This window comes from Legionella sp. W05-934-2, from assembly GCF_964199965.1.
Lineage (GTDB): Bacteria > Pseudomonadota > Gammaproteobacteria > Legionellales > Legionellaceae > JAFIFT01.
Map to the genome: position 1 here is coordinate 115,343 of NZ_CAXMZT010000009.1, position 50,331 is coordinate 165,673.

The following is a 50,331-nucleotide window of genomic DNA, read 5'->3' on the forward strand; positions in this document are numbered from 1 at the left end:
AATTGGTCGTCTTGGCTTCGCATGCATCACCAAGACCCACAGTGGATGCAGCATGTGCTACTCGATGATTGTTGGCATGGACTGGATTTTAGTGTTTTGGGTCAACTTGTGACTTGGAATAGCAAAGCATTTGTTAAAGCCTTGGACACAACAAGATTGACAATAAATCAGGTTGCGGAGTCTATCGCTAATTGGATTAATCAGAAAAATAGTCATAATGGAGAGCCAATACCAAACAGCACATACAAAGTAATCGTAGATCACAACCCCAGTCAGGCTGATAATGATGCTTTGGTGGAAGGACTTGTTGTTCATTATGAACGCCTAATAGTCGAGCCAAGAGACAAAGAGTTTTCAGTGTTTTTAAAAAATGACTTGGGCGAGATTTTCGGCGGCATACAAGCGCATTTTGATACCGAGCAAGTATATGTTGAAGTGTTATGGGTTGATGAAAAACTCAGAAAACAAGGTTATGGTACAAAATTAATAAATGCAGCAGAGCAAGAAGCTGTTAAGCATGGCTGTGTTTTTTCTATAACTGATACATGGTCCTTTCAAGCGGAAGAATTTTATTTGAAGAATGGTTATGAACCTATGGGCGAGATAAAAAAATATTGGCGTGAACATTCAAGAATTTTTCTTAGGAAGGCATTATGAGCTTCGATATCGTTATCAGCAGTGAAAAAGAAACGCAGTTTGTAGATGATGAAATTGTTGCCTTCAATAAAAGCCACGCTCCGTTTACACAGGACAACGATTTTGTGAGTTTAAATTTTCACATCAAGAATGAGAACGGCCTTGTAATAGCCGGGATCAACTCATTAATGTATTGCTGGGGCATGCTCTATATTGATGTTTTGTTTGTTGATGAGCGTCATCGTGGTCAACAACTTGGAAACCTTTTGCTGAGAAAGGTTGAGGCTGAAGCCAAATCAATGGGGGCTAGTCTTTCGCATTTAGATACATTTGATTGGCAGGCTAAGGATTTTTATTTGAAACAAGGATACGAGGTGTTTGGTATTCTTGAAGGTTGCCCAGAGGGGCATAAACGATATTACCTGAAAAAGGTTTTGTAGATGATACCAGACAATCGAGACTCAATAAAAAAAGGCGATACGATTGGCCTCATTGCCCCGTCAAGCCCACTTTCTCCAGGACTGCTTGAAGCCTCAATTGCTTACTTTGAAAAAGAAGGATTTAAAATAAAAATTGGTAAAAATATTCAAAAGGCTGAGCTTTTTTCTGCGGGAACAGATGAGCAGCGTGCTGACGATATCATGAATTTTTTCAAAGACTCGGATGTGTCAGCTATAATCACGACTAATGGTGGCACCTGCTCTATTAGAACCTTGCCTTTGCTAGACTATGATGTTATTCGCAAGAACCCTAAACCAATAATCGGCTATAGTGACGCTACGGCTTTGCAGCTAGGGATATATTTTAAAACTGGGGGCATATCTTTTACAGGTTTCAATTGCAGTGATATCAAAGAGGGAGCAATAGATCGTAGGATATTAAGTACTTTAACACACTGTTTAAATGAAGAAAGCTATTCCATTCATGGAGGAGCAACCATTAATCATGGTAGCGTTACAGCACCTCTGATCGGTGGAAATTTAATGTGTTTGCTAAATCTCATGGGTACACCTTATCAACCAGATTTTTCTAATAAGATATTATTGATTGAGGATGTAGGAATTGAGCCTTACATTGTGGAAGGAATGTTTTCGCAATTGTATGTTGCAGGGATATTAAACAATTTATCAGGTGTTGTTATTGGAACTTTCACTGAATGTACAGCCCGGCATTTTTCAGCCCAAGCTGGCACAACAGAAGATATTATTGATTTTTGGTGTAAGCGAATTAATGTGCCATGTATAAGGAATTTTTCATATGGCCATATAGAAAGCAGGTATGTTGTACCGATTGGGCAGATGGCAACATTAGATGCGACAAATTGCAAATTGGATATCCATTTTGACAAATAAACAACACTCACATGATCAAATAATCCTTTGGGCCAAAAATATTCTTGGCTCAAATATGCTTGATACAGAAATTGTCGTACAAACACCTTGGTCAAGTGTTTTAAGAATTAGCACACCCGAAGGTCCATTTTATCTTAAGCAAACGCCACCCACTCTATTTATCGAAGTTGATATCCTTCAAAAATACCGCAACTTATGCAAAATAACTGATATCCCAGAAGTCATTGCAGAGAACAAAAATTTACACTGCTTTTTAATGAAGGAGTGCGGAGATGCAACACTGCGCACTTTGTTTGATGGGCATCTCAAGATTGATCTGTTAGTTCAGGGCCTGCAAGTTTACAATGCTATGCAAAGGGCAACAGTGCCACATGTTGCTGTGTTTATTCAAGCCGGTGTGCCAGACTGGCGCCTTAAACAATTTCCAACTTTGTATCAAGATCTCGTTGGCAATGAATCTTTTTTAACGGTTAATGGATTAGAGACGTCACAGATTAAGATATTACAAGATGCAATGATGAGTCTAGAGGCACTATGCCAAGAGCTTTCAAGTTATGGGATACCAGAATGTCTTAATCATTCTGATTTCCACGAGAATAATATGTTATTCAGTAGCACCACAAAAAAAATTAGTATTATCGATCTGGGTGAAACGGCTATCAATCATCCATTCTTCTCCCTTGCTGCTTTCCTTAAAATTCCAGGCAATCGCTATAAAGTACCAATGGACTCCACAGACTATCACATACTTCATGATACCTGTTTTCAGGGATGGCTGTCCTCTAATGAGGATTTACAAAAAGCAGTAGAACTTACCGAAAAGTTGCTCCCCATCTATTTGCTTTTTGCACATATGCGGTTAGTTAATGCAACGTGCCCTATTGCACTTGGTACTATTCCGCGGATGAATAATCGTGTTAAAGAAGCTTTTCTGTGGTTTATAAAAAATCTCAGAACTATCCGTTAACATTTCAGTGGTAAATCAAATTAATTGAGGCTAAATGTATTAATATCTCCCTGTATACCTCACAACACACACAATAACGCCGATAATTATAGCGTCAGTTACTTTATCAATTTTTATATTTCCCCAATTATCATTTTCGGCCCGCAATTCAAATGGATTAAATTCTTTTGATAAGGTCAGTTGTTTATATCTTCGTACAATAACCTCATTTTCTTCGTTAAGCTGTGCTGCAACTAAACTTCCTGGATGCAGTTCAGAATTGGGATCAATAATCAAAATATCATTAACTCTTAATTCAGGGTGCATACTCTCATCTTTCATTTTTAGAGCAAATGCATTTTCTCCAAGACGAGTACTAAGCTCAGAAGAAATCGGTATAAAGCTTATTTCATCTGAATTATGTTCGTTCCTAACCCTTTGAATGAATCCTTTAGGATCGCAGGCTTGTTGATGATCGAGCATTGGAACCAATGACCCTAATCCTGGAATTTTTTTTGGACGTTTCTCATCGGTTAGGCACATCAAATAAGCAGGTGAAATATCTAGTGCTCTAGCAAGTTGTTTTATTTCTTCAGGCCCTGGAGTTCTATCACCTCGCTCCCAATTGCTAATTCTTGATTGTTTAAGATCATCAGTTAACTCCTCAAGGGCCTTTCTAGTTAATCCTTTTGCTATCCGTTCTTCTTGAATTCTTTGACCAATTTTTTCTTTTATATTCATATTAACCAACCCTATTAATCCCATATTGTGAAAATATATATTGACAACGCACCGAATGGTGGTAAATTAAAATAATTATTTACACGAATCGTACGATTCAAGTAGTAGTTAATAGTAAATATACCATATAAAAAAAATAATAACGAATTTGTACACGGATTGAGAGTGAATAGTGGATTTTTTAATTAATGACAAAGAACTTGCTGCTTTATGTGGGATGCCACACCTTCAGCAACTGGCTTACCTAAGAGGGATAAGGCCATATATGGATGTCAAAACAGGATTAGTCGGCATAAAGCGCGGAATCAGCTATCAATCGATAGCAGAGCAACTTTATATTGAGCCGCATCAAGGCATTAAAAGCGAGAGCTACTCACGCATGCAAATACGCCGTGCCTTATCTGCTTTGGGGCGAGCAGGGCTTATTACACCACAATCCGAAGGTTTAAAATTAATTTTAAGATGCGAATTAGCTACAATGGGTTATTCCGTCCAAAATAAACTAGACCTAAACCAGACACAGCAACTAGACCCAGCTAAAAATCAGCAACGCCTTATAAATACTGGCTTATCAAAGACAGACCCACTAAAAGCCGGCATAGATAAATCTCCAAAAGCCGACACACCTCTAAAAGAAGATAATTATTATATTTTTTTATTAACACAATTCGAAAAATTTTGGGATTTGTACCCGCTAAAAAAATCAAAGCAAAAAGCATGGGAAGCATTTCAAGCGCTTAATCTCACACCTGAGTTGCCAATACAAATTTATTCGGCTTTACAACAACAAATCCAGTTTTATCAACAACAGCATAGCCAAGGCCAATGGGTTGCTGCTTGGAAATATCCTGCCAATTGGTTAGCACAACATTGTTGGGAAGATGAAATTCAAAGTGATACGTGTCAGGAGACAAATAATGCAGTCCATGAAACAAATTATAAGAAACAACCCATTAGAGACAGCTTCTGGGAGTCATGTAAATCAGGCATTGAAGAAGAAACCGATGACAACATCATCGACCTTAGCGCCTACCGAGGAAGGTCGCAAGCGCATTGATCGATTATTTTTGAGGTTTGCAGCTATGTACGGACAGGTTTGGCGTAGTCAATTTAAAAGCGATGAGTTTTTAGTTTTTGTTAAAGGTGAATGGCAACAAGGACTACTTACCTATGCGGATAACATTCTTGATATGGCAATTGATTTATGTCGAAAAAATAAGGAACTACCGCCAACCTTACCCCAATTTATTGATTTTTGTAAAAATTGTTCCAAGAGAAGTTCATTTTTTGTACCTGATGCAGCTCCCAAAAACAATAACCCTGAAGTGGCTAAAACCCAATTACTGAAAATGAAACACATTTTAAATATGAAAGTTAACTAAAAAGGAGAAGAAGATGTTGAGTTTAACTAGAAGAGTCGGTGAAAGCATTGTTATTGGAGAAGATATATTTATCACAGTTCTATGTTGTAAAGGGAATCAGGTACGCATTGGGTTTAATGCACCCAATTCAGTAGCCATCCACCGTTATGAAATTTATCAAAAAATTCAATCTGAAAAGCACGATGGTTTGGCTGATCCAACAAAGAAATTTTGCCCATCAATGCAGCAATCAATCCTCAATCACCATTAAAAAGGAGGGATAACATGTCTTTATTAAATCAGTTCAGAAGTAACGTGTTAAGCAGTATTAATGCTCACATTGGAAAGATTTTCATGCTTATTTGCTTGCTAATAATGGCTCAAGGAACCTTTGCAGCGGATGCTTTATCCGCTGCAGAAGAAGTAGTTAAGGATACCTACAATGGTTCGATAAAAACCTATCTTTATGTCGGAGAAGCTGTAGCGGCTGTTGTTACCTTGATGTTTACTCGAAATATTAAAACGCTTGGCGGCGTTGGGGCGATGGCTATTTTTCTAAATGTCGTTGCAATGCTAGCAGGGGTTTAAGATGGAAGATCCGAGAAAATACAAAACACCCCAATATCTTAATGAGCCTTATCGATTGATTATTTTTACACTCGATGAGGTCATGGCAGCAGCACTAACTCTCTACGTATTTGGGGCTGTTTGTGGTTTTTTTGTTACCTCATTGATTCTAACCTGTGCGTTTCTATTTCTTATGAAACGCATGAAGGGTAATGAAGGTCCCTATTTTTATATCCACCTTTTTTATTGGTTCTTTTCCCTATCACCTAAGTTGCGGGCAACACCACCGTCATGGATTAGATCTTTTTTGGGGTAACAGATGAAAATAGAACAAAAAAAATCCGAGTTAATGAAGGAAAAAAAGACCAGGGTTTTGCTCGTAGGTATTAGTAGTGTGCTGCTAGCTATGACATTTATGCAATCAATTACCATTGTGGCCTTATTGCATTATGCTCATAGCAAACATGAAACCCATTTCATCCCACCTAAAATATCTCAAGAATTTACACTTTCTGGAACAGGTGTTTCGGAAGGCTATTTAAGAGACATGACCAATTTCTTAACGCAACTTCGTTTTAATATCACTTCAAGTTCGGCCACTTACCAATTTAATGCACTCTTAGGCTATGTGGCTCCCTCACTGTATGGGGACATCAGGGCGCAATTGGTTAAGGAAGTCGAACAAATCAACCACGAACATTTATCCAGCGTGTTTTATCCATCGACTTTTGAAATTGATATCAAACATTTGAGCGTAAAAGTAATAGGACAGATGAAACGTTTTGTTGGAGCGGATTTGATGTCTGATGTACGGGAGACTTTTTTGATTAGGTATTCCTATGAGTATGGCCTGTTGAAACTAACGAATCTTGAGAAGGTGTAATCATGAAACAAATGGCAATGATATTCAGCTTAGGCTTATTAATAGCAACAGCAGAAGGTGCCCAAATAAAAACAGTCAGAAATTATGAAGATATTTTCATTAATGCCTCAATTAAAGAACCCAATAATCTGATGTTAGAGGATGATCGCATTCAGCAAATAAAAGCACCTGGCAACACTCTGGTTGATGCATGCAATGGGAAGGCGAATTGCAAATTAATTGATGATACGACGGGTATTCTTACTTTTTTGCCATCGCCTCTTTACCACACGCGAGCTTTTACTATCAATTTGCTGACTGAAAAAGGCTTTTTTTACAACGTGCGTGTAGAGCCAAAACCCATTGCTTCACAAACAATCGTTTTTAAATCCTATAAAAACCCTGTAATTCGTGCCCGTGACCCACGTACTTCAAGCTACGAAAAGGTAATGGTTGGTTTTTTAAGAGCACTGGTTAATGGGTATTTGCCAGAAGGTTTTACCCAAACAATACCTAAAAAGCCTTCGGTCTATAAAGCGCAAAAAACACAGCTAAAACGCTTGTTGACAGTTAAAGGCAATCGTATGAGAGGTGAAATTTTTGAGTTAAAGAACGTAACCAATCAGCCTATTGATGCCAAAGAGTCTTGGTTTAATTGGCCTGGAACCAAAGGGGTGGCGCTTGCTAAAACCCATTTAGCGCCGTTTGAAACTACTCGATTGTACAGGATTAGCTAACATGTCTATTCAACTTAAAAAACAACAACAGATCCTTTTAGGGGTTGTTATCGGCGCTATAGTGTTGGTGATTGCGTGCTTTGCCTTATTGGGAAACAAGAGTGTTAAATCCAAAGAGGTGGATAAACCCGCCTATAAAAAACACAGCTTAGCCAGCCCGATATCTATGACCATTAATGAATCCCATTGGATTGAGAAAACACAAAATGCCTGGCGAGCTGAGCTTGCAAAATCAGAACTCTTTGATAAAAACCTCAAGGCATTAGGTGATGAAAAAGACAAGCAAAGCAAGCTCATTACCTCGCAAAAAGATGAACTATCTGAAATGAAATCCACACTTTCTGAGTTAAAGCATCAAATAGTTAAACTACAAATGGAGCGTACTACCCCAGTAGGCGGGGCATTAAAAAACAATGAGCCACAAAATGGGTTGTTACCCCGAGCAGATGAAGCGGCCTCGAGCAACTCCATGGAGATGGATTCGGGATTTATTCAATACACAGCTAAGTTAAATAAAAAATCCAAGCCACGAATCAAAACACCCAATAATTACGTTTTCTCCAATACCTTTGCTAAAGCAGTTGTTTTACAAGGAGCTGATGCATCTGCAGGAGTTTTAAGCCAAGCAAATCCCGACATTATGATATTTCAAATAGTGGATGATGGAGTGATGCCGAATAAATACAGGGCACCACTTAAAGGCTGTATGGTAAGTGCTTCTGTAATTGGCGATATTTCCAGTGAGCGAGGAAAGTTTCGTACCGAACGATTAAGTTGCATTCATTCCAATGGCACCAATATCGACATCCAGGTTACGGGCATCATTTCGGATTCTAAAAACGGAATTCGTGGCCGTGCAGTATGGCGTGATGAGCCGATGGTGAAAAAAGCTTTTTGGGGGAACTTCTGGGAAAGCATGGGCAATATTGGCCAGCAATATTCCACTGATTACAGCACCTCGCCACTTGGAAGTGTATCAACCATTCAAGCAGGAAAAATTCCTCTCGCGGCTGTTTCTAGTGGCGGATCGGGCGCTGCAAAAATGTATGCGCAATACAACATCAAGCGTGCTGAAATGTACCACCCGATTATTCAATTGCCTCCAATGGTTACAGTAGATGTAACTTTTCTTAAGGGTTTTTGGCTTGATGGGGGAACGGACACTAATGCCCCTGAACAACCAGAAGAAAGCCAAAATTCCAAAGTAGCTTTTGAAGCCCCTGCCGAGTCTGAGACTGCTGAAGAAAAAGCTGCCAACCAATTTTTCTATAAAAACCACTCTTTCTAAGGATATATAGATCATGAAAATTCTAATTACTTTATTACTGTTGCCCTGTGTTGTTTTGACCGGTTGCGCCAAATTGAATGAGGACTTTGATTGCCCAGCTCCCAATGGAGGAACGTGCAAACGTATGGATCAGGTTTATGACATGGTGAATGGTAAGGGCAAATCCCTGGCTGTAACCCCCAGCCGAAATCCTTTGGTGATGGATGGGCGACCTGGTCAGCCTGTGCGTTATGGAGAAGGGGTGATGCCTCTTTGGATAGCACCTTATGAAGACACTGATGGCAATTATCATCAAGCCAATCGAGTGTACAGCGTTGTTAAGGAAGGACAGTGGATGCAGCAGTCACAATTGGCTTTAAAATAAGGGGAGCCATTATGTTGTCAACTATAAAAAAAGCGCGTCTTGCAGTTAAAAAAACAAGCACTACTTTAAGTCATGCAACAGGCTCGCTATTGGAAACATTGCGAGAAGAGCTTGGCATGACTGATGCGCATCATAAAAAGCAAATCGAAGCGCTGTTGGATACTTATTGCTTAGCACCTTATTTGCCAGATGAGGTCTACGATTCGGAAGCCGACATTTATCCCTACAAACAAGCCTCTCATATGATGTTTGAATGCTCAACACTGATTGGTGCCAGTGAAGAAACCGTGACTATTCTCACCAGTATATTAACGGATATTTTGCCACCGGAAAGTTGTTTTCATGCTTTGTTTTGGGCATCACCTAAAATTGGCCACATGATTGATGAAATGGAACATCAACGTAATCAAGGCAGTGATGTTTTAAAAGCACTGGCACATCGACGAGCTGAGTTTTACCGCAAAGGGGTGTACAGCTCATTAACTAAAGAAAGCAATTTTGTTTTGCGTGATTTTCGTTTGTTTTTGTGTATTTCAATTCCACGCAAATCCATAGAAGACGATCGCTTGTTGCTTGGTAGTTTGCGCGAAGACATCAGCAACAATCTAAAGTCAGTCAATATTGTTTGTAAGGAACTGTCTGTTGAACAAGTGATTAGCTTAAAGCGGGAGTGGCTCTTTCCAACCGACAGCTTGTATGAAGAAAAAACCAATTACGATACCAATACTGAAATTCGTTTTCAACTGACTGACATTGAAGCGAGTATGCGGGTTAAATCCAATCAAATAGAGATTGAGCGAGAAGAAGATACGAGGGTGATTAAATGCTTGTCCGTCAGGCAATATCCTAAATCCCCTGTGCAATGGCAAATGGGTGATTTATTTGGAAAAATGTTTAATACCTCTTTGCAAATAAGTTGTCCCTTTCTTTTTAGTTTTGCAATACGAATTAAAGATAAAGATAAGGTGATGGCGGCATTAGATGCCAAGTATGCTGATGAAGGTCAAAATGCCAAACAACCTTTTATTGCCAAATGGGTCAAAAATTTTAACAAAAAATACGCAGAAATTGAGGAGTTAAGAGAGCGGCTCAGTGGCGATGATTCTTTGGTTGATTCCTATTATAACGTCTTATTGTTTACAACGCCTGCCAATGTCCGTCGCGATGTACGACGTGCCAAGGATGTATTTCGTGGTAACCAATTTGATTTACGCACGCCAACAGGTTTGCAGTTACAAACACTTCTAGCCTCCATGCCCTTTGCACCTGCTGAAGGTATGTTTGATGATTACAAATCATTTGGACGGGTAAGACCTTTAACCAGTTTTAATACGGTTAACTTATTACCTATCCAGGGGGAATGGAAAGGGGCAGGACGATTTGCTCAGGTCTATCCACAAAGACGGGGGCAATTTACCGCTATTTATTTTTTTGACAACGTAGTCAGAAACTATAATGTCGCTATTGTAGCTCCTCCTGGAAAAGGAAAATCCTTTTTAATGAATGACTACATTCAAAGTCTGTTATCCCAGGGGGGCTTTGTTTATATCATTGATGTGGGCGGTTCCTACGCAAAATCTTGTGAGATGTTAAACGGACAGCTTATTGATTTTAATCATGACACCGAAATTAGCCTAAACCTCTTTTCCACAATTGATGCGCAAGCCAAAAATGATACTGCATTTAAAGACGTTCACAATCAGCTAATACAACTTGTAGGTATGATGGCAAGACCATCAGGTAACGTCAGTGATGAAGAACGAAGTCATATTGAGAAAGCCATTGAGGCGATGTGGCGACAACATCATAATGCTACAACTATTACTCTTATTGCTCATCACTTAGAAAGTAGTAACGATCCTATTTCTCAAAATATTGGGCGTCTGTTGTATAGCTATACTAAAAACGGTCGTTATGGCAGTTATTTTGAGCCGCCTTGTTCGCTGGATTTTAAAAGAAATTTAGTTATTTTAGAGTTGGGTGGTCTTGATGGAAATAAGGACTTGCAACGCATTGTATTGAAAATCTTAATGTATCAAATCACCAATGCAATGTATTACACGCCAAAGCACATTCCCAAAAGTTGCTTGATTGATGAATCCTACGAATTACTTTCAGACAATGGCACGGGGGGCAGTGCTAACTTTGTTAACGAGGGCTATCGGCGTGCGCCTAAATACGGTGGTAATTTTATTACAGTGACTCATGGCTTAGATGATTATGAAAACAATCCAACTGCCAAAATGTGTTACGACAACGCCTATTATAAAATCTTTTTAGGTGCCTCCAAAAGTACGATTGACACTTTAAAAACGAGTAATCAGTTGGATGCTTATGGCGAGCGTTTAATCCGAAGCCTTAAAATAACTAATGAATACTCTGAGTTTTTAATGATGTGTGAAGAGAATTCAACAGTGCATCGTTTGATTGTCGATCCATTTTCACGCGTCCTAAACACCACAAGAGGCCCAGAAGTAGAAGCCTTGAAACGATTAATGGCAACAGGTTTGCCATTGGCTGATGCCATTTCCAAAGTTGCCCTGGAGGTGTATGGCTATGTTTAAGGCAACTCAAGTATCTCTTTTGACCGCACTCATCACCAGCATCTTAGTTAATGGGATTTTTTATAGTGCTTTGAGACGGCCAGATATTGCAACCGTTGATATCGTGTCAATCACCTCCCAATTTATCAAAGAGGAAGCGCAAAAAAATCATTCCAACCTTGAGAAAGAAGCAGCGATTAAAGCATTTTCGCATCATTTGGAAGCAGCGTTACAAGATTTGTCCCAATCCAAATCGTTGGTGTTATTGCCGAAGGAAGCAGTAATTAAAGGCAGCACTGATTATACAGCCACCCTCATGACGATGATCAAATTGGAGCATAAATCGTGAAAAAGCTTCTGTTGATTATTTGCATGTTCTATCTCCCTTTTGCAGAGGCTAAAGACTATGGTGTTTTTGGCAAAACCTTTGAAATAGCTGAAATGGATTTTTTAGAGTACATCCAGCAAAAAATGAAGGGGATGCAGGCTAATGGGGAATGGAAGACCATACAATTTGAGTTTAAAAAACGGGTAAAAGAACATATTGCACGTCCAACGCCTACTCGTTTGCTGAGAGCTGAAGTCAATAGAACCTGGTTTTTTAATCCATCACTTACCGTACCTTACGATGTGAAGGACAGTCACGACCAAGTGATTGTTAAACAAGGCACAATAATTAATCCCTTAGATAGAGTGGGCTTGAGTAGCACTCTCCTGTTTTTTGACGGGGATGATGAAGCCCAGGTTGCATGGGTTACCCAGGAATTAACGCAGCACCAAAAAGTAAAATTAATCCTCACCTCAGGCTCTGTAAAGGATGTTGCGAAACAATTAAAGCAAGCTATTTATTTTGATTTGAATGGATTTTTGGTTGCCAAATTTCAAATAAAGCACTTGCCGGTCAGGGTTTTTCAAGCAGGGAAGCGGTTGCAAATTAATGAGGTGACTGTATGAAAGCCTTTTTTGTTTTTCTTGCATTTTTAGCTTCTGGGTTGACCCAGGCAGGCTCTTGTCATGGTCGTTTTGTTAATCCCATTACGGATGTCTGTTGGTCGTGTTTGTTTCCATTCAGTTTAGGGCAAGCCAATCTCGTTTCCTCCAATCATTTGCCAGACACTAAAAACCCTAAACTGCCTGTTTGTGAATGTCCAGGAAATCCTATACCACGATTTGGATTAACAATGGGTTATTGGGAGCCTGTGAATTTAGTGGATGTAACCCGAACTCCTTTTTGTCTGGTTAATTTAGGGGGGATTTCTTTAAATTTTGGCAAGTATTATCGCAAAGGTGCGGTGGAAACAGACAGTAATTTATCCAATCAATCTTTTTACCACGTGCACTGGTACAAGTTCCCATTGATGTATTGGTTGAATGTATTAACCGATGGTATTTGTGTTGAGAAAGGGGATTTTGACATTGCTTATCCGAGTGAATTGGATGTGATGTGGAATGATGATGAGCTAGGTTTCATCATTAATCCTGAGGCGGTATTGTTTGGTAGTTTACCCGCACAAGCGGCTTGCGCTGCTGATTCAAGTACCGCTTTATTGGGCAGTGCGATTGACAAACTCTTTTGGTGCGCAGGCGCTCAGGGAAGCATGTACCCTTTAACGGGGCATGTGCAAGAACATGTTGGAGGGGTTCAGGCATCAGTCTTACTGTCTGAGCGTATGAATTTTAAACTGCATCGCCAGGGATTATTGGAAGACACAGTAGGACTTGACGATTCGACAAGCAGCGCAAAATCCATTTGTCATACTCATTATTCCCCTATTTTGCCCAAATCACGCTACCGCTATCAAATGGTCAATCCTTTACCGACTACTAATGCCTGTTATCCCCTTGGGCGAGCTACGACCCTATGGGAGGCAGGGCACGAATATCCGTTTAAGGGCGAGGATTTTGGGTATCTGATCTGGCGCAAACGCAATTGTTGCGCCTTTTAACGATTAGGAGATGTGATGAAAACAATACGAATGAACACTTCTTTCTTGGTTGCATTATTTTTGTTGTCATTTCCTGCACTTGCAGAAGATGAAGCCTATATTGCGTCTATTGAGGTGAATACAAAAAATCGCGCCAATGCTTTTACAAATGAAATAAAACAAATCAGTAAGTCTCTTGAGACTTCAGAAAAATCGGGTCAAATTGCAGAATTTACCGGCGAGATGCATCAAGTCATAAAAACACAGGAGCCCATTGTAACCCACTTAAAAAAAGTCAGTCAGGTACTCGTGTTCTTATCGTTTTCAATGCCAGAAAAAAGTCTACAAGCCTGGCTTTTACAATGTAAAAAAAGTGGAGCAACGCCCGTGATTCGTGGACTGATTCATAATTCGTTTAAAGAAACGATGACGGCTATTCAAACGCTCAGTAAAAAAACAGGAATTGGGATGCAGCTTGATCCTATTCTTTTTAAAACCTTTGATATCACTATGGTTCCTGCAGTGGTTTATGTGAAAGACACCCCTGCTTGTCCTGCCAATATGGATTGCAAACCGGTGAATTACGACAGTCTTTATGGTGATGTATCGCTGGATTACGCCTTAGAAAAAATGAGGGACGATGAGCAGTCAGAAGACCCCGTGTTGGATCAAATGATTCTTCGGTTAAGAGGGAGGTTAATCTGATGAAAGGCTTCGTTTTAGTTTTTTTAATCCTTTGTTCACCGATTTTTGCACTTGATTTGAATCAGGCATATCGAGAAGGCGTTCAAACCGGTACAAGCCATACCAATCAATCCATTGATTTATTAAAAGCACTGGATCTGAGCCAGTTTCCTGGCTATCAGGCCAATCTACCGCAGGAACATTATTATAGTGGGGTAACGCAAGCAAGCACAGGTCTTGAAGCCGATTCGCAAACTGCCGTGGCTCAGAATGATGCAGGAAAGGCAGTAGGCGAAAGTTTTAATCATCGCCCCTTGTATCAAGTAAATCCTGCCTCGGAATCAATGCAAAAGTTAAATCAAATCGCAGAAAATGGAGATGCGATTATGCACGGCCAAAATACCGATAAAACCACCTGCTCTTTAAAACCCAAAGAATGCCATTACTCATGGCAGGAAAAAACATGCCTATCTAGCAAGGTATTAGGTGTATTGCATTGTGCAAGGCACTTACGCTTGGATGTCTCACCCTACAAAACAGAAAGTTACAGTCTGTACCTGCGAAAAGGAGGTATGAGAAGGACCCCTTTTAAAGTCTTAGTTAATCTGGCACAAACAGATACCTGCCAACAGAGTAAAACGCCTTGCTATACAATTTATAAAGATTTAATACCAGCACATGAAATTGTATTGCCTGCCCATTGCGCCATGGTGAAGGTCAGTTTTTTTGATGAGAAGAAATTATTGGTTGTTGAGCAAACGGCTACTTGCGCCAATCCCACCCTATCATTGTCTGTTGGCAATTGTCGATTTGGTCGCTGCACAGTGCCCTATATTCACTCCGTTTCGATGACCATTGAAATTTATGAAAGCAAAGAGTATTGGGACGACCAATGCCAACAGTTGCAAAACAAAGAAAAAGAGGGATTGTGTCATATGACTGAGCCTCTAACGTGCACCGAGCCTAATCAAACACGGATTATTGGTGATGTTCCATTGACACGCCCTTGCTGGAAAGAAACAGCATCCTACACCTGTGGTGGCAGTCAGGAGCAAAATACCTGCGAAGACGTGATGAATCAAGGGTGTGAGCAGACTGCTTCGACTTGTGTAAAAGAAGAAGCAGGACGTTGCACAACCTATCAGCAAACGTATCAATGCCCGATAAACCAATGTACTGACAACCAACTGTTGTGTGGTGAGGATGCTTTTTGTTTGGATGGTAATTGCGCGAAACATGAACTAACCCCAGCCAATGAAGACGATTTTAAAAAAGCAATGTCCACCTTATCCGCCGCCTCGGATGCCTCAAAAGACTTTGATGGCAATGCCAATTTTATTTTCAAAGGTCAATTGCTTGAATGTTCAACAACAATGCTCCATTTTAAAAATTGTTGCAGTGATAAAGGGTGGGGTCTGGATCTTGAGCTGGCACAGTGTAGTGATGCTGAGAAAAAACTGGGAAAAGCTCGAGAAAACAAACTGGTAGTACCTACGGGTGAATATTGTTTTAAACGCAAAAAACTCCCTATTGGCTCGGTATGTGTCGATCACCACCAGACTTACTGTGTCTTCCAATCTAAATTAGCCCGTATGGTTCAAGTACAAGGAAGACGTGACCAATTACATATTGGTTTTGGCCAAAATAAATATTCTAATTGCTCGGGTATTACGCCTGAGCAAATGCAATTAATTCACTTCGAATCCATTGATTTTTCAGAATTTTATGAAGAGGTAAAAAATAAACAAAAACAACCGGATTACCAACAAACTGCCAATGGAATAAGCCAGCGCCTTAATCAATTTTACAATCAAGGAGACATCAATGGCTAGATGGTTTTTTGTTTTGTTGGTTAGCGTGAGTCCTTTTTTGTACGCCGAGCAGCCTTATCTTAATGAGCATGAGGAAGGTTGGTATTGGCATAAGGATCCCAAAGAGGAGGTCAAGAATAAATCACAAACCGAGTCAGTGGCACCTTCACCTGTAAGTAAACCTGCCGATCCTGATAAAACATGGAAATTGATTGGTAATAGGGTGCAACAGGCTCGCGCACAAGCTATTTTAAATCCAACTCCTGAGAATATTGCTCGGGCAAGACGATTACAACGATTGATTGTGGCACAGGCTAATCTGTTTTCTGAGAAATGGATGCTCGATCTGCTAATAAACCCCGATCAGGATGAAAGTCTTATTAATCCGAGCAGTAGTGCAGCACGTGATGTCTACAACCAGCAAAACAGCATGCAAAAGGAAAAGGCGATTACTCAAATTAGTCAAACATCTGGTTTGTTGTATTTCTATGAAGGTGGTGAACCATTTAGCGAGCGCATGGCCCAAGTGGTGAGTGATTTTGCGAACAGTTATCACATGACTGTTATTCCAATTGCCATGACCAATCGCATCTCCCCGATGTTACCTAACTCACGAGTTGATTCCGGTCAGGCAACTCAGATGGGTGTTAAACACATTCCTGCGGTTTTTGCTCTTAATCCAGTATCTAAAAAAACTATGCCAGTTGCTTATGGCTTAGTCAGCCAGTCGGAATTGAAGGAAAACATTTTAATGGCAAGCAACGCTTTTCAATCGGGGGATTACAATGCGCAATAAATTAGCTAGTTTTCTAATATTAGGAACATTATTTTCATCAAGCCTATACGCCGATATTGATAATGCACCGCTTCATGCCCTTGCCAAACATCAAGGATTTTTCTTTTTTTTCAGTTCGAGTTGTCCTCATTGTCAACGCTTTGCACCCACCCTCAAACGCTTGAGTCAACACTATGGCTTTAGCGTAGTTGCTATTTCTGTTGATGGAGGCTTTTTACCGTCCTTTCCCGATGCGGTGATGAATGAAGGACAAACGAAGGTATTTCAAGTCAGTGTTTATCCTTCTCTTTTTTTGGTTAACCCAAAGAGCCAAGTGGCGAGTCTTGTTACTGAAGGCACTATTGATGAAGGCGAACTAACCAATCGGTTACTAAAAATTAGCCAGATACATGACAAAGAGGTGCCTTTATGAAAAAAATTCTTCTGTCTTGTGGGTTAATCGGTGCACTTGGCATCGGACAAGTGTATAGCAAATCAATAGGTGAGGATTTAACTGGCTATTTTAAAGCTCTTAATATGGGAGCGAATGTCACAGAGCCTCATGCCTATCAAGCACAGCGTGCTGGTTTTTATACGGGGGGTAATTTATACGCCAGAAGCAGCGTGCGTAATCTGCAAATTATGCGCTTGAGCTGGCCTAAGGTGTCTGCAGGCTGTGGTGGCATTGATGCCACGTTAGGTGGTTTTTCTCACATCAAAGGTAAAGAGTTTGTAGATTTTACCAAAAACATATTGAACAACTCACAAGGACTTGCCTTCCAATTAGCCCTAGAGCAAGCAACACCTCTGTTAGGTAATGTGGCAACCAAATTACAAAACGTGGCTACCTGGGTGAACCAAACTAATATCAGTTCGTGTGCAACAGCTGAAAGTGCCGTACTGGGTTTAGCCCCACGCACCCGTATTGCACAGCAACATGCCTGCCAATCCATCGGTCAATCTAAAAATCTCTTTTCAGACTGGGCAGAGGCACGACAAGGCTGTGGTAAAGGCTCCAGTAATTATGATTACGACAGAGTGATTAATGAAAACAGCAGCAATGAGCAGGTAGTTGATAATACCAATGTGGCGTGGAATGCGTTAAAGAAAAACGGCTTATTTGCAGAGGATATTGAATTAGCTCAACTCATGATGACCTTATCAGGCACCTTAATTCTGACTCGCGATGCAGAAGGGGTGCATGTCCAGCGCCTGGCTTCCTTAGTAAGTAATAATAATTTAATCAGCGCTCTTTTACGCGGTGGCGAGGTGAAAATCTATCAATGTGATGAAAAGGTCAAATGCTTACAGCCCACCTTAACCAGTAAAAACATTGATATCAGTCATGGTCTTGAATCAAAAGTTCGTGATCTTATTTTGGATATGGCAAGCAAGATTAAAGACAATGTGGAGCAAAGTGATGCGGCTAAAGGACTCATTGAATCCACCCAATATCCGGTGATGAAAATGGTTAGCGTGCAAATGGCTTTTATGAAAGACAGTGCAGTGATTGATACTACTCGTTACTCAGAAGCGATTGCCATTGATATTTTATTTCAATATTTGAATGAAAACTTGCAACTCGTTAAACAAGCCGCAGGAGCTTTGCAATATCCAGAGGCCATTATGAAAGAGTTTCAAACTGATCTCACTCAGGCTCGTCGCGACTTGGTTCAAATGGAAGGTAGCGCGCATCAGCGAATGAGCATGGCGATGCAGATGATTCAAGAAACTCAAACCATCGAGCAAATGCTTGTAGGCGAATTTTCATCAGAGCTCACTCAGTCTTTGAGTTGGGCCAATCAAATGAGGTGAGTGAAATGGCTGTGACTATGCATATTTATACGATTACCGGTGGTGAGTTACTTAAGGCGTTTTATAGCGCCACAGCAGCCATGTTTCACTATGATGGAATACTTGGGATTTTTAGAACAGCACTTATTATTGGTGGGGTATGGACTACTGGCCAATTTATTGTAAAGCGTGATATACGCAGTATGTTCTTCTTTATTTTAAAGTATGCTTTTGTCATTTCCTTTATTCTAACACCTACCTGCAATTTGCAAATCCACGATAGAACTGATCCTCTGCGTCCAGATTTAACGGTTGATAACGTGCCATTGGTTTTGGGTGTTGTTGGGGGATTAAGCAGTCAGCTAAGCGACAAAGTAACCCGGCTTTTTGAATTCTTCTTTCATTCACCTAACGATATGGATTATAGCCAAACAGGCATGATCATGGGTGCGAAGCTCTTTTTATCTGCAAGCAACATTAAAATCACCGATCCCTTGTTTAATGCGAACATGCAAAAATTCATGCAGCAATGCGTGTTCTATGATGTGATGTACGGTCGATATAGTCTAAAAGACATTAATCAAGCAAGGGATATTTGGGAATTGGTTAAATCCAATGCCTCAGTTGCCCGTGGGTTTATTTATGATGGCTCATTTAAATCATGTATGGAAGCAGCCTCTTTATTGGATGGTGCCTGGAATAGCGTGATTGAAGATGCCAAATCTAAGTATGCAGGTTTTGCTTTTGGCAATCATTCAGATGCCCTAGCTAATTTCGAAAAATATTTACCTCAAGCTTATAATCATTTAACCGCCATGTCAGGTGATGCATCAGCACTTATTCGGCAAAATATGATGGCCAACGCCATTCGCGATGGTGTGTTTTCTATGGGCGCTCGTGTGAATTCAAAAGCGGCCATAGACAGTTTTTCGGCCAGTCGAGCACAGGATAAAATACCCGCGGCACTCAGCAACATTGGACTAATGTCCGCTTATTGGTTGCCCATGTTGCAAAGTCTTTTATTTTGCATTGTCATAGGGTGTTTTATTTTTGTCTTGTTTTTTTTCCCCTTTCCCTCAGGCATTTCTTTTTTTCAATTTTACGCAACACTGTATGTCTGGCTTGCCCTATGGGCACCGATGTTTACTGTTATTAACTACATCATGACTATTTTGGCGCAGTTTTCATTGTCCTTTGTGTCAACAGGGGCGACTACTTTGGCCTACCAAACAGGCATGAATCAAGTCTATGAAAATATGGCTGCCTTGGGAGGCTACTTAGTCTTGGCGACAACCACATTGAGTTATATGTTAATTAGTCGACACGTGGGTAGTTTTGTATCACTCACGCAACAACCAACAGGTATTGTTCAAAATGCCGCCTCCTCTGCCGCAGAAGAAGCACAAATGGGAAATTACAGCTACGGAAATACCAGTTTTGCTAATCATAATGGGTTTAATAGCAGTTCTTTTCATAACGATCAAAACGCCAGAATATCATTGGGTGGTATTGAAACAAGCCTTGATAGTGGTTCAATTGCGCGAATATCGCGTGATGGCAGTGAAACACTGACGATGGCAACCGCGACCTCGCATACCCCGCTTAATATTCAATTAGGAGAAAGCACGCGATCTGCATTTTCTGAATTATCCGACAGTGCTAAAAGTGCTGGGTTCAATAAATCAATTGCTTCATCAGAGCACTATGCGGCATCACTCAGAAGCCTGGCAGAGCTTGGTGAAACGCAATCACATGGGGAACAAAGTGGGCAGGGACACCAAATATCCACTTCAGCAGGCTTTAATGCGGCGGCATCAAAAATATCCAATCTCATTGATACCTTTGCTCACGATCATAATATTTCTCGGGATGACGCGACTAAAGTTTTAAGTGCTGCCAGTATTAATTTAGGAGGATCGTTTGGTTTTGGAACCGGTTCTGCAGTACCTGGAGCAAAGGGTAATATTGAGATTGGGGGAAATGTGCGTCATGAACGGGACAAATCAGAATCCCATCAAGACGCACGCTTGATGAATGAAGCGCGGCGCTTTAGTGAGGAACACCATTTTACAGATGTGGTGAATGAGGCAAGACAAGCCACCAAGGACGATCATTTTCGCACTTCTGATGATTTTAGTGGACGCTTGGCTAATAACTTTTCAGCAGGCTTTGATAAATCTATGCAGTATCGAGATGAAGCTGTGGCGAGTTTTTCCGAATCAGAGAGTTATCACCGACAAGCAACTACTTCCAGCGAACAAACAGCATCTATTAATCTTGATGCTCAAACAGGATTTATTGATTGGTTATCACATCATCGTGCACCTAATAGTCAGGGCACAATTGGGTTGCAACAGGCAGAATGGCTAATTCGTCACGATCCTGAATTAGCTCAGTCTTATGCAAGACAATTTGTTGGTGAAAAAACCGCGCAATCAATCAGCCAATTTCAAAAAAATCATCCTATTAACGAAAGTCAAGTGCACCAAAAAAATGAAGGATTTAAAAGTCGTATTGCAGGTAGTGCGGGGGTTGATCATGCCCTTGGGGATTATACCAATACGTTCAATGACCGAGCAAAGAACATCAATGCAGGAAGCGTCAATAAAGATTCGGTTAGTGCAGTTGATAAGGATTTTGCACGCGCCAAGTCAGAGATGTCCAAGAATGTTGAGGGCATAGTGCAAGACGGGTCGCAAGTCATGCAGGATGTCATCGTTGCCCAGGCAAACAAGGACGTAAAATGATGCTTACCAGGATCGGGTTCCATAAGGGTTTCCAGAGGTATCCATACCACTGCTTCCTGACATCGGCCGACCTGAGCTTGGGTTTATGCTCACAGAAGAGCCGTAGTGGTTTGAACGATGGTAATTGGGCGACTCATGTGAGGAAAACGGCTGGTTTAGTGATGAACCACCGTAGGATCCAAAAGAAAATGCAAAGCCTAAATCTGAGAGCATCAAATCAAAGCCAAAAGAGGCACCAAGCCCAAAAGCCGCTAATGGTGACACAACGAATAAGAGCCAATCGGTGCAGTAAAAAAATAAGGAGCCTTTGTTACTTGGGAAATCACCAAAACAAAGAAATAGTAACACCACAATTAAAAGAACAAGAGAACCGATTCCCATTGATGCCAAACGCAGTTTTTTTCTTTGTTCAGGGGACAATTCATCAAGTGAGCGTATCATCACTTGCCCTTTATAGTTCTTCTCCATTGGATTTTCTCCTTTTTATTCATTGTAGCCTGATTTTCACTTTTTTTATATCGATTCGGAGTCAATGATGGCGGTAAATCCTACAAAATTATTTATTCGCGGCGGTCAAATCTTTTTGCACAATGTCCGCATGTTCACACAGGTAGGTAAGAAAGTAAGCCTTGCTATGCTGATAGTTTTTTTTATTTTCTCAGTCATGGCTTTTTATTTTAATACCAGTGCGTATCAACGTTATATTGGCCAGCAATGGGTTAAAGCGCAGGCAATGACTTTAATACAGAGCAAAACCAAGCAAGTGGTTCGCATGCCAACGGGTGAATCTTATCCAGTGTATTCAGCGCAAATTGTAAAAGCTCCCATGGTCATCGGCATTGTTAATCAATTAAAACAAGCTCTACTTAAGAGCATGATAGAGGCACTATTTGCCTCTGTCATGATGTTAATTGTCATGGTTAAGTGGTTACAAAAAAGAGGGGAAAATCAAAGTAAAGCCAAGATCATTCGAGGCAGTGAGTTAGTGGATGAAAGCACATTACAAAAGCGCATCAAAAAAACCATTAGGGTTTCTCCCTATCGTATTGGTGGGGTGTCACTGCCCTATGGTTCTGAAACCCAGCACATACAAATAGTCGGCACCACGGGCTCTGGTAAAACGGTTGCTATTCGTGATCTATTAACGACGATACAAGACAGAGGTGAGCGTGCAATTATTTATGATAAAGGGGGAACTTATTTATCCCGTTTTTATCGTGAACATCAGGATGTAATTTTAAATCCCTTAGATACAAGAGGCCATTCATGGAATGTTTGGGCGGAATGCGAAGACAAAGCCGATCTTGAAGCACTTGCTGAAGCCATCATGCCAATGCCTATCAATAGCACCATGGATCCCTTTTGGATTAAAGCCGCGCGTATGATTTTCGTCTCCACTGCCAATGAGTTGAAAAATGATCCCAAACGCTCCAATCTAATGTTGTTGCAATACTTACTCACTGCAGATTTAGGTCGGATTCATCATCTACTGCGTCATACTGAATCAGAATCTCTGGTATCAGACAAAGTACAAAAGACTGCATTAAATGTAAAAACCGTAATGGCTACTTATTTAAAATCCTTATTGTATTTAAAGGATGACGGGGATATCTTTTCGATTCGGGACTGGATTTTGAATGATCAGAGCAACTCTTGTTTGTTTGTCAGTTCTGATGGGCGCAAACACCCAACCATTAGACCGCTGATTTCAGCTTGGATTAATACGGCTACCAAAGAGCTCTTAAGTTTAGCGCCAGATGATAACCGCCGTGTTTGGTTTATTTTAGATGAATTGGCAACTCTACATGCTTTACCCTTTTTAGCCGCAGTCAAGTCAGAAAGTCGCAAATTTGGTGGTTGCTTCTTATTGGGCCATCATGGTGCATCCCAGTTGCGCACTATCTATGGTAACGATGGTGCCGCGTCCCTTTCAAATTTGTGTTCGACTCGCTTGTTCCTCCGTTTACCCGAACATACTGATGCAGAACATGCTTCCCGCAATATTGGTACCTATGAAATTGAAGAGGTCAATGAATCTATTAGTTATGGTGCTAACACCATGCGTGATGGGATTTCAGTATCTCGGCAAACTAAGGAAAAGCAATTGGTTTTACCAACTCAAATTCAGGTAATCAATGATCTACAAGGGTATTTGCGAGTAAAAGGTGAATTTCCTGCAGCAAAAATAAAGCTTAATTACGTTGATTATCCTCTCATTCACGATGAGTTTATTGCACGAGCTATTGATCCTGATCCGCTACGTCAAAAAGTGGAACAATTGGTGGATACCTATAGCGATCCTATCCTTGCCGCATCCCATGATGATGCTTTAGAGACTGCAACTTCAACAAAAAAAGACCTTACGAAACCAATTGCCAGAGAAAAAAAGATTGAAGAAGAAAAAGAGCTTGTTGAGTTTTTATAAGAACAAATAAGGGGTAAGCATGTTAAGTCTTCAGCCATTAGACAGTGCTGATGGAGCAGCATCGTATTATCTGGATGTCGTCAATTATTATGAAAATGATTCTAAAAGTGTGCGCTGGTTAGGGGATGGAGCGAAAATTCTTGGGATCCACGGGCAAACAGTAGAAAAAGAACAGATGTTAGCCCTTCTTAAAGGTACATTGCCGGATGGTACTCAACTTGGTCGAATCGATAAGGACGGTGTTCATCATCGCCCCGGTTTTGATATGACCTTGACTGCCCCAAAATCTTTTTCCATTTTACTTGAAAGTGGTGCTGACCCACGACTTGGAGAGGTGTTTGATAAGGCTGTTGAATGGTTCGTTGAAGAAATGGAGAAGGAATTTGCACAAGCCAGGCAACTCGTTGACGGCAAAATTGAATACATCGACACCAAAAATTTAGTAATTGCTGCTTTTCGTCAACCAAGCTCTCGCGCCAATGATCCTAATTCGCATACACACCTGGTAGTTCAAAATATGACCCACTGTCCAGATGGTAAGTGGCGTTCACTTGCCAGTGACATGGATAGTCAAAAAGGAGTGGTTGAACAAATCATGAAACACCATATTTATGGTGGGCTTAAATTTCGCAACAAATTAGCAAATTTAACCAAAGAACTTGGATATCAGCTAGTTTCTGATGGTGATGGTTTGTGGGAAATTCAGGGTGCACCCGAGCAAGTACTAACACATTTTTCAAAACGAAGGGAATCCATCGAAGCATTACTCGATGAAAAAGGCTGGAGTGGTGCCAAAGCGTCCTCGATTGCGGCTCAAAAAACAAAATTGGATAAAGAAATCATTGATTATGATCAATGGAAAGAAGACATCATTAAAGAGTGCCAGGAGATGGGCTTTGATCCACATCAATTAGTGGCCTCATCGTATAAGCCTCAACAAAATCTGTTTCAAACCTTAAAAGAAAATATTATTGAGCGCTTTTATGGTAAGGACAACATCGAAATGAATCATGCCAGAGAATCTGTTTATGTGGCTATTGAGTCAATCAGTCAACAGCAAGCAGTTTTTGAGGAAAGGGAACTCAAAAAAGAAGCGCTAAAATATGTAATTGCCAGCAACAAGATAATCGATGAAACCTTAATTAATAAAGCTATTGCAGAAAACATTGCTGATCAAAATCTGTATACAGCCAAACATCCTTTTACACAAAAGCCTTTACTGACAACACCTTGGCAATTGACGTTAGAGAGCGAGGCCATCCAGCGTATTGAAAATGGTAAAGGTGCCGTTTCGGCTATTTGCTCAAAACAAAAAGTCAATGATTTTATAAAAGCAAAAGAACAGGAGATGGCATTTGCTTTGTCTCCTTCACAAAAAAAAGCAATGACAACCTTTCTAACTTCAACAGACAGATTTATTGCCATTCAAGGGTATGCTGGGACTGGTAAAACCACGATGTTACGTTTAACCCGCGAATTAGCATCTCTTCAAGGATATGAGCTTCGCGGTATTACGGCAGGCTCGGCAGCCGCCAATGAACTGCGCCATAAAGGAGGTTTAAATGCTTCTACTTTTGCAAGAGAGTTAGGCCGTTTACAAAATCAGAAACAGGACTTGAGCAAAACGATATTTGTGGTAGATGAAGCTTCCATGTTGTCTAATCCACAGGGACATAAAATCATCAAACTGGCCGAGCAGTTTAATACCCAATTAAAAATCATTGGCGATAAAGCCCAGCTTCCAGCCCCATCCAGCGGGAAACTATTCTCTGTCATTCAGGATTATGGGATTAAAACCGTTGCCATGACAGATAATCTTCGCCAGAAAGACATGGAATTAAAAGAATCGGCTATTCATGCGGGGCGGGGTGAGATCTATGATGCCGTTGAAAAATTAACCTTTGTCAAAACAGCTGATACATATTTGAAACGAGTCGACTATCTTGCGAGTAAATGGTTGTCATTTACACCCGAGGAACGTCAAAACACGCTTTGTTTTGCGCCAACGCACAAGAATCGTCAGGATATCACCCTGATTTTACGAAATACATTAATTAAAGAAGGAGCATTAACCGGACAAGAGCACCTGCAACCCATTTTAAAAGAGCGCAATTTAACTAGCATTAAGCTTAGAAACGCGGCCTATTATAGCCAGAACGATATCATTCGTTTTAACAATACAAACCCGCGATACAACATTAAAGCAGGTGATTATTTAACTGTTGGACTAGTGACTAACGCACACAAGAAAAATAATACGCTTTCTCTTAATCGTGAAAATGGTCAAACCATCACATTCAAGTTATCTTCGCTACCTGAATTTAAAACTGAAAATAAAGACTTGGAACGGCCAGTTGAAATATATCGCCAAGAAATGCTGAGTATTATGGCAGGTGATCAAATCCAATGGAAACGCAATAGTGAAGACAAGGGGATTCGCAATTCTGAATTAGCAACCATCAAAGAAATCACTAAAGAGGCAATCATCATCACCACTGAAGACAATCAAACTCTTCACTTACAACATCAAGCAAAAGAATTACGCCATATTGACCATGGCTATGTACTCACAACCTATGCCACGCAGGGAAAAGATAAAAAAAGAGGTCTTGGACTTATTGAAAGCTTCAATCGTTTTGCATCCACAATACAAAATTATTACGTGGAAACAACACGGGGTATTTGTGAAATGATAGTGGTCACCGATGACAAAGAGCATTTGGTCAAAGCTATTACTACCAATGATAGTGATAAGTATTCCTCAATGGATATGGTTGGCTCAGCTACCCTGAAAGCCCATGAGACGCGCTTTAAAGATCACAAAAACAGTTTTGCCTTACAAAATGCCATTGAAAAAAAATTATCTAAAGAACAAGGCTGGAAAGATCTGGAACATACAGTAGAGTCCTATCTTCAATGCAAACAACAAGGGCAAGAACGAAAAGCCGCCAAATTAGCTTATACCATTGTAAATGACCAAAAACTCTATCGCCTTGCCAAAGAGCGTCTGGGCTTTAGTGTCAGTACATATCGACGTGAAGCCTTGCGCTTTCAAACTTCAAAGTTGTTTCACTCACTGCCAGTATCAGAACGTCAGCACTTTTCAACGGTCAGACACTACGTAGCTTTGAACCAACAAATTCTCAAACGAAGCCAGCATATCAAAGCCCATGAGCTTGAACAGGGCATTGAGAATGATATTTCAAACCAGAATAAAAGAGATCTACAACAACTTACGGCCAAACGAAATTCACTAGCTTTTTTAATAAGTAAGGATCTTGAACATTACAAACCCTATTTGCAGCATTTTTCCATTGGTGAGCTGAATCGGATCGGATTGCCGCAGCATGAATATGGCAAGGAAATAAAAAAAGCTCAAAGTCGACTGGAATCACTTGGCAAGCACGCAACAAGGGATTTGATTCGAACCAATGTTTCTCTGTATTTAAATGCCCACGGTGAAGAGAAAGAAAAACTCGCAGCTCAAATTAAAAGAGAAGCCAAATCATCTCACGCTTTTGTCTTAACCCATGCCAAAGAACTGAAACAAAAACCTGAAACATTATGGATGTCCATTAATAACGATGCGCGATTTCATGCTGACCGCTTGTTTCGTAATGGATTAAATGCTGAGGGAAGATTAGCATTTGATAACTTTAAAGCTTATAAAACACTACAGTTAGAACTTAGAGAAAGTTGGTCAGCAAGTCTTAAAGAAGCAGAAAAAGGTACTGCAAATAGTGTTAATCTCAAATCCATCGAATTATTAACTTCTCGTAATGCGCTTGCTCATGAGTTAATGCAAAACAAGGGCACTCCTGAAATAGCGGCCTATTTCAAATTGGATTTGGCAAAGCTAACTGCGCAAAAAGAAAAGCACCAGTATAGTGAAAACATAAAACAATTTATGGCAAGCAAAGGAAATTTCAAAACCCGTCTCGCAGCCATTAATGAGATTAAAAACGACATCAAGGGACATTATCCCTTTATTAAAGAATCACATCTTGATACGAAAATTATTAGTAAATATCTGCGAGTTACTGACCGGCTGGAACGATTAAGCAACCTATCTTCTGCTGAGAAAAAAGACTATCGATACTTTCTGAGTTACAAAATGGCTAGCACTCAGGCTTACAGGCACTGGCAGCAGGTGCATTGTAATAAGGCAAATGGGAACTTGCAAAATAACAAGCTGATTTCAGAAGCAATCACTCATTCCTCCAAACGCGATTACCTAGCTCACCAACTGAAAGACTCACCGTTTCTTGATTTAATTTTGTCTTATGAAAAAGGCAACAAAGAAAAACTATTAACGCAAGCGGGCAACCATCAAATAAAACTGCGGGAAATAAAGGATCTCAATGAGGTCATGCACACACTGTCCACCCAATACGTCAGTATTACAAACGCTGATTCTGTAAAAGCAGTATCAGCCTGGAAAAAGAACTGGTCATCTCTTTGCTCTCATATCAATCAGATTGAACAAGGGAAGGGATATCAGCTGGCCTTACAAGAATACCCGTTAAATGTGGTATCGGTAAAAGCAATTAATAAAGACCTAGAAACTCTCTATGATTTTAAACCGGAAATAATCGCCCAAAAATCAGACCAATCAGTCAACCCAGTCTTACAGAAATTACAAAAATCATCCCAATTTTTGGATGCCAGAATCATTAATGAATCCCTAATGGTAAATCCTGAAAACACCTATACAGCAATTTGGGGTGAGCCAAAAACAAAGAATTCTAGGGAATTACGCTACGATGGCGGCCTGATTGTAAGCTTGAAAGGTAAAGACAAAGGGTTGTGGCATGACTTTAGTGACGGGGTGGGAGGCGCCCCAATTCAAGCGATTATGAAAAGAGATAATTTGTCCTTTAAAGAAGCACTCTCTCAAACAGCCACTTTGGCAGGGATACATCAATTGGATGAGCCTTTTAATAAAATAATGCCATCCAAAGTTAATCAACTAGAATTACAAAAATCTATCGACACGGAAAGGCGAAACAAAATTATTTCAGCAAAAAGCATCTGGGATAGCTCTGTTCAGGCAAAAGGGACATTAGCTGAAAAATATTTAAAACAACATCGTGGAATCGATGCTATTGATAAATTAGATGTACGTTTTTGGCCAGCAGGCTCCCAATGGAGGAGTTGCAATGAGGATGGAGTTCTGGCAGATAAAATCAACAAAATTCCAGCCTTAATCATTCCTGCACGGAATGAAAAAAATGAAATAACAGGAGTTCAAAGAATTTACTTGGATAGCAGGACGGCCAGTAAAAATAAATTCATGGAAAAGCCAAAGTTATCAAAAGGAATCATGGAGGGCAGTTGCGGAATTATTCAAAAAGGAATGCAAGGATCCCTCCTTTATGTCGCCGAAGGATTTGAAACAGGCGCATCAATCGCCCTTGCGGACAGTAAAGCCACCGTACTCTGTTCCTTTGGCGTTTCAAATATGAAAAATTTAATTCCAATCATCAAAAAATTCACTGCAAAAGAAATTATTATTGCGGGTGATAACGATGGAAATTTCGCTAAATCACTACAAGCCGTTGAAAAAACAATCGACGCCTATAAAGAAAATAATCTAAACGCTAGGGCAGTATTCCCTAATAAGTTACAAGAAAAAGTAAAAACGGACTGGAACGATATTCATTTGAGTAAAGGGATTTCAGAAGTCCAAAAACAACTGATAAGCAAGGATATTGGAATTACGTCATCAACGATTGTTAAACCAATGACAATCCCTGAAAAAATTGTCAATATCGCACAAATGAAGTCAATGAAACTAAATGATTCCCAAATCATTTCTATTAGAGAAAACACCGAAATCGTTGACAATAGCAGGAACATAAATCAACTAGTTGCTGCATATAATAGAAGTAATCAGGCATTAGAAAAAACTGGCTCATTTACTCCAAGTAAATCCCCATCTATAAAAATAAATCACGAAGTAGACATGGAGTTTTAAGACTCCGTTTGAAGAACCCTCAAGTATAACGCTACCTCATCTTAACTTGTATAGGAAGGGTTTATATGATTATTTTGAGCAATCGCGTGCAGCCCGATTGCTCAATTAGAAATAATATGTTGAATTTATTTCAAAATATCAACCCTAAAATATACGGTAGTTATTTATTGTGTTTAATACTTGAATTCAAATAATTATTTTTGATCCTCAAACTTAGCTATTTCCTTTATAGAAGTTTGCAGCTCATTAAGATCATTTGCTTTTTTTAAATTTAAAGGGAAGGCTTCACATGGAATTCCTTTGGTCATAGGATAAAATAAGGATTCACATGATCGTCTCGGCCAATTCCATAAGCGGGAGTTTTCAAAGTTAGAAGTTGCTGAAAAATGATGAGTCGGTGTAAATGGTCTCCAGCGCATAGCGAGCTGTTCATTGCAAATAATGTCAATAATTTCAATATGCTCAAATTCACGGTTGGATTTTTGGAGCCCCGCTTTTTTCAACAGTTCCACTGCTTCCTGATCAGATGTCGGTGCACTGTTAACTGAGGGTTGGATTGTCTATAAGTATTGTTTGAATATGTGCTCCATCATTTGCATCACCTCGAATAAATTCGGAATCACATAGTGATGAAAAAACGAGGAGAAAAGTTGTATTGATGAAGCCATTGTATTAGTCTGAACCAAGATCGGTTCCCTATAGGAACCTATCTGGAATATTGTTTTATTTATTAAGGATGTGGTTGTGAAAAAATTGATTTTTATTTTATTGTGTTTTCCGATGGTGATTTTTGCAGGTCAAGCTCAAGAAAGTAAGAGCATAGAAACGTTTAAACGGCTGTGCCAAAATGCTAGCGATGCTTCTACGCGAGAACATTACTGCAAACTTCTTGAACAGCAAAAAAGAGCAGAAGCAATATTTAAAGATTCTGAGAAAAACAAGTCATCCACTTGATATCACAGGTGTTTGAATAATTTAAGTTGTAATTGCATCGCTGTATCTGCTTGGACATAAGTGAGGTTTTTATGAAAGGATTCTATGTTATTTTTTCTTGGATCCATAATTTTTAATGAGTGCGAATGAAAAATTGTCTTACTTTTATTCACACTCATTTTACCAAGGTTTCATATTGAAGGGAGATGGGTTAAAGATTTTTTGTTCCTCTTCCTTTGCCTTTTTAGGTTCTATATCCTTATTAGGCTCAATTTCTTCTCGTTTAGAGGGTTTATCTTTATTAGAAGGCTTGGGTTCCATCGAAAGTGGATTTGGAGCAAGACTTTGATCTTTCCTGACTTCATCCTTTTCTTGTGCTTTCGGACTGGGTATGGGCACTAAATTATTTGCTAGCCGTTGGATAAATGCATCGTATAAGGCTAATGTGGGCATGGTAATACGAAGAGAAAGTATGTTTCCTTTCTCATCTTGAATCATTTTCATACAATCATCGGGAAGATGATTTTCTTCTTTAAACTCATTAAATTCTTTTATAATCGCTTCCATGAATTTTTTTAATTCTTCTCTTTGTTCTTGAGTTAATACATTAGGCTCACAAAGCAATTTAATGGTAAGGGTCATTGATTCGCGATCACTATCAACCAGTAATAGTCCTTTGGCTATCAACTCCGCAATTATTTCTGGGTCAAAACTAGACTTTGAATCAAGTTCTTCTGAACCAAACTCGCCTATCATTTCATCTGTGGTCTCAACTACTTTGCGTGGTTTAGTTAGAGACTTATCTTCACCAGGACTCGCTTTTTCCTCAGATGTCTTACCAGAGGTGGCACTATCACCTCCGCCACCACCACCTCCATGTCCGGAACAAAGGCGCTTAGGTGCGATTTCTTTAAAGCAAGTCTTACAGCGTACTTTTGCTGCTTCAGCAGCAGACTCTTTTTTTTCTGCCTCTTTGTTTTTCTCTTTTTCTTTGTTCAATAGTTGTAATGTTAGTGCAGCTGAAGAGATTTTTGGTTCACCTGTTGTAGTTGGTTCGGGGACGGGCTGATGTTTTTCTTTGACTTTTTTCATGAAGAAAACCAATTTCAAATTTGTAATAATAAGAGAATTATATGTGAAATTAGCTTATTTTAGTTCTTTTTGATGGAATTTTACAATATTTTTACGAAAGAACTGTTGTTGGTAGTATGGTTATTTGTAAGGGTCTTGAGAAGTAGAAAATGGTGTGGGGTTGAATTCTCCAAATTTTTGTTTTTCATCACCTTCTTCCCTGATTTCTTGTGGATCTGGTGCTTTTACGCTGGCCGATTGCTCTTGCGATTCAACTGAATTTAATCCTGGTTTAGAAGTAGAGGGCATGAGCAGGATCATTTTTTGCATACTGTCCGTAGGTTTTTGGGGTTCAACGTCTGCTAATAAGTGAATCGAAAGAACTTTTGCGGCAATAGCATCTGTTTTTTCGGGTCGGTTTACATCATTAAAATTACAATACTTAGATAACCATTGAAACAAGGGCTTCATATCACCAACAATAGGTTCTGCTACCTGTTGAAACACAGACGGTCCGTTTAGTGAATTTGCAAAACTAACCACACAATCACCAGTTGCCATGTCCATAGCACAAAATGAAATAGAGCCTTTATTATTCCCCCAATGAAAGGCAATTGTCTTTTCCGGTTTTTCGGGGTCACCTTCACTATAAACCCCCATCCCCAAACCCCATTTGACTCGTGACGTCTCGGGGGACAACGTTGGGGGGAGTTTTGATAGAAAACCTTCCAACAGTGTTGATTTAAGGTACTTATTTTTAAAGCAATACTGTAGAAAGGTGATATAGTCCTCTGCGTTTGTAAGCATCGATCCAGCAGGGATCCCTTTTGCATCGTCTGGCAATGGCGGTAAAGGGGCAAGGGGGCCATTAGGGGGATCTGCTACGTGCGCTTTGGCAACGTCTCGGGGGGTATCATGGAGACGGCCGCCTGGCAACAACCTCTTAAAGGTAGAATTCTCCATGCCTGCTTTTTTAAAAAAATCTTGCGCAATTGCTTCCCATTCTTTACCCGTTTTTTTCTCAATGACCTTCTTTAAAAAATCAAGTGCAACACCTGAATAGGTAAATCGACTTTCAGGGTCTGCGATAAATTTTTTTCCATCATCACCATCTTGGCCAAAGTTTGCTAGACCAGAACATTGTCCAATAATCATACCAATTGTAAGTGTTTTATAATTCGGGTCTTTCCGAAGTTCTTCTGGCCCAAATTCGGGATCGTATTTAAAGAGAGGGGTATTTAAAGTCCATTTATCCTTATGCTGATCGGGCTTATCTTTATCCTGGTCAATTAAATCTAAAATAATAGCTGCTGATACGGGCTTACTTAGGGATGCTGCTTGAAATAGCGTATTTGTATCAACAGGGCTGGGTGCTAATGTGTCAGCCTGTCCGTAAGCCACGGCATGGCGGGTGCCTTTTTCTTTTTGATACCAACCTAACGATAATGCAGGAATATTCGCATCATCAAGCAGTTGTCTCATTAATAATTCCTGTTGTTCTCTTCGCTCTTGCATAAAGCACCACAGCACTCAATAGAATGATTTTCAACCTAAATTATAGCATCAGTTCACTTATTTTATTTATGAGGCAACTTGGGGGGGTACTTTAATCAAAATCAGCTATAGAGCTTAAATGCGCTCCAGATCTTTTTTTGTAAGTCCACTTAGAGCATCACCTGTATTTAACGTTGTTTTTGGCTCGATAAACATGACATGAACCTCCTCTTCAGCTATTGGTAAATGTTCAACCCCTTTGGGGACTATAATAAATTCACCTTCTTGCAAGTGAACATCTCTATCTTTAAACCTTAATAAGAGATTGCCTTTAAGGATAAAAAAAAGTTCATCCTCATCATCGTGCTTATGCCATACAAATTCACCCTTCAATTTTGCAAGCTTAACATGTGAATCATTCAGGTCGCCTACTATTCTTGGCGACCAATAGTCATTAAACAAACTTAATTTGTTTTTAAGATTTATTTTTTGCATAGTTAACCCCATTTAGTTTAACCAATGTACCATTAAGTTGATTCACTAATTGCCTTACACCCCTGAAGAGGACAAAAGGCTTCATCTACTTAATTCCAATGTTTTTAATCAGTTAATCCCACAATTCAAGTGATTTACTCTTAATGACCTTACACATTTCTTGAATAAATGTATCTACTGACAAGTTGTTCTTCTGAGCTCCCTTTCGATCTCTGATGGATACTGTTTGGGATGTTGCCTCGTGATCACCGATTATCACGATGTAAGGAATTTTTTGTATCACAGCACTTCGAATCTTATAGCTCATTGTCTCACTCGCTAAATTAAGCTCAACTCTAATCCCATGTTGCAAAAGAAGTTTATAAATGTTTGTGCAGTACTCAACCTGCTTATCTGAAACAGATACGATCATTGCTTGCGTCGGAGATAACCATACAGGAAATGCCCCTGCAAAATGCTCAATAAGATAGGCTATCATCCGCTCATGAGAACCTAGTGGCGCACGATGTATTACATAGACTGGATGTAATTCTCCGTCTTCGCCAACGTAGTTAAGATCAAAGCGCTCTGAAGTCAAAAAATCCAATTGATTTGTGCTAATAGTGTATTCCGTGCCAATCGCACTTTTGATCTGCACATCTACTTTAGGCCCATAAAATGCTGCCTCCCCGTCTACTTCAACAAAAGGAAAGTCTACTTGTTGCATTGCTTTGCGCACTATAATTAGAGCTTTTTCCCATTGCTCAGGATTATTAATGTATTTATCGCCTTGGCTCAAATCGGGCTTTGAAAGACGTAGATAGTAATCTTGAATGCCTAATATTTTAAAATAATAGAGATACAGTCTTAAAACATTCGCAAATTCTTCTTCAGCCTGATCGACTCTGCAATAAATATGAGCATCATTTTGACAAAAACCCCTTGTGCGCATCAATCCTGATAGAGCACCACTAGCCTCATATCGAAATGCATTGCCGTATTCGGCAATGCGAAATGGAAGATCCCGATAGGAGCGTTTATCGCTCTTATAGATTTGATGGTGATGAGGGCAATTCATAGGACGCAGATAATAGCGTTCATCATCAATCGTAATCGGAGCATACATATCTTCTTTGAAATAAGCTAAATGACCTGAGCATTCATAGAGTGCTTCCTTTCCTATAATAGGAGTTACCACACGTTGGTACCCATGCTCTGCTTCTACTCGTCGTGCCCATCCCTCGAGTTCATCTCTTAAAATAGTTCCTTTAGGCAGCCATAAGGGGAGGCCTTGTCCAACCAAATCGGGTGAAAATGTGAATAAACCCAACTCTTTGCCAAGTTTTCTATGATCACGTTTTTTAGCCTCTTCACGATTAAAGAGATAGTGCTTAAGCTCTTTTTGAGTTTTAAATGCAGTACCATAGAGTCGTACTAACATTTTGTTATTACTATTGCCGCGCCAATAAGCACCTGCGATAGAAAGGAGTTTAAATGCTTTTATTTCTCTTGTATGCTCAACATGCGGCCCTGCACATAAATCATAGTATGCATTGTCATGTGTACCTGTCCAATATACAGATGGAATACTATTCTTTTTTTCAATTTCATCAAGCCATTCTTGTTTATATACGTTGTTTTCAAAAAGATGTCTGGCCTCTGCTAAGCTCATTTCTTTCCGCTGAAAAGAGTGATTTTTATCGATAATGTGCTGCATTTCCTGTTCAATAACTGGAAAATCGGCCTCGGATACTCTAAGACCTTCAGGTAATTCAAAATCAAAATAAAATCCATCTTCTGTGGCTGGACCCGAAGCTTTTATAATGCCAGGATATAACTTCTCCATTGCTTCCATTAAAATATGTTCACATGAATGACGTATTTTTAATAATTCGTTGTTATCTGATTTGTGTTGTTCCATTATATAATCTCCACCAAGGACCTAAATACAATCTGTTTTAATTGTTCTAAACAGATTTGGATTTGAAAAATAGATATGTGTGATCAGGCGAATAGACCCCTAAGGGGTATTGGTGAAGGTGGTGATTTTAGCAAAAGAATAGCTTACCGCTTTAAGAGCGGCTATTAAGTCTCGACTTAATAAGCTATTGTTAATTCTGTTCATTTAAAACATAACCTATACTGATTATAAAATCACCTGTTAATTTTATGAGGTTTTTGGTGTTTTTGTCAAATTTAAGAGATTTTTTAAATTAATTAGTGCTCTATGGAATTAATCCCGTCATTTACAAGCCTAATCTCAATTCGCTCTTTCCCGCCACCAATGTTAACTCTCTTCAGAGTGATATAACCCACTTCCGCAGTCGATTTAACATGCGTCCCGCCGCAAGGAACTTTGGAAAAGCCGTCAATCTCCCAATAACGTCTTTGGTTCTCAACGTCTGAAAATCCGGTTTTAATTGTCTCATTTTTTGCAATAATTACATTATATTCAGTCAATAAGCTGTCTAAAATAGAAGTAATGCTCTTGTCATAAATGAAATCTATCCTGGCCTTGGTTTCGGCAATATGTGCGCCGATTTTTTCTATACTTAACTTTCGTGTCACTAACTCAAGAACTAACTCAGCAGCAAAATGTAGGCGCATTAGCCTATATCTTCTAGGCCAATCGATTTCCATCAATACTTTATCACCAACAGAAAGCCCGTGTTTTTCTGGAAGGGTATAATAAATAAGGTTGCCTTCTATTTCAGAATTAGTGATTTCCAGGCCATTAATATAAGCTTTATCACTTTCTTGTCCCCCTGAAAAAGAAAATGCTATGGTCTCTTCTAATAAAATACGATTAGCACTGACTAATGAAACACTGGTAGTTAAGCTACGTTGATATGGATTATCCCAAAATACTTTTCTCATGTTCACGCCTATTTAATTGAAACTATTTTTCCACCCGTTAACCCATCAAGATCACTAGAATGTAGAGAAAATAAGGCATTAGGCGTTCCAGCTGCGGCCCATAATGTATCAAATTTCAGCAAATCTTCATCTATAAAAATGTTATTTATTGTTTGTTTGTGCCCAACTGGCGGTACACCACCGATCGCAAATCCTGTTATTTCTCGTGTAAAATTTGCATCGGCTTTAATTATTTTTTCGCTGATTAATCTTTCAATTGTTTTCTCATTTACACGATTTATACCACTAGCGAGAATTAAAATAGGTCGATTAGTTTTTTCTGTACGAAATAGCAGTGACTTGATAATTTGAGCTATTTCACATCCTATTGTAGTAGCTGCATCTTTAGCAGTGCGGGTGCTAGATGATAGCTCTACAACTTCAAATGCTAAACCTTTGTTCAACAAGACATCTTGTACTATCTTTGCGCTATTACTCAATTTCATATGTTCATTAATCATATTAGCCTCAGAAAAATTATTTCCATAAAGAAAATTTTCTTGTCAATTCAGTTACCCTATCCCAGTCACCAAATAAAACAATGCCATAATAAATAAGCTCCTCATTGCTTACTTGTAAGGTTCTTTCAATCTGTTCTTTGTAAGTACCAATGGTCATCGTGTCAGTAAAATCATTACAAATGATATGATTCTCAATAGCTTCATTTCGTAGCTTTCTAATTTTGTTTGAATTCTCTGAGAGAATAATAAAAGGTATTTCCGAAATGAATGGATGAGAACCACCATCAGCATCTTTGTATTCAGTTAAACGTAATTCTGATTTACCAATAGCAGAACCTAAACCAATACACATATGGGCTAAGGCATTCATTACCTTACCGTTGTCTATACTTTTATTAAGAACAGCCACTAATTTATTTTTAAATTTCTCTTCTGACATGATACATCTCCAATCATTGTAACTTCACATTTTGTGCGTTATAACGCATAATTAGCTATAATAGCATTGTGCGCCATAACGCACAAGATGTTTCTAAAATAGGTGAATAGTGAAAGATATAAACAAACACATTTCTCTAACTTTAAAAGGCTTACGTCGCGATCGAGGATGGAGTTTAGATAAAGCCGCGTTAGAGACAGGGGTAAGTAAAGCCATGTTAGGGCAAATTGAACGTGAAGAGTCTAGCCCCTCAATTGCAACCCTATGGAAAATTGCCAGTGGTTTCCATACATCTTTTTCTTCATTTATTGAGGATATTAGTACTGATTTTAACAGCCCTATTTATCGTGCAGGCCAACCCCAACAGCTTCATGCCATGGATGAAAAAATTCGTATAATGCCGCTGTTCCCTTTTGATAATGAATTAAATTTTGAACTATTCGTCATTGAATTATTACCAGGCTGCGAGCATTTGTCACCGCCACATGAGCATGGTGTTATTGAACATGTTATTGTGGTGGATGGGACAATGGAGCTCTTAGTAAATGGCATCTGGAAATCCTTATGCAAGGGTGAGGGGATTCGGTTCAATGCGCATCAACCACATGGCTACCGAAACACCACATCTGAAAATGCTTCTTTTCACGATGTGATCCATTATCCAAAGCAAGAATCTTATTAATGAATCACAGGAGTTCAGACATATCTAATTTGTAGATTTCATGATTATAAAGATTCCTGTTGAATGCCTTTAACCTTATTAAATTTGCTCAGGGTGTCATTGGTAATTTGAGCGATTTTATCATTATCAAAATTAAATTTATCAACGGCGATTTCTTTAACAATTCCATTAATCTGAATAATTAATTTTTGGCAATACTCTTCGATGTCACTGGCTTTTTTCTCGTCTTTATTTTCAGCCTTGCTGCTCATGACCATGAGTCCAATTTCAACAAGCCTTGTTGTCGTATAAGAGAGCGAGTCATTCTCTTTACCAGCTATTTTAAGCACTTGCTCATGGAGATTGTCAGGTAAGGTAACAGTAATTCGAGCCATAATATAACCTCTTTTTGCGATGATGTTGGATGTCTGGCTGATGCATCCGTGCACGCCAACCCTAATTTCAATTAGATCATATTAGGCTATATATTTCAACTGGTTACTACTGGTAGTATGCAGATCTGCATAAGACAATATGCACATTAAATTTAAATTTGATGCACATTTGCATACTGCTTTTTGATTACTAATTAGCCAACATTTAAAATTTTGCAGTCACCCTTTGCAAATATGGCTTTATTCTCAATAAATACAATGAGTTACACATACTGCAACCAGTTGCGAAAGGTGTGCTGTTTTCTTTTTTAGAGTTGTCTTGTTCATTAATTCTCAGATCAAGTTTTATGTGAATCTGACTATTTTTTATTAAGCGCGGATCAATTGCGTGTTTGTGATTTAATGCCGAATCTAAATTTTAGCTATCAATTTACACCATGATCTCCCGGTTTAACCCACTCTATTCTTTGCTTGTTTCCAGATAGACATCAACTCATCAAAAGTGTGTCCTTCCAAATTAATGAGTTTCTTTTCATGAGCAATCATTTTGACAGCGCGAAGCCGCCGCTCAAATTTTTCTAAGGTTTGTTGTAGTGTATCTTTGGGATCTAATTTACAAAATACACACAGTGAAAACACGGCATGCAATAGGTCACCTATTTCTTCCTGCAAAGCAGATGAGTTATCATTAATTCCTGCTTTTAAATGCTCATCGACTTCAATACACTCACTTTGGATTTGAGTCATAATCTGATCGGTCGTTTCCCACTGAAAACCAAATTCAGTAGCTTCATTTTCTAATGCTGCAATTTTTTCTAATAGATTCATTAATTATTTCCACGTTATTCTTGTCTACCACGTAAATATAAAACTTTTGTGTTCGATCCAGGATTGACTCGTTCTTCCGTTTCAAAAATCTCCGGTTTTCCCTTAACCAAATCACTCAGCTTTTTGAAACCATAAAGCCTGGAATCAAAGTCTGGTTTTAACTTAGTTAAATAGCCACCAAATGTTCCTATGTATGCCCAACCAGTATCATCGTATGAGTTATTTAATGCTTCTAGAATAAATTCTTTTGGAAATTCTTGTGCTGAGGGTTCATTAGCTTTTGCTTGTTTAACAGGCTGCTTTCTCTTTTTTGACTGGCTAATTAATTGATCAGGTGGTGCTACAGGGCGTAGTACTTCAGTGAAAATAAATTTATTGCAGGCATTACGAAATGCCTCTGGTGTTTTTTTTTCTCCAAATCCAAAAACTTGCAACCCTTCTTCACGAATACGGTTAGCAAGACTTGTAAAATCACTATCACTTGACACGATACAAAAACCACCAAAACGATGCGTATAAAGTAGATCCATAGCATCAATAATAAGTGCACTATCTGTTGCATTTTTTCCAGAAGTAAAAGCAAACTGCTGTACTGGTTTTATAGCGTATTTATGCAATACCTTTTTCCATTGTGCGCTAGATGGTAAGGTGAAATCGCCATAAATTCTCCTTACGATAGCATCTCCATAACCAGCAATCTCAGTTAAAAGACCATCAATAATAACTGCTCGAGCATTATCAGCATCAATAAGTACAGCTAATTTTAACGCGGCTTCATCTGTTGTAATTTTTGTCATGCTAATTGACCTGTTTTATAAATTATTTATTTTTGGAACGATAAAATTTACACTCAACACCATGACCAAGTTCATCTTTATAATATTCCATACCACACTTCTCCATTACTCGATGTGATGCACTATGTTTGAGTGGCGCAAAAGCAATAATATAATCAGAATTGATATTTATTTTACTCCATTCAAGAAGTGCCTCTAGTGCTTCAGATGCATAACCCATACCCCAAAATTTTCTTACAATAAGGTATCCAACTTCAATTTCCCCTGTTTCAATTGGCCCAAATCCACATCGTCCAATGAATTCATGAGTCACCTTATTGAATATAACAAAACCAGGCAATCCTTTATCTCCATAAAGGTTCATAATCTGTTTTATTCTTCGCTTAGTCTGCTCGCGATCTTGTGTTCCATCAGGAAAGAATTTTCTAACTTCTCGGTCTGCATGAAGCTGAGCAACTTGATCTAAGTCCTCATCCTTAATTAAACGCAAAAGCATCCTTGGTGTTTCAATTTTAATGGTCATATTGGTTCACTTATAATCCTATATTTTCTATATATTGAATTTCTTCTTGTGTAAGCTCAAAGTCATATATGTTTAAATCATTATCCATGTGTTGTTGATTTGTAGTGCCGGTTAAAGGCAATATCCCCACTTGGTTTGCAAAGCGAAATATAATTTGCGGGATGGTTTTATCATATTTTACAGCAAGTGATTGCATGTGAGGGTTTAATAAATACCGCTGATTCGCAGTGAGCAAAGAAAATCCTTGATAGATAATCTTGTTTTTTTGACTAAATGTCCTAACGTCTTGATCCCATTGTGTTATGGCGAAACATCTATTTTGTATAAACGACGGCTTTATAGAGACTTTTCTATATAGTTCTTCAACTTGTGCCATATTAACGTTAGAAATGCCGAGAAACTTTACCTTTCTACTACACACCAGCTCTTCCATGGCCTGCCAAATTTCTAAATCTGCATCGATTATTCCATGAGATAGTGAAGGGCCATGAAGTATATAGGCGTCAATGTAGTCTGTCTGTAAATGTTCTAGTGAGCTTGCAAAGGATTGCTTGACCTGGTTGGTCAATGAATCAAATTCATCATAAGGTTTTCTATGATCTTGGCCATGTACAGAGGTAAATTTTGTTTGTAGAAATAAATCACTGCGTGTTTTTTGACTAGTTGTTAAAAATTGATCAATTGCATCACCCACGGCTTCTTCAAAATAATGCCTACGTTGATTGGCAGTATCAATCCCTCGAAATCCTGAGTTGAGTGCCTGGAGCACCAAACGTTTTGTGTCATCTTCTTTCCATGCTGTACCATATAAAATAGGGGGAGTGGTTGATGTGTCGTTTTGTTTTATATTCATAATGCCGCCTCCATTGGTGTCACAGCATAACCAAGCATTATCCTCCTCAAAATATAGAGGTATTTTTCGGAGGATAATGAGCTAAGGAACAAAGCCATTAATAGACCCTGTGTCAATTTTATTTTGACTTTGAGCTTTCCACAATTGAGCATAGGCACCATTTTGATTTAGTAGTTCATTGTGGGTACCTTGCTCAATAATCACACCTTTAGCGAGTACCAGAATATTATCTGCATGCGTTACTGTAGAAAGTCTATGTGCAATAATAAGTGTTGTTGTGTTGATCGATATCTGTTTGAGACAGGTCTGAATGTCTTTCTCTGTTTTCATATCCAGTGAAGATGTTGCTTCATCAAAAATAAAAATTTTAGGTTTTTTAAGCAGCATTCTAGCGATGGCCACTCGCTGTTTTTCGCCACCAGACAATTTTAATCCGCGCTCACCAACTCTGGTTTCTAACCCATCAGGCAGTTTTGCCACGAACCTGTCAAGATGTACTGCTTGTATTGCATCCGCCAATTCATCATGAGTGACATGCGGATTTCCATATATCAGGTTATTTCTTAAGGTATCATTGAATAAAGCAGTTTCCTGAGGAACAATACCGAGTATTGCTCTGAGTGATGCATGTTGGATATTGCTAATATTTTGCCCATCAATCTGAATACTCCCCGAATTCAAATCGTAAAGCCGAAAGATTAATCTTGCGAGAGTGGATTTGCCGGATCCTGAGGATCCAACGATTGCAGTAGTGGTACCGGGTTCAACTATAAAGCTAACGTCATCAAGAATTTTTCGATGTTCATTATAAGTAAAATGGACGTGATCAAATTGGATTTTTCCTTCTTTGTACTTAAGTGTTCTGGCATTGGGTTGGTCTTGAATATCGATAGGAATTTTCAGCAACTGAATCGCGGTTTGAAAACGAGCTAAATCATCTCGGGTAACACGAATTCGATAGCCTAGCATGGATAATGGCAGCATGAACATGAATAAATAGCCATGGACCAGTACAAAATCTCCGACATTCATGCTCCCTGCAATGACTCGGCTGCCAGCAAGTAAGAGCATAATAATAACACACATACCGACAATGACATTTTGCATAAGATGAATTTTTGCATCGGCATTTAATGCTCGAGTATCTGCACAGGCCTTTTCTTGTAATTTTTGAGCAGCTGTATTGATTTCATCCTGTTGAGTATTAAAATATTTCACGGTATCCGCATGCAACAGGCTTTCCACCAGATAGGCGTTTGCAGATGCATCTTCATTGTTTTGCTTCATTCTGCATTTTACAATCCATTGAGCGGTGTAATAGCTTAGCAAGATATAAGAAACCAGCATCAACAATAGAACCAATCCAAAAAAAAGATCATAAAAATAGCTCAAAAAAATCATAGCAAAAATTATTTCTATAAGAACCGGCAATATCATCACAATAGGTCGACCAATAAGATCAACAGCAGACGAGTGTGAACGTTCTATGATTGTAAGAATTTCGCCTGATTTACGTTCTCTATGAAATTTTGTGGAAAGCGCTTGTACGTGATCAAAAAGTTCTAAACAAAATTTTCTCGCCCCTTCTAATTCTACAGGAAAAGCTATTACTTGACTGAGGGTGATACAAGCTTTGGATGCACCCCAAACCGATGCATAAGTCAGAATGATGACTAAAGGGGTGCTGTTTAAAAATAGGGCATGTCCAGAGAGTGCATTAATGGCTTCTTTTAAAAAAATGGGGACACACAAATTTAGTGCAATGGAAATCAATATAAATAAGAGAGCCAAGACAACGTGAATTTTTCCTCTTAGGCTGTTCTTTGTCCAAACGCAAGGCCAAAGATAGTAGATAGTTTCTTTAATGCTGGGTAAACTTTCATTCATCATGATGCACTCTTTTGCTGCTGGCTATTCCACATGGAGTAATATAATCCCTTTTTCTCGATTAATTCTTGATGCGTTCCAGCTTCTACGATTTCTCCGTCTTGTAAAACAAGAATGTTGTCAGCATGAATAATCGTACTCAAACGATGTGCAATGACTATACTGGTGGTATGTTTTGTAACTTCCTCAATATTTTCCTGGATATTTTTTTCAGTCTGCGTGTCGAGCGATGCGGTTGCTTCATCAAATAACAAAATACTCGGGTTGCGTAATAAACATCTTGCTATTCCAATCCTCTGGCGTTCTCCTCCTGATAATTTAAAACCCCCTTCACCGATGTTGGTTTCAATTCCTTTGGGGAGGTTTTTTACCATCTCTTCCAAGTGCGCCAGTTGGATTACGTTATTGATTTCACGCTCGGAGATATTTAGAGCACCGTAGCAGAGATTAAACCTCAACGTATTGTTGAAGAGTAGAACTTCTTGTGGAACAATTCCGATTTGTTGGCGTAATGAATGCTTGCTCACAGCAGTAATATCCTGGTCATCTATGAGTATTTGTCCCTGAGTGACTTCAAATAATCCCAGCAATAATCGTGCAATCGTTGATTTACCCGATCCGCTGGGTCCCACAATAGCTGTCATCTTTGCGGGTGGAGCTTCGAAGCTTACATTTTTTAAAATGGGGTGTTCTGGTTGGTAACCGAAAGTGACGTTTTTAAAGTGAACATGCGGGCCGGTAATGAATAAAGGTTTTGCATCAGGATGGTCTTGTTCAACTTCATCGGTTTGATCTAATAAATAGGCTGAATATTCTATTTTGGATAAATCATTTTTGGTATCTCGCCAACGCACACTAGCTTCGCTTAAAGGTTCAAATAACTGTAATAAATAGCCATTAATCAGGACAAAGTCACCAATTTTTAACTGTCCAATTAAAATTTGGTACCCTACTTTATAGGACAAAAAGGCAAGACCCCCCGCAATAATGAGTGTTTGTATCACCAAAAATGTACCGTTTCCACTAAATAATGCTGTATTTGCATGAACGCTTTCTTGTAAAAATTGGTCTATTTTTTTATGTTCTACGGTTTGACTGTTGTAGTATTTTACAGTTTCTGTGTTGAGTAGGCTGTCGGTAATTGCGGAACTTACATTTAATTCAGCAATGCTACAATTTTTTTGCAGGACTGTGGATTTTTTTTGAGTGAGTCCATTAAAAACAAGATAGATTCCCAAAATAATAATTAGATAGAGGCCATAGCTTAAGCCATAGAAGTGCCAAATGATTAAAAAAGCGAAGAGAATTTCTAAAAAAACAGGCACAATCCGAAACAATATGTTCGAGATAAGCATCGCGATTGCAAGCTGTGCGCGACTGATAGCGCTGGTTATTTTTCCGGTTTCCTTATCCAGATGAAATTTGTAATTTAAAGCATGAAGGTGTGCAAAGACATGAGTACTATAATCCGCAATTGTTGTACTTATGTTTACAAAAGAAAGCATCTCGCGAATTTTTTCACTGCATCTTGCCAGCATCCAGAGTAATCCATAACAGCAGATCAGCGAGATAATCATCATGCTCGATGTCCTTATCGTACCGGATAATGCAGTTACTATATCTTTAAAAAAAATGGGTACAATTAAATTTAAGGCGAGTGTTGTGAAAACCAAAAATAATGAAAATATGACCCGAAACTTTTTTTTAAAATTATTTTTCGGCCAAAAAAATGGAAAAAAATGGGATATTATCTGTAAACTCGTCAAATAGAGTCCTTATTGATTATTATCATATGATTGAGGAGGATAACATTAAATAATTTAGGAAGTAAAAAAACCGTAGACATTGAGGCAAGCGCAAAATAATTTGTGTTCAAAAAAACATACATTTGTGGAATAATATGAGTCAATCCGTAATGATATTCTATGCACTGACATGTTATTTGAAATAAAAGATTTCTTGATAATGATTGATTTTTGATAGGATAATGATTTAAATTTTTATAAAATAAATAGTGCAAAATTTTGATTGCCAAATTTTGGAGGGACTATGGAATTATTAGATGCAGTTGAGGCATTGGTGAAAAATCCACTCCTTGATACAGTGGCTTTAGAGGATTGGGTTTTAAGTAAAAGCTTGGTTGAATCATATAAAAACTCAGATACACATAAGATCAGGGAGTTAATCACTGATAAAAAGAATTTTTCGGATATGAGCCATGTGATCCCGTATCCGGATATGAGCCATGTTTTTCCAGTGACCAAATAAGGATTTAAGTGAAAGTTGTAGCGTTAGTTGGTACTGGAATTAAAACAATAGCTCATATTACAGAAGAAGCAAAAGGATATATTTCTACTTGTGATAAGGTAATCTACTTAGTTAATGAACCCTTGCTAGAGCGCTATATTCGTAAATTAGCGAAATCATCAGAGTCACTGGATGAAATATACTTTAACTCTAAATCAAGAGAAAGTGCTTATAATAATATTGCACAATATATTCATAGCGCGATAGAAGATGTACGATCATTATGTGTTGTTATATATGGTCATCCATGTGTGTTTGCTACTCCTGGCTTGCTCGCTTTGTCTATGCTTGGTGATAGCATTAAAACAGTGGTGTGCCCTGGTATTTCAACTCAAGATTGTTTATATGCCGATCTTAGGTTTGATCCCGCATCTGGAGGTATCCAATCCTTTGATGCTACGGAATATCTTCTATATGATAAAGTAGTAGATCCTTCTTCTCATGTAGTAATTTACCAGATTGGTATGGTTGGAAATCTGGGTTTACCAACAAATAAAATCAATTTTGAGGCTCTTAATTTTATTAAAAAAAAATTAATCGAACTCTATAAAAAAGAAAAAAAAGCGGTTATTTACGAAGCTGCTCTTTATCCTGGTACTCATCCAAAGATATCTGAATTTGATTTAGAGCAACTTGATAGGCAAGAGTTAACAACACTGTCTACTTTGTATATTCCTCCCGATAAAATACAACGAATGCCGAGTTCTGATGCATTAAGGTTATTAAATCAAGTGGCATAGTTTAGTGGATGTATCTAATTTTTATTTAATGTGAGGGATTACAATGAGCTCAACAGTCAGCTCTTCTAAAGTAGGGTTCTCTTTTAGTGATTTACCAGTCACTTGTAAATTATTATTGGCTCTTTCTTTTATAGAGGCTATTGGAGGCGGCCTATCTTACCATATTGCGTATTTTTTTAGTGTAAGCACAAATTTTAATAAATTAAATATAGGCTTCTTAGGCTTTTCAATGGGGATTGGAGCTATTTTGGGCAGTATATGTGGTGGATACGTTACGGGAAAAGCACAAGCAAAGGGTATAATTGGGGCAAGTTTCTTACTCATGGGCGTCGCCTTTGTTATTCTAGCAAAAGTGAGTTCTTTTCATTTATCTGTTGTCTTTGTATTGTTAATGGGATTTGGGATCAACTTGTTCATCACTTGCAGTAACTCATCTTTCTTGCAGATTTCAAAAAATACCAATCACAGTTTAACGATTGCCCAATCCTATAAAAATGCACTGGAAAATACTGGTGGTATTGTGGCAATGGTTTTGATAATGCTTTTAGCGCAAAATCATTTTAAATTAGCAATGACTTTGGTCGGCGTTACTTTGATATTGTTTTCAATAGTTATTTTTCTAAAATTAGAAATCAGTAATCAGGATGTGGCTGCAAAACCCAGTAATAAAGAAGAAATTGAGACAGTCTATAGCTCGCTTATTCCAATGTTATTTTCAGTATTTTGCATCGGTTTAACTTATGGGATACAAAAAACAGTACTAGGGATTCACTTAAACGAAACAATAGGAAATTCTTTAATCATTGGATTTTTTTTCGCAACCGATCCCATTTTAATCGCATTATTTCAAGTAAAATTATCAAAAAGGATTGAGCGATTCAATAAACATATAGTTGCTTGTATCGGCTGTATTTTATTAGGGGCGTCAACGTTTGCTATGGGCCTGTCTTCTACAATACTAGGAATGTTTTGTTCGCTTTTAGTATTCACTCTTGGTGAAATGTTGTTTATGGCGTACTCCGTTGCATTATGTCATCAATATGGAAGCTCTAACCACAGTGGCCTAGGTATAGGGGCGTGGCGCAGCGCATATGCATTAGGCATGATGATTGGCCCTCTCATATCAGGAGTAGCAATGTATTATTTCAATGCCCAAAGTGCTTGGACAATATCTTCTTTGCTTTGTTTCATGAGTGCCTTCTTAGTATTTAATTCTAAAAGAGCACAGCGGTTAGAAGCTGTTTATTGAGATGCATCCTTTAAAAAAAGGCGCATCTTGACAAAAAGTGTCATTACTTAAATGATGCACTCCAGAGTCATTTTGGAATAAATTATCAATGTCCGAAAGCCAATTTTTTTTATTCTCAAATCCATGGTAATAAAGAAATTGAGCTTTTTTGGCCTTTTCTTCAAGAATTGTATCAGCCCATTCTTCATGACTAGAAGAAAATAATTCTTTATATTTATTTGTAACGATTTTTATATTTTCAAGCTCAGAAATTAGAGTTGCTCTTTTTCTAGACAACCCTTGGTATGGTCTAAAAATAGGATGTTGAAGGGAAAAATATACCGGATTTTTTTCAACATGTTTTTTAGGTATTAATATAGAGGGGTCTGTTTTTAGCTTATAAATGTCTTTTAAAACGTAGGCTATCCATGATGCAGGCAAGAACTCATCGGTATTGGTAAACGAAAATCCATATTTTTCACCTATGAGAATTTCAAAGATATATTTAGCGGTATCTTGAATAAAAAAATCTCGTTCTAAATTTGATTTATCAAAAGCAACCCTAAAAATATGTTGATAATAGTCTCCATAGTAGGTGTAAGCATAATAATGTAGATAATATTTAAAGAAATATTTATTAATATTGATCCACTCAGGATTATTAACAATGTTTTCTATCCATTTTTCAGAAAAGTAAACGATGGAGGCCCGCCACTTACTTTCAGAAGGGCAAGATTGGTAAATTCGTTTAAAGAATTCACTGTGATCATGGTATGAATTGGGGATGGTGCAATCAATTCCAGATCGAATAAGACGATTATGGCTTCTTTTGCATCCAATGTTTTGTGTTACAAGAGTGGTTTGTGCCCCAGCTTTTACAGACAGTATGCCATTAGGCAAGTATCGTTTAAGTGGTTTTATCTGGGTTACATGTCCAATGTTAAAAAAATCCCCTTTCTTATCTATGTAAACAGGATGCGTTTCATTTTCTGAATCACCTCTTAAGTACCATTCAAAGCACTTATCTAATACAAGACCTAATGGACAACTGTGAAATCCATAAAAGAGGTCTTTAGTAATTGGTTCTTGAGATGAAAAATTATTAAGAGTTTGAAGCTTTCCTTGGTGCGGAATATAAAAGGTTTCAGAATCACCAATTAAATCACCATATCCAAAGTTAAAAACATATAGTGGGAAATCTTTTCCTGGCGCAATTTCATCAACTAAGAAAAAAAACTCAGGATTAGAGCGTTTTACTTCCTCTCTAATTTCATCCCAACAAACTCTAGTAAAATTCCTACAAAATTCCATATTAGTCTTTTTGTTAATTAAGTTGCTTTTTATTTTGAATTAAAATGCGTATTTGCCAAAGATTTTAGTGATATAAATGACAAACATATTATGCTCTAATCAAATCAAGCTTGTCAAATAAGTAAAGTACGTTGTTGTTGTCGTAATAAGGATTTTAATCATGAAGATTGTAAGTGAACAGGTTATTAATGGAGAGCGTATTGCGACTCAGGTTATTGATACAATCTTAAGCAGTACAGAACACAATCTTGTTACATTATCCGATATATTTGGGATATCTTTAAATAAGCTTGTTCTGAAAAAGGGGTTTTCAAATGATGAGATCTTAATGATTGTAAAGATAGGAAATTCTTTATTCATTAATTAATAAAATACTTTAGCCCCATTCTTTACCCAACCTATTATTTGAAACATTGATGCTGATTCAAATCGAATTTGTGGCCAGTCCGGATTGATAGGTGAGCATATAAACGTATTGTCTTCTGAGCTTATTTTTCTAAATAAGTTCTCTTCTGTAGCGTTAATATGAATCAGTACTAAATCGCAGTGGTTCTGTTTTTCTTTACAGAAAGTAACTAGGTCACCTGCATTATAAATAGGAGACATACTTTTATCGTGCACAATAAAAGCAAAATCATCATGCGTTATGTTGTCTTGAATTGATGAAGGTATTGGGAGATAACCTTCAATTTTAGATGAGGCATTGATTATAGGGATCGTTTGGAAGGGATGATCCTTCATAGGTTTGTGGTCAATATCTAAAAATAATAACCATGTTGGAGAAACACCCAATGCACTACCGAGTATTTCTGCATCTTTAAACCTGGGCGTTCTTGTTCCTCGTTCCCAATTACTAATTCGTTGCGCTGAAAAACCAGTGACTTCAGCCAACTGCACTGCAGTGAATTTTTTGTTTTTTCGCGACTCTTTAATTCTTAACCCTATTTTTAATTTTATATCCATATAAAAACCTTGCAAAATAAACATAATTGTTTATTATAAACGTTATCGTTTATATTTGTGTGTATTGTTTACCTAGCGTTTATTATACACATAAGTTGAATGAACAGTAACAAATAAACAAACCGATTTAGATAAAAAAATATTTTTTGGCGTTTTCTGTAGTTATATACAGAATAAATTGAAAAGGAGTATTCGTTGTGGAAAATAACTTTAGGCTACCGATCTGTAAGAACATCATCAATTATCTATTAGAGTCAACTAACTATAATTTAAAAGACATTGCTGCTTTATTAAACTGTTCGATAAGACAATTACACACAATATATTTTGCTGAATTAATGCCTGCAAATGTTTCATTTGAACGTGAACTTGTAAGGCTTTATCTTTTGATTCTCGAAATTAATATCCATAAACAACATGAGAGCCAGGCTTATAACTGGGGTTGCTTATGAATACTTTTAATATTGAAGAAGCTTCAGAATTTCTTGGAGCCCACAGGGAAACTATCCGTCGAA

At 38.5% G+C, this 50,331-nt stretch carries 50 protein-coding genes (1 of these 50 running past the window's edge); 31 read left to right on the forward strand and 19 right to left on the reverse strand.

What is annotated here, in order from left to right:
* The 4 genes in view from AB3348_RS11275 to AB3348_RS11290 are tightly spaced (at most 55 nt apart) and all read left to right on the forward strand, a layout consistent with a single transcriptional unit that may run on beyond the window.
* A protein-coding gene (locus AB3348_RS11275; protein ID WP_367607706.1) for a GNAT family N-acetyltransferase crosses the window boundary here: on the forward strand, positions 1-657 show its 3' portion. The gene continues 354 nt to the left of window position 1, outside the view; the window shows 657 of its 1,011 coding nt (coding positions 355-1,011); its start codon lies off the left edge, out of view; the stop codon is at positions 655-657.
* On the forward strand, positions 654-1,076 hold the full coding sequence (locus AB3348_RS11280; protein ID WP_367607707.1) for a GNAT family N-acetyltransferase: 423 nt from the start codon (positions 654-656) through the stop codon (positions 1,074-1,076). The genes AB3348_RS11275 and AB3348_RS11280 overlap by 4 nt, the downstream gene beginning before the upstream one ends.
* The gene (locus tag AB3348_RS11285; RefSeq protein WP_367607708.1) at positions 1,077-1,988 is read left to right on the forward strand and encodes an LD-carboxypeptidase; all 912 of its coding nucleotides are present in this window, start codon (positions 1,077-1,079) and stop codon (positions 1,986-1,988) included.
* A 55-nt stretch (positions 1,989-2,043) separates the two neighbouring features.
* Positions 2,044-2,955, forward strand: coding sequence for a phosphotransferase (locus AB3348_RS11290; RefSeq protein ID WP_367607709.1), 912 nt, complete (start codon positions 2,044-2,046; stop codon positions 2,953-2,955).
* 39 nt (positions 2,956-2,994) lie between these two features.
* Here the strand turns inward: AB3348_RS11290 and AB3348_RS11295 are convergent, their stop codons facing one another.
* Complete coding sequence (locus AB3348_RS11295; protein ID WP_367607710.1) at positions 2,995-3,675, reverse strand: helix-turn-helix domain-containing protein; 681 nt, start codon at positions 3,673-3,675, stop codon at positions 2,995-2,997.
* A gap of 172 nt (positions 3,676-3,847) precedes the next feature.
* Here AB3348_RS11295 and AB3348_RS11300 point away from each other — a divergent pair, with 172 nt between their 5' ends.
* From AB3348_RS11300 to AB3348_RS11390, 19 genes are read left to right on the forward strand one after another with little or no spacing between them, the layout of a single operon-like run.
* Positions 3,848-4,732: a hypothetical protein gene (locus AB3348_RS11300; RefSeq protein WP_367607711.1), complete on the forward strand. Its 885-nt coding sequence runs from the start codon at positions 3,848-3,850 to the stop codon at positions 4,730-4,732.
* 25 nt (positions 4,733-4,757) lie between these two features.
* A complete protein-coding gene (locus AB3348_RS11305) occupies positions 4,758-5,057 on the forward strand; it encodes a Vir protein (protein WP_367607712.1) in 300 nt (99 codons plus the stop codon).
* A gap of 13 nt (positions 5,058-5,070) precedes the next feature.
* Positions 5,071-5,307 carry a carbon storage regulator CsrA gene (csrA, locus tag AB3348_RS11310; RefSeq protein WP_010947807.1) on the forward strand — a complete coding sequence of 79 codons (237 nt, stop codon included), beginning with the start codon at positions 5,071-5,073 and terminating at the stop codon, positions 5,305-5,307.
* A gap of 14 nt (positions 5,308-5,321) precedes the next feature.
* Positions 5,322-5,624 (forward strand): fimbrial protein, encoded by a 303-nt coding sequence (locus AB3348_RS11315; protein ID WP_367607713.1) that lies wholly within the window; start codon positions 5,322-5,324, stop codon positions 5,622-5,624.
* Between the two features lies 1 nt (position 5,625).
* A complete protein-coding gene (gene traL, locus AB3348_RS11320) occupies positions 5,626-5,919 on the forward strand; it encodes a type IV conjugative transfer system protein TraL (RefSeq protein ID WP_367607714.1) in 294 nt (97 codons plus the stop codon).
* A gap of 3 nt (positions 5,920-5,922) precedes the next feature.
* Positions 5,923-6,486 carry a type IV conjugative transfer system protein TraE gene (gene traE / locus AB3348_RS11325; RefSeq protein WP_367607715.1) on the forward strand — a complete coding sequence of 188 codons (564 nt, stop codon included), beginning with the start codon at positions 5,923-5,925 and terminating at the stop codon, positions 6,484-6,486.
* A 2-nt stretch (positions 6,487-6,488) separates the two neighbouring features.
* Positions 6,489-7,202 carry a type-F conjugative transfer system secretin TraK gene (gene traK, locus AB3348_RS11330; RefSeq protein WP_131774936.1) on the forward strand — a complete coding sequence of 238 codons (714 nt, stop codon included), beginning with the start codon at positions 6,489-6,491 and terminating at the stop codon, positions 7,200-7,202.
* Positions 7,171-8,490 carry a TrbI/VirB10 family protein gene (locus AB3348_RS11335; RefSeq protein ID WP_367607716.1) on the forward strand — a complete coding sequence of 440 codons (1,320 nt, stop codon included), beginning with the start codon at positions 7,171-7,173 and terminating at the stop codon, positions 8,488-8,490. The genes traK and AB3348_RS11335 overlap by 32 nt, the downstream gene beginning before the upstream one ends.
* A gap of 13 nt (positions 8,491-8,503) precedes the next feature.
* Positions 8,504-8,854, forward strand: coding sequence for a type IV conjugative transfer system lipoprotein TraV (traV, locus tag AB3348_RS11340; RefSeq protein ID WP_045096609.1), 351 nt, complete (start codon positions 8,504-8,506; stop codon positions 8,852-8,854).
* An 11-nt stretch (positions 8,855-8,865) separates the two neighbouring features.
* Positions 8,866-11,418 carry a type IV secretion system protein TraC gene (traC, locus tag AB3348_RS11345; protein WP_367607717.1) on the forward strand — a complete coding sequence of 851 codons (2,553 nt, stop codon included), beginning with the start codon at positions 8,866-8,868 and terminating at the stop codon, positions 11,416-11,418.
* Positions 11,411-11,746, forward strand: a complete 336-nt coding sequence (locus tag AB3348_RS11350; RefSeq protein WP_367607718.1) for a TrbI F-type domain-containing protein — start codon at positions 11,411-11,413, stop codon at positions 11,744-11,746. Before traC ends, AB3348_RS11350 begins: the two co-directional genes overlap by 8 nt.
* Positions 11,743-12,351, forward strand: a complete 609-nt coding sequence (traW, locus tag AB3348_RS11355; RefSeq protein ID WP_367607719.1) for a type-F conjugative transfer system protein TraW — start codon at positions 11,743-11,745, stop codon at positions 12,349-12,351. Before AB3348_RS11350 ends, traW begins: the two co-directional genes overlap by 4 nt.
* Positions 12,348-13,343, forward strand: a complete 996-nt coding sequence (gene traU / locus AB3348_RS11360; protein ID WP_131774932.1) for a conjugal transfer pilus assembly protein TraU — start codon at positions 12,348-12,350, stop codon at positions 13,341-13,343. The genes traW and traU overlap by 4 nt, the downstream gene beginning before the upstream one ends.
* A gap of 15 nt (positions 13,344-13,358) precedes the next feature.
* A complete protein-coding gene (gene trbC, locus AB3348_RS11365) occupies positions 13,359-14,027 on the forward strand; it encodes a type-F conjugative transfer system pilin assembly protein TrbC (RefSeq protein WP_367607720.1) in 669 nt (222 codons plus the stop codon).
* Positions 14,027-15,838 carry a type-F conjugative transfer system mating-pair stabilization protein TraN gene (gene traN / locus AB3348_RS11370; RefSeq protein WP_367607721.1) on the forward strand — a complete coding sequence of 604 codons (1,812 nt, stop codon included), beginning with the start codon at positions 14,027-14,029 and terminating at the stop codon, positions 15,836-15,838. The genes trbC and traN overlap by 1 nt, the downstream gene beginning before the upstream one ends.
* The gene (traF, locus tag AB3348_RS11375; protein ID WP_367607722.1) at positions 15,831-16,613 is read left to right on the forward strand and encodes a type-F conjugative transfer system pilin assembly protein TraF; all 783 of its coding nucleotides are present in this window, start codon (positions 15,831-15,833) and stop codon (positions 16,611-16,613) included. The genes traN and traF overlap by 8 nt, the downstream gene beginning before the upstream one ends.
* On the forward strand, positions 16,603-17,025 hold the full coding sequence (gene trbB / locus AB3348_RS11380) for a type-F conjugative transfer system pilin assembly thiol-disulfide isomerase TrbB (protein WP_367607723.1): 423 nt from the start codon (positions 16,603-16,605) through the stop codon (positions 17,023-17,025). Before traF ends, trbB begins: the two co-directional genes overlap by 11 nt.
* Entirely contained in the window at positions 17,022-18,407 is a 1,386-nt protein-coding gene (locus tag AB3348_RS11385) for a conjugal transfer protein TraH (protein WP_367607724.1), read from the forward strand. Before trbB ends, AB3348_RS11385 begins: the two co-directional genes overlap by 4 nt.
* A 5-nt stretch (positions 18,408-18,412) precedes the next feature.
* Positions 18,413-21,133 (forward strand): conjugal transfer protein TraG N-terminal domain-containing protein, encoded by a 2,721-nt coding sequence (locus AB3348_RS11390; protein WP_367607725.1) that lies wholly within the window; start codon positions 18,413-18,415, stop codon positions 21,131-21,133.
* Positions 21,134-21,136: 3 nt separating this feature from the next.
* Here the strand turns inward: AB3348_RS11390 and AB3348_RS11395 are convergent, their stop codons facing one another.
* The gene (locus AB3348_RS11395; protein ID WP_045096601.1) at positions 21,137-21,601 is read right to left on the reverse strand and encodes a hypothetical protein; all 465 of its coding nucleotides are present in this window, start codon (positions 21,599-21,601) and stop codon (positions 21,137-21,139) included.
* A gap of 64 nt (positions 21,602-21,665) precedes the next feature.
* Between AB3348_RS11395 and traD the strand changes: the two genes are divergently transcribed.
* Together traD and traI are read left to right on the forward strand one after the other, a co-directional pair.
* Positions 21,666-23,558, forward strand: coding sequence for a type IV conjugative transfer system coupling protein TraD (gene traD / locus AB3348_RS11400; protein ID WP_367607726.1), 1,893 nt, complete (start codon positions 21,666-21,668; stop codon positions 23,556-23,558).
* 19 nt (positions 23,559-23,577) lie between these two features.
* Positions 23,578-29,535 (forward strand): conjugative transfer relaxase/helicase TraI, encoded by a 5,958-nt coding sequence (gene traI, locus AB3348_RS11405; protein WP_367607727.1) that lies wholly within the window; start codon positions 23,578-23,580, stop codon positions 29,533-29,535.
* A gap of 194 nt (positions 29,536-29,729) precedes the next feature.
* Here traI and AB3348_RS11410 read toward each other — a convergent pair whose 3' ends face one another.
* A complete protein-coding gene (locus AB3348_RS11410; protein ID WP_367607728.1) occupies positions 29,730-30,038 on the reverse strand; it encodes a hypothetical protein in 309 nt (102 codons plus the stop codon).
* A 241-nt stretch (positions 30,039-30,279) separates the two neighbouring features.
* On the opposite strand from AB3348_RS11410, the gene AB3348_RS11415 reads away from it, so the two are divergent.
* Entirely contained in the window at positions 30,280-30,489 is a 210-nt protein-coding gene (locus AB3348_RS11415; protein WP_045096597.1) for a hypothetical protein, read from the forward strand.
* Positions 30,490-30,648: 159 nt separating this feature from the next.
* On the opposite strand, the gene AB3348_RS11420 is transcribed toward AB3348_RS11415, so the two are convergent.
* From AB3348_RS11420 to AB3348_RS11450, 7 genes are all read right to left on the reverse strand, one after another.
* A complete protein-coding gene (locus tag AB3348_RS11420) occupies positions 30,649-31,560 on the reverse strand; it encodes a hypothetical protein (RefSeq protein WP_045096596.1) in 912 nt (303 codons plus the stop codon).
* 120 nt (positions 31,561-31,680) lie between these two features.
* Positions 31,681-33,021 carry a serine hydrolase domain-containing protein gene (locus tag AB3348_RS11425; protein ID WP_367607729.1) on the reverse strand — a complete coding sequence of 447 codons (1,341 nt, stop codon included), beginning with the start codon at positions 33,019-33,021 and terminating at the stop codon, positions 31,681-31,683.
* A gap of 147 nt (positions 33,022-33,168) precedes the next feature.
* Positions 33,169-33,528: a cupin domain-containing protein gene (locus AB3348_RS11430; RefSeq protein ID WP_045096118.1), complete on the reverse strand. Its 360-nt coding sequence runs from the start codon at positions 33,526-33,528 to the stop codon at positions 33,169-33,171.
* Positions 33,529-33,640: 112 nt separating this feature from the next.
* Positions 33,641-35,428, reverse strand: coding sequence for a threonine--tRNA ligase (gene thrS / locus AB3348_RS11435; RefSeq protein WP_367607730.1), 1,788 nt, complete (start codon positions 35,426-35,428; stop codon positions 33,641-33,643).
* Between the two features lie 296 nt (positions 35,429-35,724).
* Positions 35,725-36,384 carry an alanyl-tRNA editing protein gene (locus tag AB3348_RS11440; protein ID WP_045096116.1) on the reverse strand — a complete coding sequence of 220 codons (660 nt, stop codon included), beginning with the start codon at positions 36,382-36,384 and terminating at the stop codon, positions 35,725-35,727.
* An 8-nt stretch (positions 36,385-36,392) separates the two neighbouring features.
* Positions 36,393-36,884 carry a YbaK/EbsC family protein gene (locus tag AB3348_RS11445; protein ID WP_367607731.1) on the reverse strand — a complete coding sequence of 164 codons (492 nt, stop codon included), beginning with the start codon at positions 36,882-36,884 and terminating at the stop codon, positions 36,393-36,395.
* 16 nt (positions 36,885-36,900) lie between these two features.
* Complete coding sequence (locus AB3348_RS11450; protein WP_367607732.1) at positions 36,901-37,323, reverse strand: DUF2000 domain-containing protein; 423 nt, start codon at positions 37,321-37,323, stop codon at positions 36,901-36,903.
* Positions 37,324-37,432: 109 nt separating this feature from the next.
* On the opposite strand from AB3348_RS11450, the gene AB3348_RS11455 reads away from it, so the two are divergent.
* Positions 37,433-38,005, forward strand: a complete 573-nt coding sequence (locus AB3348_RS11455) for a helix-turn-helix domain-containing protein (RefSeq protein WP_045096114.1) — start codon at positions 37,433-37,435, stop codon at positions 38,003-38,005.
* Positions 38,006-38,049: 44 nt separating this feature from the next.
* Here the strand turns inward: AB3348_RS11455 and AB3348_RS11460 are convergent, their stop codons facing one another.
* The 7 genes from AB3348_RS11460 to AB3348_RS11490 form a co-directional block, all read right to left on the reverse strand.
* Positions 38,050-38,379, reverse strand: coding sequence for a hypothetical protein (locus tag AB3348_RS11460; RefSeq protein WP_231865835.1), 330 nt, complete (start codon positions 38,377-38,379; stop codon positions 38,050-38,052).
* Between the two features lie 450 nt (positions 38,380-38,829).
* Complete coding sequence (locus AB3348_RS11465; protein ID WP_045096113.1) at positions 38,830-39,207, reverse strand: MazG nucleotide pyrophosphohydrolase domain-containing protein; 378 nt, start codon at positions 39,205-39,207, stop codon at positions 38,830-38,832.
* Positions 39,208-39,221: 14 nt separating this feature from the next.
* The gene (locus tag AB3348_RS11470; protein WP_010947780.1) at positions 39,222-40,004 is read right to left on the reverse strand and encodes an NYN domain-containing protein; all 783 of its coding nucleotides are present in this window, start codon (positions 40,002-40,004) and stop codon (positions 39,222-39,224) included.
* A 22-nt stretch (positions 40,005-40,026) separates the two neighbouring features.
* Entirely contained in the window at positions 40,027-40,527 is a 501-nt protein-coding gene (locus AB3348_RS11475; RefSeq protein WP_010947779.1) for a GNAT family N-acetyltransferase, read from the reverse strand.
* 10 nt (positions 40,528-40,537) lie between these two features.
* The gene (locus tag AB3348_RS11480; RefSeq protein ID WP_045096112.1) at positions 40,538-41,380 is read right to left on the reverse strand and encodes an aldo/keto reductase; all 843 of its coding nucleotides are present in this window, start codon (positions 41,378-41,380) and stop codon (positions 40,538-40,540) included.
* A gap of 81 nt (positions 41,381-41,461) precedes the next feature.
* Positions 41,462-43,270 carry an ABC transporter ATP-binding protein/permease gene (locus tag AB3348_RS11485; protein WP_010947777.1) on the reverse strand — a complete coding sequence of 603 codons (1,809 nt, stop codon included), beginning with the start codon at positions 43,268-43,270 and terminating at the stop codon, positions 41,462-41,464.
* Positions 43,267-45,033, reverse strand: coding sequence for an ABC transporter ATP-binding protein/permease (locus AB3348_RS11490; RefSeq protein WP_367607733.1), 1,767 nt, complete (start codon positions 45,031-45,033; stop codon positions 43,267-43,269). Before AB3348_RS11490 ends, AB3348_RS11485 begins: the two co-directional genes overlap by 4 nt.
* A gap of 283 nt (positions 45,034-45,316) precedes the next feature.
* On the opposite strand from AB3348_RS11490, the gene AB3348_RS11495 reads away from it, so the two are divergent.
* The 3 genes from AB3348_RS11495 to AB3348_RS11505 are packed head-to-tail and all read left to right on the forward strand — an operon-like array spanning position 45,317 to position 47,563.
* A complete protein-coding gene (locus AB3348_RS11495) occupies positions 45,317-45,535 on the forward strand; it encodes a hypothetical protein (RefSeq protein WP_015444251.1) in 219 nt (72 codons plus the stop codon).
* 8 nt (positions 45,536-45,543) lie between these two features.
* Entirely contained in the window at positions 45,544-46,314 is a 771-nt protein-coding gene (locus AB3348_RS11500; RefSeq protein ID WP_052673936.1) for an SAM-dependent methyltransferase, read from the forward strand.
* A gap of 43 nt (positions 46,315-46,357) precedes the next feature.
* Positions 46,358-47,563 carry an MFS transporter gene (locus AB3348_RS11505; protein WP_045096110.1) on the forward strand — a complete coding sequence of 402 codons (1,206 nt, stop codon included), beginning with the start codon at positions 46,358-46,360 and terminating at the stop codon, positions 47,561-47,563.
* Here the strand turns inward: AB3348_RS11505 and AB3348_RS11510 are convergent.
* Positions 47,546-48,853: a hypothetical protein gene (locus AB3348_RS11510; protein ID WP_131775087.1), complete on the reverse strand. Its 1,308-nt coding sequence runs from the start codon at positions 48,851-48,853 to the stop codon at positions 47,546-47,548. The two genes, AB3348_RS11505 and AB3348_RS11510, sit on opposite strands and share 18 nt — an antisense overlap.
* Before the next feature lie 160 nt (positions 48,854-49,013).
* Here AB3348_RS11510 and AB3348_RS11515 point away from each other — a divergent pair, with 160 nt between their 5' ends.
* Positions 49,014-49,220 (forward strand): hypothetical protein, encoded by a 207-nt coding sequence (locus AB3348_RS11515; protein WP_021436844.1) that lies wholly within the window; start codon positions 49,014-49,016, stop codon positions 49,218-49,220.
* Here the strand turns inward: AB3348_RS11515 and AB3348_RS11520 are convergent.
* Entirely contained in the window at positions 49,217-49,840 is a 624-nt protein-coding gene (locus tag AB3348_RS11520) for a helix-turn-helix domain-containing protein (RefSeq protein ID WP_052673935.1), read from the reverse strand. The genes AB3348_RS11515 and AB3348_RS11520 overlap by 4 nt on opposite strands.
* Positions 49,841-50,331 lie beyond the last annotated feature (491 nt).

Coding starts and splice junctions, on each gene's coding strand:
- AB3348_RS11505 (WP_045096110.1), top strand. CDS start 46,358: ATGAGCTCAACAGTCAGCTCTTCTAAAGTAGGGTTCTCTTTTAGTGAT.
- AB3348_RS11305 (WP_367607712.1), top strand. CDS start 4,758: ATGTACGGACAGGTTTGGCGTAGTCAATTTAAAAGCGATGAGTTTTTA.
- AB3348_RS11295 (WP_367607710.1), bottom strand. CDS start 3,675: ATGAATATAAAAGAAAAAATTGGTCAAAGAATTCAAGAAGAACGGATA.
- AB3348_RS11470 (WP_010947780.1), bottom strand. CDS start 40,004: ATGACAAAAATTACAACAGATGAAGCCGCGTTAAAATTAGCTGTACTT.
- traN (WP_367607721.1), top strand. CDS start 14,027: ATGAAAGGCTTCGTTTTAGTTTTTTTAATCCTTTGTTCACCGATTTTT.
- AB3348_RS11495 (WP_015444251.1), top strand. CDS start 45,317: ATGGAATTATTAGATGCAGTTGAGGCATTGGTGAAAAATCCACTCCTT.
- traE (WP_367607715.1), top strand. CDS start 5,923: ATGAAAATAGAACAAAAAAAATCCGAGTTAATGAAGGAAAAAAAGACC.
- AB3348_RS11465 (WP_045096113.1), bottom strand. CDS start 39,207: ATGAATCTATTAGAAAAAATTGCAGCATTAGAAAATGAAGCTACTGAA.
- trbC (WP_367607720.1), top strand. CDS start 13,359: ATGAAAACAATACGAATGAACACTTCTTTCTTGGTTGCATTATTTTTG.
- traI (WP_367607727.1), top strand. CDS start 23,578: ATGTTAAGTCTTCAGCCATTAGACAGTGCTGATGGAGCAGCATCGTAT.
- AB3348_RS11450 (WP_367607732.1), bottom strand. CDS start 37,323: ATGTCAGAAGAGAAATTTAAAAATAAATTAGTGGCTGTTCTTAATAAA.
- AB3348_RS11445 (WP_367607731.1), bottom strand. CDS start 36,884: ATGATTAATGAACATATGAAATTGAGTAATAGCGCAAAGATAGTACAA.
- AB3348_RS11510 (WP_131775087.1), bottom strand. CDS start 48,853: ATGGAATTTTGTAGGAATTTTACTAGAGTTTGTTGGGATGAAATTAGA.
- thrS (WP_367607730.1), bottom strand. CDS start 35,428: ATGGAACAACACAAATCAGATAACAACGAATTATTAAAAATACGTCAT.
- AB3348_RS11430 (WP_045096118.1), bottom strand. CDS start 33,528: ATGCAAAAAATAAATCTTAAAAACAAATTAAGTTTGTTTAATGACTAT.
- AB3348_RS11425 (WP_367607729.1), bottom strand. CDS start 33,021: ATGAGACAACTGCTTGATGATGCGAATATTCCTGCATTATCGTTAGGT.
- AB3348_RS11350 (WP_367607718.1), top strand. CDS start 11,411: ATGTTTAAGGCAACTCAAGTATCTCTTTTGACCGCACTCATCACCAGC.
- AB3348_RS11480 (WP_045096112.1), bottom strand. CDS start 41,380: ATGAATATAAAACAAAACGACACATCAACCACTCCCCCTATTTTATAT.
- AB3348_RS11460 (WP_231865835.1), bottom strand. CDS start 38,379: ATGGCTCGAATTACTGTTACCTTACCTGACAATCTCCATGAGCAAGTG.
- AB3348_RS11280 (WP_367607707.1), top strand. CDS start 654: ATGAGCTTCGATATCGTTATCAGCAGTGAAAAAGAAACGCAGTTTGTA.
- AB3348_RS11475 (WP_010947779.1), bottom strand. CDS start 40,527: ATGACCATTAAAATTGAAACACCAAGGATGCTTTTGCGTTTAATTAAG.
- trbB (WP_367607723.1), top strand. CDS start 16,603: ATGCGCAATAAATTAGCTAGTTTTCTAATATTAGGAACATTATTTTCA.
- AB3348_RS11290 (WP_367607709.1), top strand. CDS start 2,044: ATGCTTGATACAGAAATTGTCGTACAAACACCTTGGTCAAGTGTTTTA.
- traK (WP_131774936.1), top strand. CDS start 6,489: ATGAAACAAATGGCAATGATATTCAGCTTAGGCTTATTAATAGCAACA.
- traD (WP_367607726.1), top strand. CDS start 21,666: ATGATGGCGGTAAATCCTACAAAATTATTTATTCGCGGCGGTCAAATC.
- AB3348_RS11515 (WP_021436844.1), top strand. CDS start 49,014: ATGAAGATTGTAAGTGAACAGGTTATTAATGGAGAGCGTATTGCGACT.
- traF (WP_367607722.1), top strand. CDS start 15,831: ATGGCTAGATGGTTTTTTGTTTTGTTGGTTAGCGTGAGTCCTTTTTTG.
- traV (WP_045096609.1), top strand. CDS start 8,504: ATGAAAATTCTAATTACTTTATTACTGTTGCCCTGTGTTGTTTTGACC.
- csrA (WP_010947807.1), top strand. CDS start 5,071: ATGTTGAGTTTAACTAGAAGAGTCGGTGAAAGCATTGTTATTGGAGAA.
- AB3348_RS11420 (WP_045096596.1), bottom strand. CDS start 31,560: ATGAAAAAAGTCAAAGAAAAACATCAGCCCGTCCCCGAACCAACTACA.
- AB3348_RS11385 (WP_367607724.1), top strand. CDS start 17,022: ATGAAAAAAATTCTTCTGTCTTGTGGGTTAATCGGTGCACTTGGCATC.
- traU (WP_131774932.1), top strand. CDS start 12,348: ATGAAAGCCTTTTTTGTTTTTCTTGCATTTTTAGCTTCTGGGTTGACC.
- AB3348_RS11390 (WP_367607725.1), top strand. CDS start 18,413: ATGGCTGTGACTATGCATATTTATACGATTACCGGTGGTGAGTTACTT.
- AB3348_RS11520 (WP_052673935.1), bottom strand. CDS start 49,840: ATGTTTATTTTGCAAGGTTTTTATATGGATATAAAATTAAAAATAGGG.
- AB3348_RS11395 (WP_045096601.1), bottom strand. CDS start 21,601: ATGGAGAAGAACTATAAAGGGCAAGTGATGATACGCTCACTTGATGAA.
- AB3348_RS11440 (WP_045096116.1), bottom strand. CDS start 36,384: ATGAGAAAAGTATTTTGGGATAATCCATATCAACGTAGCTTAACTACC.
- AB3348_RS11285 (WP_367607708.1), top strand. CDS start 1,077: ATGATACCAGACAATCGAGACTCAATAAAAAAAGGCGATACGATTGGC.
- AB3348_RS11485 (WP_010947777.1), bottom strand. CDS start 43,270: ATGATGAATGAAAGTTTACCCAGCATTAAAGAAACTATCTACTATCTT.
- traC (WP_367607717.1), top strand. CDS start 8,866: ATGTTGTCAACTATAAAAAAAGCGCGTCTTGCAGTTAAAAAAACAAGC.
- traL (WP_367607714.1), top strand. CDS start 5,626: ATGGAAGATCCGAGAAAATACAAAACACCCCAATATCTTAATGAGCCT.
- AB3348_RS11315 (WP_367607713.1), top strand. CDS start 5,322: ATGTCTTTATTAAATCAGTTCAGAAGTAACGTGTTAAGCAGTATTAAT.